Source organism: Hydrotalea sandarakina, assembly GCF_003254115.1.
GTDB classification, from domain to species: domain Bacteria; phylum Bacteroidota; class Bacteroidia; order Chitinophagales; family Chitinophagaceae; genus Hydrotalea; species Hydrotalea sandarakina.
On sequence record NZ_QKZV01000004.1, the window covers coordinates 115344 to 173014 of the forward strand.

The 57671-nt window shown below is 36.4% G+C and carries 34 protein-coding genes (2 of these 34 cut by a window edge); 6 read left to right on the forward strand and 28 right to left on the reverse strand.

Annotation, left to right across the window (positions count from 1 at the left end; genetic code table 11):
* The 3 genes in view from LX80_RS07605 to rsfS are tightly spaced (at most 45 nt apart) and all read right to left on the reverse strand, a layout consistent with a single transcriptional unit that may run on beyond the window.
* Window positions 1–320 carry the 5' portion of a LutC/YkgG family protein gene (locus LX80_RS07605; RefSeq protein ID WP_111294886.1) on the reverse strand. It extends 319 nt beyond the left edge of the window, so the window shows 320 of its 639 coding nt (coding positions 1–320); its start codon is at window positions 318–320; the stop codon falls past the left edge of the window.
* Window positions 321–323: 3 nt separating this feature from the next.
* Window positions 324–2408, reverse strand: a complete 2085-nt coding sequence (gene ftsH, locus LX80_RS07610) for an ATP-dependent zinc metalloprotease FtsH (RefSeq protein ID WP_111294888.1) — start codon at window positions 2406–2408, stop codon at window positions 324–326.
* Between the two features lie 45 nt (window positions 2409–2453).
* Window positions 2454–2861: a ribosome silencing factor gene (gene rsfS / locus LX80_RS07615; RefSeq protein ID WP_111294890.1), complete on the reverse strand. Its 408-nt coding sequence runs from the start codon at window positions 2859–2861 to the stop codon at window positions 2454–2456.
* A gap of 158 nt (window positions 2862–3019) precedes the next feature.
* Here rsfS and LX80_RS07620 point away from each other — a divergent pair, with 158 nt between their 5' ends.
* The gene (locus LX80_RS07620; RefSeq protein ID WP_245898015.1) at window positions 3020–3796 is read left to right on the forward strand and encodes a biotin--[acetyl-CoA-carboxylase] ligase; all 777 of its coding nucleotides are present in this window, start codon (window positions 3020–3022) and stop codon (window positions 3794–3796) included.
* A gap of 4 nt (window positions 3797–3800) precedes the next feature.
* The gene (locus LX80_RS07625) at window positions 3801–4049 is read left to right on the forward strand and encodes a CBU_0592 family membrane protein (RefSeq protein ID WP_211307728.1); all 249 of its coding nucleotides are present in this window, start codon (window positions 3801–3803) and stop codon (window positions 4047–4049) included.
* Window positions 4050–4183: 134 nt separating this feature from the next.
* Here LX80_RS07625 and LX80_RS07630 read toward each other — a convergent pair whose 3' ends face one another.
* The 4 genes from LX80_RS07630 to LX80_RS07645 all read right to left on the reverse strand — a co-directional run bounded on the left by LX80_RS07630 (window position 4184) and on the right by LX80_RS07645 (window position 13264).
* On the reverse strand, window positions 4184–5626 hold the full coding sequence (locus LX80_RS07630) for a PAS domain S-box protein (RefSeq protein WP_146250420.1): 1443 nt from the start codon (window positions 5624–5626) through the stop codon (window positions 4184–4186).
* Window positions 5627–5646: 20 nt separating this feature from the next.
* On the reverse strand, window positions 5647–6066 hold the full coding sequence (locus tag LX80_RS07635; protein ID WP_111295172.1) for a response regulator: 420 nt from the start codon (window positions 6064–6066) through the stop codon (window positions 5647–5649).
* A 138-nt stretch (window positions 6067–6204) separates the two neighbouring features.
* Window positions 6205–10563, reverse strand: a complete 4359-nt coding sequence (locus tag LX80_RS07640; RefSeq protein WP_111294894.1) for a PAS domain-containing protein — start codon at window positions 10561–10563, stop codon at window positions 6205–6207.
* Window positions 10564–10669: 106 nt separating this feature from the next.
* Window positions 10670–13264 carry a PAS domain-containing sensor histidine kinase gene (locus LX80_RS07645; protein ID WP_111294896.1) on the reverse strand — a complete coding sequence of 865 codons (2595 nt, stop codon included), beginning with the start codon at window positions 13262–13264 and terminating at the stop codon, window positions 10670–10672.
* Between the two features lie 835 nt (window positions 13265–14099).
* On the opposite strand from LX80_RS07645, the gene LX80_RS07650 reads away from it, so the two are divergent.
* Complete coding sequence (locus LX80_RS07650; RefSeq protein WP_111294898.1) at window positions 14100–14480, forward strand: YidH family protein; 381 nt, start codon at window positions 14100–14102, stop codon at window positions 14478–14480.
* 76 nt (window positions 14481–14556) lie between these two features.
* Window positions 14557–16365 (forward strand): glycoside hydrolase family 2 protein, encoded by a 1809-nt coding sequence (locus LX80_RS07655; RefSeq protein WP_111294899.1) that lies wholly within the window; start codon window positions 14557–14559, stop codon window positions 16363–16365.
* 388 nt (window positions 16366–16753) lie between these two features.
* On the opposite strand, the gene LX80_RS07660 is transcribed toward LX80_RS07655, so the two are convergent.
* Window positions 16754–17356: a response regulator transcription factor gene (locus LX80_RS07660; protein ID WP_111294901.1), complete on the reverse strand. Its 603-nt coding sequence runs from the start codon at window positions 17354–17356 to the stop codon at window positions 16754–16756.
* Window positions 17353–19524 (reverse strand): sensor histidine kinase, encoded by a 2172-nt coding sequence (locus tag LX80_RS07665; protein ID WP_111294903.1) that lies wholly within the window; start codon window positions 19522–19524, stop codon window positions 17353–17355. The genes LX80_RS07660 and LX80_RS07665 overlap by 4 nt, the downstream gene beginning before the upstream one ends.
* A 216-nt stretch (window positions 19525–19740) precedes the next feature.
* Between LX80_RS07665 and LX80_RS07670 the strand changes: the two genes are divergently transcribed.
* Window positions 19741–21021, forward strand: coding sequence for a M24 family metallopeptidase (locus LX80_RS07670; protein ID WP_111294905.1), 1281 nt, complete (start codon window positions 19741–19743; stop codon window positions 21019–21021).
* Between the two features lie 81 nt (window positions 21022–21102).
* Here LX80_RS07670 and galA read toward each other — a convergent pair whose 3' ends face one another.
* From galA to LX80_RS07720, 9 genes are all read right to left on the reverse strand, one after another.
* On the reverse strand, window positions 21103–24510 hold the full coding sequence (galA, locus tag LX80_RS07675) for a beta-galactosidase GalA (RefSeq protein ID WP_111294907.1): 3408 nt from the start codon (window positions 24508–24510) through the stop codon (window positions 21103–21105).
* A 172-nt stretch (window positions 24511–24682) separates the two neighbouring features.
* On the reverse strand, window positions 24683–27661 hold the full coding sequence (locus tag LX80_RS07680; RefSeq protein WP_111294909.1) for a DUF11 domain-containing protein: 2979 nt from the start codon (window positions 27659–27661) through the stop codon (window positions 24683–24685).
* 18 nt (window positions 27662–27679) lie between these two features.
* Complete coding sequence (locus LX80_RS07685) at window positions 27680–30046, reverse strand: hypothetical protein (RefSeq protein WP_146250422.1); 2367 nt, start codon at window positions 30044–30046, stop codon at window positions 27680–27682.
* A gap of 167 nt (window positions 30047–30213) precedes the next feature.
* Window positions 30214–30981: a LytR/AlgR family response regulator transcription factor gene (locus tag LX80_RS07690; protein ID WP_111294913.1), complete on the reverse strand. Its 768-nt coding sequence runs from the start codon at window positions 30979–30981 to the stop codon at window positions 30214–30216.
* The gene (locus LX80_RS07695) at window positions 30957–33842 is read right to left on the reverse strand and encodes a sensor histidine kinase (protein WP_111294915.1); all 2886 of its coding nucleotides are present in this window, start codon (window positions 33840–33842) and stop codon (window positions 30957–30959) included. Before LX80_RS07695 ends, LX80_RS07690 begins: the two co-directional genes overlap by 25 nt.
* 141 nt (window positions 33843–33983) lie before the next feature.
* A complete protein-coding gene (locus tag LX80_RS07700; RefSeq protein WP_111294917.1) occupies window positions 33984–34610 on the reverse strand; it encodes a class I SAM-dependent methyltransferase in 627 nt (208 codons plus the stop codon).
* A gap of 27 nt (window positions 34611–34637) precedes the next feature.
* A complete protein-coding gene (locus LX80_RS07705; protein WP_111294919.1) occupies window positions 34638–37556 on the reverse strand; it encodes an FAD-binding and (Fe-S)-binding domain-containing protein in 2919 nt (972 codons plus the stop codon).
* 250 nt (window positions 37557–37806) lie between these two features.
* Window positions 37807–40950 (reverse strand): WD40/YVTN/BNR-like repeat-containing protein, encoded by a 3144-nt coding sequence (locus tag LX80_RS07715; RefSeq protein ID WP_111294923.1) that lies wholly within the window; start codon window positions 40948–40950, stop codon window positions 37807–37809.
* Between the two features lie 27 nt (window positions 40951–40977).
* Window positions 40978–43995, reverse strand: a complete 3018-nt coding sequence (locus LX80_RS07720; protein ID WP_211307729.1) for a VPS10 domain-containing protein — start codon at window positions 43993–43995, stop codon at window positions 40978–40980.
* Between the two features lie 215 nt (window positions 43996–44210).
* Here LX80_RS07720 and LX80_RS07725 point away from each other — a divergent pair, with 215 nt between their 5' ends.
* Entirely contained in the window at window positions 44211–47375 is a 3165-nt protein-coding gene (locus LX80_RS07725) for a WD40/YVTN/BNR-like repeat-containing protein (protein ID WP_111294925.1), read from the forward strand.
* 6 nt (window positions 47376–47381) lie between these two features.
* Here the strand turns inward: LX80_RS07725 and LX80_RS07730 are convergent, their stop codons facing one another.
* The 10 genes from LX80_RS07730 to LX80_RS07775 form a co-directional block, all read right to left on the reverse strand.
* On the reverse strand, window positions 47382–47960 hold the full coding sequence (locus LX80_RS07730; RefSeq protein ID WP_170120403.1) for a ferric reductase-like transmembrane domain-containing protein: 579 nt from the start codon (window positions 47958–47960) through the stop codon (window positions 47382–47384).
* A gap of 22 nt (window positions 47961–47982) precedes the next feature.
* Window positions 47983–48765 (reverse strand): ATP-binding cassette domain-containing protein, encoded by a 783-nt coding sequence (locus tag LX80_RS07735; RefSeq protein ID WP_111294929.1) that lies wholly within the window; start codon window positions 48763–48765, stop codon window positions 47983–47985.
* The gene (locus LX80_RS07740; protein ID WP_111294931.1) at window positions 48758–49810 is read right to left on the reverse strand and encodes a FecCD family ABC transporter permease; all 1053 of its coding nucleotides are present in this window, start codon (window positions 49808–49810) and stop codon (window positions 48758–48760) included. Before LX80_RS07740 ends, LX80_RS07735 begins: the two co-directional genes overlap by 8 nt.
* Window positions 49794–50687, reverse strand: coding sequence for a heme/hemin ABC transporter substrate-binding protein (locus tag LX80_RS07745; RefSeq protein WP_111294933.1), 894 nt, complete (start codon window positions 50685–50687; stop codon window positions 49794–49796). Before LX80_RS07745 ends, LX80_RS07740 begins: the two co-directional genes overlap by 17 nt.
* Before the next feature lie 10 nt (window positions 50688–50697).
* Window positions 50698–53031 carry a TonB-dependent receptor gene (locus tag LX80_RS07750; protein ID WP_111294935.1) on the reverse strand — a complete coding sequence of 778 codons (2334 nt, stop codon included), beginning with the start codon at window positions 53029–53031 and terminating at the stop codon, window positions 50698–50700.
* Between the two features lie 79 nt (window positions 53032–53110).
* Complete coding sequence (locus tag LX80_RS07755; RefSeq protein WP_146250424.1) at window positions 53111–53656, reverse strand: hypothetical protein; 546 nt, start codon at window positions 53654–53656, stop codon at window positions 53111–53113.
* Window positions 53657–53750: 94 nt separating this feature from the next.
* The gene (locus LX80_RS07760) at window positions 53751–54590 is read right to left on the reverse strand and encodes a glycoside hydrolase family 16 protein (protein WP_111294939.1); all 840 of its coding nucleotides are present in this window, start codon (window positions 54588–54590) and stop codon (window positions 53751–53753) included.
* A 65-nt stretch (window positions 54591–54655) separates the two neighbouring features.
* Window positions 54656–55681, reverse strand: a complete 1026-nt coding sequence (locus LX80_RS07765; RefSeq protein WP_111294941.1) for a family 16 glycosylhydrolase — start codon at window positions 55679–55681, stop codon at window positions 54656–54658.
* Between the two features lie 19 nt (window positions 55682–55700).
* The gene (locus tag LX80_RS07770) at window positions 55701–56597 is read right to left on the reverse strand and encodes a PKD domain-containing protein (RefSeq protein ID WP_146250425.1); all 897 of its coding nucleotides are present in this window, start codon (window positions 56595–56597) and stop codon (window positions 55701–55703) included.
* 14 nt (window positions 56598–56611) lie between these two features.
* A protein-coding gene (locus tag LX80_RS07775; protein WP_111294945.1) for a hypothetical protein crosses the window boundary here: on the reverse strand, window positions 56612–57671 show its 3' portion. Its footprint extends 1046 nt past the window's final position; only the last 1060 of its 2106 coding nucleotides appear in the window; its start codon lies off the right edge, out of view — the gene reads right to left on this strand; it ends in the stop codon at window positions 56612–56614.

The following is a 57671-nucleotide window of genomic DNA, read 5'->3' on the forward strand; positions in this document are numbered from 1 at the left end:
TGTAAGTCGTTACTTTGAAGATGATTAAAACCGTTGTGCTGCAAGGTGTTTATCCATTGCTGTTCATTACAAAACAGTTGTGGCCAATTACGAGTATTGACTAAAGTTTGTAATTGTTGTACCAGTTCCTGGTGGTTGGCACAAAATGAAAAGCGACCGGATAATTGCGTAAAGTTTTCGGCAAATAATATTTCTAAATCGTCGGGTTTAACAAATTCCGGATCACTGCCTTCTGTTTCCGGAAAGGGAACAGGCACCGGTTGCGCCAGTGCCTGCCGTATTTTTTTTAGTATGTTTTCTTTTGCAGAAGATACCTTCATGGTTTAAGCCTCTTTTTTTTCTGCTTCATTATTGCTTGAAATACCATCTCCCGAAACGGCCGGCATATTGGTTGGAGGAACTCCGCCAATGGGATCGGGTTCAACGGGATTATCTAAAATTTTCTTTTCGTCAAATGGACGTTTGCCTATTAACTCTTCCACATCACTTTTGTGTAGCACTTCTTTATCTAATAAAGCTTTGGCTAATTTTTCAACTTCAGCTTTCTTCTCTGTTAATAAATCAAGTGTTTTTTTATAGGCCTCATTAATAATGTTGCGAACAGCTTCATCAATCATTTTGCCGGTTTCTTCACTGTAAGGTTTTGTGAAGGTGTTTTCCTGAGCAGGATCGTAGAAACTTACATTACCAATTTTATCATTCATTCCATATACAGTAACCATGCTGTAAGCAATGCGCGTTACTTGTTGTAAATCATTTGAGGCGCCGGTTGAAATTTTACCAAAGAAAATTTGTTCGGAAGCTCTACCACCCAATGTCATACAAATTTGATCCATCAACTGGTCGGTGCTGTATAAGTATTGTTCTTTAGGTGTGTATTGCGCATATCCTAATGCAGCGGTGCCACGGGGCACAATGGTTACTTTTAACAATGGATATGCATATTCCAAGAACCAACCACAAATAGCATGACCGGCTTCGTGGTAAGCAATAATTTCCTTTTCGTGCGGAGCAATAATTTTATTTTTCTTTTCCAATCCGCCAATTACCCTATCAATGGCATCTTGAAAATCAATCATTTCAACTGCAGTTTTGTTTTTGCGTGCTGCAATTAAAGCTGCTTCATTACATACATTGGCAATATCAGCACCTGCAAAACCGGGTGTTTGTTCGGCCAATTTATATATATCTAAACTTTCTGATACTTTAATAGGGGCTAAGTGAACTTTGAAAATCGCTTCGCGGCCTTTTAAATCGGGTTTATCAATAGTAATTTGTCTATCAAAACGACCGGGGCGTAATAAAGCGCTATCCAATACATCGGGGCGGTTAGTGGCAGCCAAAATAATGATACCTGAATCACCACCAAAACCATCCATTTCAACCAACAATTGGTTCAAAGTATTTTCACGCTCATCATTGCTCATAATGGCATTTCTTCCACGAGCACGACCAATAGCATCAATTTCATCAATAAATATTATACAAGGTGCTTTTTCGCGGGCTTGCTTAAACAAGTCGCGTACACGACTGGCACCAACGCCTACAAACATTTCCACAAAATCACTACCGCTAAGGCTAAAGAAAGGCACTTGTGCTTCACCGGCCATGGCTTTTGCCAAAAGGGTTTTACCGGTTCCCGGAGGTCCAATTAACAATGCCCCTTTTGGAATTTTACCACCTAATGAGGTATATTTTTTGGGATTCTTCAAGAAATCAACAATTTCCATTACCTCAACTTTGGCTTCATCTAACCCGGCAACATCGGCAAAATTGATATTTACTTTAGAGCCTTTATCGAAGAGTGTAGCTTTTGATTTTCCGATACTGAAAATACCACCGGCACCACCGGCACCACCGGCACCACCACCCATTTTACGCATGAATAAAATCCATACACCTATTACCAAAGCCATTGAAATGAGTGTACTGAAAATAGGGCCGCCAAACCAGTCGGCATCATCGGTTGGATAAGTGGGAACTTGTTGTACATCCGGGTGTGTTTTGTAGAATTGATCCATTTGATCATTAAACACCTTCCAATCAGTTACTTTAAATTCAAATACCGGCACATTTTTAAAGTCGGCAGGATTTAGTTTGCGTTTGAATTTTTCTTCATAAAAGGGTTTAGTAAGGCTATCGGGTTTAATGTAAACACGAACCAATTCTTTATTTCTAACCAAATCTAATTTCTCAACATCACCTTTAGCCAACATATTTTGTTCCATGTCTTGTTGGCTAATTTTTGCTGATTCGGGTGTAAACCTTCCCCAAAAAGTTGAACCAATTAAAATGGCAAAAACTATCAGGTAAATCCAATAGATATTGAATTTGGGTGTTTTTTTATTTGGGTTACCGTCACCTTTATCAGAAAATGGAAATTTAGGTTTATTATCTTCTTGTGCCATATAATTTGCGCTTCAATTTTAAGTTTTTCTCTGTCAAAATTAGGGTTATTCTTCGCTGTGTGCCATAGCAGGCGCATCGCTCCACATTTCTTCCAAGCGGTAAAATTTGCGAGCATCGGGCTGCATAATGTGCACTACCACAGTTACATAATCAATTAATATCCAATGAGCCAAATGCTGACCTTCCTGGCGATAAGGCAATTCATTGCAAATTTGTTTTACTTGGTACTCAACAAAATCAGCTATTGCTTTTACCTGCGTATTACTGGTTGCTTCACAAATAATGAAAAAGTCGGCAACCGCTTCCGGTATATTCCTTAAATCCAGGCTGGTTATTTTTGAACCTTTTTTTTCCTGGATGGCGCTAATAATTGTTTTAAAAATTTTTGAATTCCGGTTAAGCCGCGAAACCTTTGAAGTTTTTCGGTTATTAATTGCTGAAAGAGGTGCCAATAATCAGATAAATTTTAGTGAAAAAATGAATTTTTAGTTGAATATAAATAAAACAATTGAACTTTAAAACAGTTTAATGCAAATTGCGATTGCATTTTTGAACTGTTTGGTTACACCAAATTGTTCATTTATATATTTGTGTCAAAAGTAACAATCTTTTGTCATCTAACAGCATTATACCCACCATTGGAGAACGCCTGATTGAACTTAGCAGTATCGACAGTACCAATAACTATGCCCTTCAATACATTAAAAACAATTTGGCGGAACACGGAACCGTAATTTTTGCCCATGAACAAACAGCTGGGAAAGGACAAAGAGGCAAAAGTTGGGTAACAGCCCCTAACAGCAACTTAACTTTATCGGTTATTTTAAGCATGCGCTTCTTGTCATTACCGAAACAATTTTATTTTAGTGCGGCCATGGCTTTAGCAGTTCAACAATTTTTTAACAATTATACAGCCAATGAAACTGTCATAAAATGGCCAAATGACATTTACTGGAATGACAGGAAGGCAGGTGGCATTTTAATTGAGAACAGCATTTCGGAAAAAGGTATTTGGAATTGGGCTGTGGTAGGTATTGGATTAAACATTAATCAAACCCAATTCCCTGATTGGCTACCTAACCCCGTATCACTAAAACAAATTACCGGCAAAACATTTAATTGTAAAGCATTAGCTATTGAACTTTGTTACTATTTACAAACTTATTTTGCATTGCTCCGCACCGGAAACTTTCAACACATTTTAGCATTATATAATCATAATTTGTATAAAAACAACTGCCGGGTTACTTTGAAAAAAAACAATGAGTTGTTTGAAACCAATATTATTGGTGTGAATGAAGAAGGACTATTAATTACAAAACGAGATGCAACCACCCAACTGTTTAGCTTTGGGGAGATAGAATGGGTTATTCCAAAAAAACAATAGCTGAATGATGAATTTTACTTTTGCCGATTTGGTAGGCTTTACGGGCGTTTTATTATTACTGTTAGCCTATTTTATGCAACTAAGTAATATTATAAAAAAGGATAGTAAGTGGTATATTGTTTTAAATGTTGTTGGTGCCGGACTTTCGTGCTTAGCCAGCATTTTAATACATTATATTCCTTTTGTTATTTTAGAATTTACCTGGATGCTGGTATCGTTTTTCCCTTTATTTCAAAGGCCTAAAAAAGCCTAGCTCAATTTGCTGAAGTAAACAGGAAGTTTGTTCAGAAATATTCATACCGACTCTCAAACAGATGAAACACTATGATTTTTTTTATAAATTATGAAACATATATTGAAGCTGCTTCACAAAAGCACATTTACTATTTAGAATGACTTGGCAGAATGTATAATATTATTAATTGGGAAAATAAAGGTGAATGACACACCTTTTTGTTGATTATTTTGTACTTGAAATTGACCACTTAACAAGGCTGTTCTCCGTTTCATTGACAAAAAGCTACTTTGCCTTTCTAAAACATCTTCAGAAATTCCCACACCATCATCGGCAAATACAATTTTCATTTTATTGTTTTCATTAAAAACATACAACTCGGCATGGCTGGCTTTAGAATGTTTCAATAAATTATTAAAGCATTCCTGTATTATTCTATAAATGTTAAGTTGTGCATTAAAATCAAAATAAGGCTCAACTGAAAAATCAAAATCGTAAATAATTTTAGTACCACTGGCTTCAGATATATTTCTGATTAAATCGGCCAAGCCTGCAAATAAACCATTATCAATTAGTGCTTTGGGGCGAATATTGCTCACAATATTTTTACAATCGCGAATAGATTTTTCCAGCAAATTATTAATGCTTTCAGCAATGGCTGCATTTTCTTTCTCCATTGTGTTTTTAAGGAAAGAAAAATATACTTTCATTGCAATTAAATTCTGAGTTAGTCCATCATGTATTTCTGCGGCAAATCTTTCACGTTCCTGTTCCTCTATGGAAACAATATTGGCATAGGCCTCTTCTAATGATCGTTTTAACAATGTTTGCTCTGTTACGTTATGTGCCACCATCAATACACAAGGAATATTGTTGTAATCAATATCAGCTAAAAGAATATTTACCAATAATTTATTGCCGGATTTGGTAATATGATTATAAACAACTTCTTGCTTTGTTTTTTCGCAATCAGAAAATTTATTTTTGCAGCCATTTAAAAGTTTTTCAAATTCATTTTTAGCAAACAAGTTGGAAATAATCATTTGCAAAAACTCTTCATGCGTATATCCGTATGTTTTTTCAGCAGCTTCGTTTACTTCAATAATTTGCAAAGTTTCAGGATGATATACCCACATGGGTTGCGGACTAAGCTGGAATAAACTGCTGTATTTTTTTTCGGATTGTTGCAGCAGGTTTACCACTTTAGTGCGCTCAATGGTATAAACAATACTTTTATAAATTGTATCAGGTTGCAAATCATCTTTCAACAAATAATCCGCCACACCAAATGAAAGTGAGGTAACACTAAACTGTATATCGGCATAACCGGTTAGCACAATAACAGGAATTCCTTTTGATAATGCAACTACTTCTTTTACTAATTGCTCACCATGTTTATCAGGCAATGACAAATCGAGTAAAATGGCTTGAAATGAATTTTCAGCTTGCAATAAATTAGCAGCTTGTTTAAAAGTACTGGCACGAGTAATTAATACTTCGTCAAACCTATCCCGTAAGTATTCATCCAATAAAATAAAATCGCCTGAGTTATCTTCAATTACTAAAAGGGAAATGGATTTAAAGCGTTTTTGCATATTTGCCGAAAAAGTTTTTTCTACGGTAAGGTAACAATGTTCATCCAAAAGTTTTCAATTTCTTTTACGGCATTTATAAAATCTTGTACATCAACCGGTTTTGTAATGAAACAGTTTGCGTAATTCTTATAGGCCGTTTCAATATCTCTTTCTGCAGAAGAAGTAGTTAGCATTATAACCGGTATTTGTTTTAAGTTTTCGGAGTTTTTAATGAATTGTAATACCTGATGCCCGCTTTTTTTAGGAAGATTAATATCAAGTAAAATTAAATCGGGTAATTCTATTGACAAATTTGCAGAATCACTTAAATAATCAATAGCAGATTTCCCATCTCTAACAACACTTATCTTTTTAACTAAACGACCTGAGCGCAATGCTTCTGTTGTTAGTAATACATCGCCTTCATTATCCTCAACCAATAAAACATGCAAATTTTTCATGGGCATGAATTTATGATAAGTAAATATAGAAAATATATTCCATTAATTAAAGTAATATTTGATATTTATTTTTTAAAACTTTAGGCGAAGTAGATTATTAAATTTCAAACCTGAGTTGTAAAAAAAATTGAAAATACATTAAGCCATTTCAGGTAGCCATACATAAAAAATGCTTCCTTCATCAGGCTTTGATTCAACCCAGATTTTTCCGCCTAAATGGTCAATAATTTTCTTAACAATGGCTAAGCCAATACCCGTTCCGGAATAATGTTCCTGGGTGTGTAATCTTTGAAAGATAACAAATATTTGTTCTAAGTATTCCGATTCAATGCCAATACCATTGTCGGCAACAGTAAATAACCAACCTTCATTTTCAGGAACTGCATTTATGACAATTTTAGGCGGTATATTGGGTTGGCGATATTTAATGGCATTATTGATTAAATTATTAAATACTTGAATTAAACTGCTGCGGTAATTATAAATTTGAGGCAAATCACCAATTTGTATGATAGCGCCGGACTCTTCCATTTGTGTTTTTTGCATAGCACAAACTTCCTGCAGCAGTTGATTCATGTTTATTGTTTCTTTTTTGGTTTTGATTTTTCCAATTTTTGAAAATTCTAATACATCTAAAATTAGCTGACGCATACGTTTGGCGCCATCTGTAGCAAAATGAATATATTGTTTAGCCTGTTCGTTTAATTGATGTTGATATTTTTGTTCTAACAAACTTAAGAAGCTGGTAATCATTCGTAAGGGTTCTTGCAAATCGTGTGAAGCCACATAAGCAAATTGTTCCAGTTCACGGTTACTTACAGCTAAATCGTGAATATGTTGTTGTAAAGAAAGTTCGTTGGTTTTTTGTTGATGAATATCTTGAATACTACCGTAAATTTTTACGCATTTGTTTTGAACCCATTCGGAACGGCCAATACAACGTACCCATTTTTGTTTACCGGTATAAGTTGTAATTAAAAATTCATCGTCAAAATCAACAGCGTTCTGTATAAGCTGTTGAATGGATTGTTCAATTTTTAATTTATTCTCGCCATTAAAAAACTCATAACCTTTCGTAAGGGCAGGCACATAATTTTCCGGTACTTCAAATATTTCACGGGTAATTAACGACCAATACATACTATCGTTACTTTCATCTATCAAATTCAGCTCCCAGCTTCCTATTTTCGCCATTCGCGATGTACGTTTGGCCAACTCTTGCAAATTGTGTTTCTCGGTAATATCCATTATTATTGAATCCCAAACTATTGACCCATCTGCACGTTTTTGTGGATTACCAAATCCTTCATGATAATGTAAAGTTCCATCAGGTAAAACATGACGAAAACTTGCATGCCATGGTGTTAAATGCGTAGCAGATTCTATGATAGATTGTTTTACCAATTCAAAATCACCGCCTTGTTTTATACCTTCCCAAACCAATTGTATATTATCCATGCATACTTGTGGCGATAACTGCCATATTTTATAGGAACCTTCAATTACAAATAAGAGTTTATCTGAGCCATTAGGTTTTAAATGGTATTGATAAATAACACCCGGTGCATTGTTGGCAATATTCTTTAACCTGCTTTCCATCATTACCCGATCATTAATGTCCTGAATACTACCAAACACACGAATGGTGTTCCCATAATATGTTTCACATTTGCCAATAATTCTTACCCATTTTTCATTCCCTTTTTGGGTAACGATGGGCACTTCTAAATCGTACGACATTGCTTTTTGAACGGCATTATTAAATGCTTCTTTTACGATTTTCTGATAATCGGGGCGGTAAAATTGTAAGGCTGAATTTTCATCAGGTACATAATTAGCCGGCACTTCATGAATGAGTTGAGTCATCTCAGACCATTTGAGCTGTTTTTTTCTGATGTCATATTCCCATGCGCCTACTTTAGCCAATTGATTAGCTGTTTGCAATAATTCCTCAAGCTGCAGAATTTCGGTAATATCGCGCCCATATACAAACAATAAATCCTGTTCACCATATGCGAGTGATGTTTTCCATGATATAGAAAGATATTGTCCTGCACTTGTACGGTATCGATTAATGAAATTATTGCTTTGACTTATTGCAGTTGCATTTTGTAAAAAGTACTGTTTTGTTGTAAGTTCATCATCGGGATGAACAAATGCGGTAAAGGGCTTTGTTGTAAGTTCATGTTCAGAATAACCTAATGCCTTGCAAAAGGCCTTATTAACTTTTATAAAATATCCATCAGGTGCCAAAATGGCCAAATAATCGTTTGCTGCATCAAAAAACAACTCCAATTGTTCTTCTTGTTGCCTACGCCTGATTTCACCACCCAAAAATTGCCCTAAAGGTTTGTAAATTTTATACTTTATATCTTTAATGTGAATGTTGTTGGTTGAAGCTAACATTAGCACCCCTATAAATTCATTTACATCGAATAATGGAATAGCCAAAGCCGATTGTAATTGTACCTGTTTAGCACTTTCTCTTCTAATAAAAAGTTTGTTTTCAGTTATATTATCTAACACTTGCCACTGCCCGGTTTTCCATACCAAACCCGGAATACCTTCACCCATTTTCAATTGTTGTAAATCTTTTGAATGGACATGAAATTGAGCAAATTGATCATTACTTGCATAGGCAGAAGCTAACTGCAATACATTTTTCCGATAATTCAACAACCACAACTCAGCAATTTGAAAAGTGCCATAGTTTGCTAAATAGTTTAATACCTGCAGCATTTGTTGTTGCAGGGATGCTTGAGACTTAAAGAAAAGCCCTATTTGCTGTTGTACACTTTGCTGTAATTCATTTACTTTAGAAGCAGATATATCGCGCAATACGCCAATCATTCTAATGGGTCTGCCGTTTTCATTTCGAATTAAGTAACCAATTTCTTCTACATAAACAAAAGCCCCATCAGCACGTTTAAATCTAAATTCTTTTTTCCAGCTGTTTTGATTTTTATCGTTTAAAAAATCTTCCCAACTGTTTTGATTCATTTCTGCATCGTAAGGATGCATTAACATTGCCCAATCAATTAACCGAAATGTTTTATTTGATTTTTCAAATCCAAATATTCTATAAAAACTGTCGCCCCAATAAAAAACATCATTTACAACATCCCAATCGTACAAAGCATCATTGGTGGCTTTATTGATGAGTTGGTACCGTTCATTGTTTTTTTGAATATGTTCAATATATTCGAACTTAACCAATAATACACTTAACAAACGTTGCGTACGCGTTATGGCCTGTGTTTCGAGTGGCGACAAACCTTTTTCACTGTTAAAGTAAACTAATAAATTAGCAATTATACTGCCTGAAGAATTTAAGATAGGTTGTGCCCAACATGAGCCTAAGCCAAACTGCTGAGCAAGGCCGGTGAAATTAGCCCAGCGGGCTTCCGTTAAATTTTGAGTGTGAACAGAAGTATGCTTAAAGATATTTTTTTCGAATTGGATACCCGATTCATCGCCTACCAATGTTCCATTAACAGCATCAATGTAGTTTTTAGGCATGGAAGGGGAAGCAATATTCAACAATTTTCCTTCATCAATTTTTACAACCGATGTTTTTAAGTTTGGAAAAATTTTTTCAAAATCAGTTAAATAAGTTGAAAGCAAATGCTCTACCGTTATATTTTCGTTAAAGCTTAATGCCATTGCATTTTTTTCAATTTTATCTAACTCTTTGTAGTAGAACTCGGCAGTAATATCTTGAATGGCACCTACCACACGAATAGGCTGTCCTTTTTCGTTTCGCTTAATAATAGCCCTATCTCGAACATATGCATATTCGCCATTTAATTTTCTAAACCTAAACTCTTTTAACCACTTTGTTTCAGTTGTTTTAAATGCCATATGTCTAAAATCAGACAAAACAGCATCGCGCTCATCAGGATGATATAAAGAATTGAAGTATTCATTATTGTCTTTCAAATCTTTGCTTGCTGATGTGCCAAAATTTTCAGCAAAACCTTCGCCTAAATACATTTCATGCGTAACAGGATTATAATCCCACACACTTTCATAACCAGCCTGAAACACCATTTCCAATCGTTCATTTAACTCTTGCAAATGAAGTTTAGAGTAAATTTCATCTGAAACATCTTGAAAAACACCTACTAATTTTTCAGGTTGATTTTGATTATTGAAAATTATTTTTCCAAAAGAACGTATATGCTTGATGTTTCCATTTTTTGTAATAAACCGCTTTTGTATTTGATAGGCTGATTTATTTTTAATAGCCTCTTGCATGGTTTGAATGGCCAAGGCTCTATCATCAGGGTGAATAACTTCAACTCCTTTTTCAAATGTCACTTCAAATGCATTAGGTTCAAATTCTAACAGTTTAAATACACCATCGCTCCAATATAAAGCATTGGTAATAAGATTAAGTTCCCAGCTTCCGGTTTTAGCCAGCTCTTCTGTTTGCATAAGCAACAGTTTTTCACGGGCAACTATTTCATTATTTACACTTGACGATTCCTTTTGCATTCGAATGAAAATTTAGTGTGTGCTAAACCGGGAACTTGTTTCTATTGTTCAATTAACAAGTTAAGCATTTTTAAGAATAAAGCATATTGTTTATCGGGTGTAAGATTTAAAATTCAATTACAGAATCAGGTAAAGTAAAATAAAAAGTACTGCCTACATCGGGCTGTGATGTTACCCAAATTTTACCGCCAAAGTTTTCTATTATTTTTTTGGTAATGGCCAACCCAATACCACTTCCGCCGTATTCATCTTTACTGTGCAAGCGTTGAAAAATAACGAATATTTGTTGAAAATATTCTTGGTCAATACCTATTCCATTATCTTGTACACTAAATTGCCATTCATTATTTTGACGGGTGGCATTAATTTGAATAATGGGGGGCTGATTGATTTTACTGTACTTTAATGCATTTTGTATCAGGTTTAAAAACACCTGGCGAACTGGTGCTTTAGGTAAGAAAAGTTCCGGCAAACTATTATATTGAATGTTTGCTTGCTTTTGTTGAATTTGTTGTTGATATAGCAACTTAATTTCTTCAATAACATCTTTAATAGCAATATTTTCAGCTTTATCATGTATGCGCCCAACCCTTGAGTAGGCCAATAAATCTAATATAATTTGGCGCATACGGGTAGCCCCGTCAACAGCAAAATGTATATAAATTTTTGCTTGTTCATCTAACTGCTTAGAATATTTCTTTTCTAATTGTGTTAAAAAGCTGGTAACCATTCGAAGGGGTTCTTGCAAATCGTGCGATGCAACGTAAGCAAACTGTTCTAATTCTGCATTGGAAGCGGCCAATGCAGCGGTTTGCTTCTTTAAATCATCATTTAATAATTGCAGTTGTATGCCTACTTTTTTAACATCGGTAATGTTCTTTGCATAGCATGCAACTCCTGTTATTTCACCACTTGACGACTTAATGGGGTTTAAGGTTACCAGATTATGACTTACATTTCCTTCAGAATCAATAAATGATTCTTCTAAACTAAAAGATTCACCCATTAATGCTCGGTGATAATACATTTCCCATTTTTCTAATTGATTGCTGTTGAATGCATCTTTCAAAATATATTCACCTTCATTTAACGGCGAACCGGTAACATTTTCTATAAATTTAAGAAATGCTGTATTGGCAGCAATTAAATTTAAATGTACATCAACAGACCAAATAAAATCTTCAGTGGCGTTGATTAATGCATGTAAGTTTTGCTGTATTCTTTTTATTTCATTGGTGTGTTGTTTTTCGCGAGTAACATCGCATGATGCACCAATTATACGAATGGCGTTTCCATTTTTATCGCGAATTATATAACCTCGGTCGTAAATAATAGCATAGGTGCCATCTGGTTTAATTAAACGATATTCATCTTCCCAGAAATTAGCATTAGGATTTTTGTACAGCTCAGCCCTGTCATCACTTATCCGTTTCCAATCATCAGGATGAACATGAGTTGCCCAAAAGGGATCAACTTCTTCCGGTTTCAGTTTTTCATAACCCAAAAGTTGTTCCAAAATTTTTCCCGGACGCGTAACGGTATTTTTTTTCAAATCCCAATCCCAAATGCAATCGTTAGTAGCTTTGGCTAATAAATCATAACGTTCCTTACTTTCAGCAATAGCTTGTTGACTTATTATTTCTTGTGTAATATTTCGGAAATAAACCGACAAACCAATTGGCGTTGGGTACACACTTATATCAAACCATTCTTGAAGTTCATGATAAAAATCTTTAAAATGAAGTGATACTTTCTCATCCATGGCTTGATGATAATATTTCCAGGAATCAGAATGCTGATAATTCTCAAAAACAGTCCATAAATTTTTACCAATAATATTTTCTTTCTTAACCTGCAATAACTGTTCAGCCATTCTATTCCAATATGTTACTTCCCATTTTTTGTTAACTGCAAAAAAGCCATCTCCTATACTTTCTAAAATAGTATTCCGCTCTTCATATAATTTCAGTAATTCAAGCTCTGTTCTTTTTCTTGCATCAATGTCTTGAAAACTGCCATATACCCTTATACACTTGCCATTTTCAAACTCACCGCGACCTATGGTTCGCACCCATTTGTAATTTCCTTTATGCGTAATAATTTCCAATTCTTCATCCCAAGGTGTGCCTTTTTCTATACAATTGTAAACGCGCTGTGCAATAACTGACTGGTTTTTTTCACCATTAAAATAACTGATACCAGTATGTAAATCCGGTTCAAAATCCGGTGACACTTCGCGAATTTTTTTGGTTATGGGCGACCAATACACTTTGTTATTGATTACATCAATTTCAAAACTGCCTATTTGCGCCAGCTCGTTCGATTCATCGAGTAATGTTTGTAATTTTCTTTGTTCGGTTATATCTTGAACAATACCTAAAACTTGAATTAAATTTCCTGCTTCATCATACACCAATTTACCAGTTGATTGCACATATATAATTTGCCCATTTTTATGAATATACCTTGTATGGGTACTGTAAGGTTGTTTATTGTTTAATGTTGTTTGAAACAATGCTAACGCCGCAGCTCTATCGTCAGGATGAATAATGTTTAAAATATTATCAATATTTAATATTAATTCATTGGGTTCATAACCTAACAAGGCATATAAGCCATCAGACCAAACAAATTCTTGGGAAGCGATAATATACTGCCAAGTACCAAAACGCAATAACTGCTCAGCTTCGTTCAACAACATTTTTTTGTTTATTAATGATGGGGTTAATGATTAAGGGTTAATTTTTTCAGTTTATAATTCAAGTTTCACCTTCACCAATTAATTGGTATAGTAGCCAACTAATATCTAAGCTTTAAATCAAAAGGTTTTTTTCATATGCACTTTTTTTTACTATTAAAAATTACTCTCGGCACAATTTTTAAACCTCAAAATATACTTAGATATTTTCAAGGGAAAACAGAATTCCTGAATTCGAATTTCAATATTTTGAAATAAAACATTACCTAAAGAAAAAGAAAGTTTCATTAAAGAACTTGTCTTTGGCGATAAAAGAATATTGGCCATACTATTGATTAATTATCTGAATATGAAATGTAATTAAGAACTATTTGTATAAATATACAGATTGGCTAACAAAAAAGGAAATAAGATATGTACTATTTTCCTCTTTTAATTAAAAAAGTATTGATTTTCTATATGATTTACTTAAGAAAGCTTTTTGTAATAAAAGAATATTTTATGGAATTCAATTGGAGAAAATAACCTAATTAATGGAAAATGATTCATGTAAATCCGGAAATGAAAATGATATTACAAGAAAAAGCTGCCTAACCTTGGCCATTGGGGTACATTTATTTGCTGATTGACCTTGTTTTTCAAAAAACTAATCAATAAAAGGAATTTCAAAATTAGGCTGTTGTTACACCAAGTGTATTGTTATTGCAACATTATTTGTCCTTCATAATATAATATCCAACTGAAATTAATACAAATCAGGCTGTAGAAGTTGTAACTTGTAAAATGTTTAAATTATTAATAGAAACCTTTTTCAACCTTTTTTTTGAACGTTTTATTTATGCAACCAACAACCCATAATCAAAATACTGCTGACCATTTGGCCAACGAACGTACTTTTCTTGCATGGATACGCACAAGCATTGGCATTATGGCATTCGGATTTGTGGTAGTAAAATTCAGTTTGTTTGTAAAACAAGTTTCATTAATTCTGGGAAAAAATACCACTACTCCTTCAGGAAATTATTCCGGCATCATCGGCATAATAATAGTAGCTGTTGGTGCAATAGTGCTGCTGTTATCGTATATCCGTTTTAAAAAAATAGAAAAGCAGTTAATAGCAGGTCAGTACAAGCAAACATCAAACTTAGTAAGTGTTCTAACTATTGCAATTTTTATAGTGAGTATTTTATTATTGATATATCTAATAAGTAGTATTTAATATTGCTCAAATTAATTTCCATAGGTATAATCTATGTTAAATCAATAATTCATTTTTCGTCAATAAAATCTATTATATGTCGTTAAAGAACATTAAAGTAATTATTAAAATTGCAAGTTTACTGGTGATAAATATTTTAATAACTCACTCAACACATGCACAGTGGTTAGTAGCTAATGTTGCAGGAAGGCATGTACAAAGTTTAAATGGCAGTTGGGCTGTAATTGTAGATCCGTTTGATGTGGGCGAAAGCAATTGGAAACCCATATGGAAAAACCAACATGCAACGGGAGCACATGATTTTTATGAATATGCATTTGACGATGCTATTAATTTACAAGTACCCGGCGATTGGAACTCACAACGGAATGATTTGGTATATTATGAGGGAACGGTGTGGTATAAAAAAGATTTTAACTACGAGCCTAAAGCCGGACAACGCAGCTTTTTATGTTTTGGTGGTGCCAATTACATAACCGACGTTTTTTGTAACGGAGAAAAAGTAGGTAGTCATGAAGGTGGCTTTACCCCTTTTCAATTTGAAGTAACCAATAAATTGCACACAGGTAAGAATGAAGTTATTGTTCGCGTTAATAATCAAAGAAGGGTTGATGGAATTCCTGCTTTAAATTATGATTGGTGGAATTATGGTGGTATTACACGAGATGTTGATTTGGTAAGTACACCCACTCAATATATTCAAGATTATTTTATACAGTTAAAAAGAAATGACACTTCGCATATTACCGGCTGGGTGAAACTTGCAGGAGTTAGCCATCCTACCCAATTAACCATACATATTCCCGAATTAAACTTTAAATATACTGCACAAACCAATGATTCCGGAAAAGCAAATATTTCGTTTACAGCACATCCCAAATTGTGGAGCCCAACAAATCCAAAATTATATAAGGTACAAATAACAACCGACACAGATACAATTAGCGAATTGATAGGTTTTAGAACGGTTAGTGTAAAAGGTACCAACATTCTTTTAAATGGAAAACCAATTTTTTTGAGAGGCATTAACATACATGAACAAATACCACAACGAGCCGGGCGGGCTTATTCTGAAACTGATGCGAATATGCTCTTAACATGGGCACAACAATTAGGTTGCAATTTTGTACGCCTTACCCACTATCCACACAATGAACACATGGTACGTATGGCCGATAAAATGGGAATTTTGTTATGGGAAGAAATTCCACTTTGGCAGGGAATACAATTTAGTAACCCCGTTATACTTGCAAAAGCCAACAGATTATTAGATGAAATGATTGAACGCGATAAGAACCGCAGTGCTATTATACTTTGGAGCTTATCGAATGAAACTACACCTTCGGAAAGCAGAGATACCACTTTAAGGGATATGGCAGCGCATGCTCGTTTAATGGATCCAACCCGACTTATTACTTCGGCATTTAATCATGTTGCATACAAAGGCAATACCGTTACCATTGATGACAGCCTGAGTAAGGTGTTGGATGTAGTGGGTGTAAATGAATATATAGGCTGGTACACACCTTGGCCTGCTGAACCTCAAAATATGGTTTGGAAAAATCCATTTAATAAACCGCTCATCATGTCTGAATTTGGTGGCGAAGCCTTGTATGGCCACCATGGTTCTAAAGACACTGTCAGCAGTTGGAGCGAAGAATACCAGGAACAATTGTATAAAAATCAGGTAGCCATGTTTCAAAACATTCCTTTTTTAGTTGGTACTACTCCCTGGGTATTGGCCGATTTTCGCTCACCCGGACGTTTACAACCCGTTTATCAACAAGGCTGGAATAGAAAAGGATTATTATCAGACAAAGGCTATAGAAAAAAAGCTTGGTACATTATGCAACAATACTATAAGCAAAAAGAAAATAATCAATAACAAATATGCATTTTTTATAGTATCAATCAGTTAGTATGATTAATTTTTTCTGACAAAAAAAAGAGGACGCCAAAAAAAGCATCCTCGTATTCCTATTTACCCCTCAACTAAAACTTCATCAACATTATGCAAGTTTTAGAAAGTTTTATTTACTACATGCGTTCGTAAAATGATTTTTAAATTGTAAATATTTTTATTGTAAAAAAGTAGAAACTAGTTGTAAAACATTAATACAATAATGATGTACACCTAGGTTTAGCATATGTTTTGTTCGCATAGTTAATTATTAAATTATGCGCAATATAGATTAGGTTAAAATGTTGGAAAATACCTCTTTAGGGTGACAAGTTTGAATGGCAACATTGAAGATAATTCAAACTGAAATTTTTTATGCAATGTGGTGTAACAAATAAACCAATTGCGAAATACTATTTAAGTTATTTTTTTGCAGCATCCGTTTTCTATGCGTTTTAACCGTTTCTACACTAATGTTTAACCTATGCGCAATTTGCTTAGAAGAAAATCCATTTTGTATCAAAGCTATAATTTCTCTTTCGCGTTCTGTAAGCGATAATGTTGAACCATTTGGTTTCCCTGTTCTTTGTTGCATTAATTGAAATATAGCCATACGAATTGCAACCAAAAGTTGAGTTTCAGAAAAGGGCTTGGTTATATACATTACCGGCTTTAAAGCAAAAGCCGATTTTAGAGTAGCAGCATCACTAAATGCAGTTAAAAAAACAATTTCACAATAAAATCTTGCTTGAAGTGTTTGTGCTAAAGCTATTCCTGATTCATTGCCTTTTATATGAATATCGCAAAGTGCTACATCCGGTAAAACGCTTGATTTTTCACAAACTGCAATGGCTTCAGCAGCACTTTTTACAGGCCCAAGAATATTAAATCCTTCTTCTATTAATATATCACAAATTAAATCAGCAGTAATTAATTCATCTTCAACCACCAATATTGTTTCTGTTATGCGCATCATACATTTTGCATTTCAATGATAAATTGAGTGCCATTTTGTATAGTAAAATGAAAACTAGCATCTAGCTGGCGTACAAGCGTTTGCACCATTCGCATACCAAAAGAAGTGCTTTTTTCAATACTTTCAGTTTGATTAATTCCTACGCCATTATCAAACACTTTCAATTGTATTGTATTTTTTTCATGCGATTGTAATTCTATACCCACCAATGGGTGCAATGTATTTTTGAATGCATGTTTAAATGCATTGGTAACCAATTCATTAATAATCAGGCCGATAGGAATAGCTTTATCAATTGACATCATATTATTGTTTAGCTGCACATCCGAATGCACATTAGTGGCATCATAACCAAAAGAATTGGCTAAGGAAATTCCCAAGTTTTGAATATAATCTTGCATATTCACATTCGCTATGTCATCATCCATATAAAGCCTTTGATGCAAAAGGGCAATGGCATTTACTCTTGCCTTCCCTTCTTCTAAAGCTTCTTTAGCTGAATTATTTTGAATACGGTTTGCATGAAGTGAAAGAATTCCTGATACAATTTGTAAATTATTTTTTACTCTGTGGTGTAGTTCTCTAATCAATAATTCAATTTTTGTATTTTTTTGTGCCAGCAAATGGGCTTGTTTTCTTTTTTGTTGCCAAACATATCCAACTAAACCAAGTATAATAACCAATCCGATTATTGAGGCAAACATTAAATGGTTCATTTTTTTGGCTTCGCTTAATTGCATTTTTTGATACATTCTAATTTTATCTGCCTCTGCTATCCGTCTATCTTTTTCTTCCGTTTGGTATTTTGCGTCAATTTCTTTCAGTTGCACATAATGTGCTGCTTGAAGCAATGAATCTTTCAATTTATAATAACTCAATTCATACATCATGGCAGAATCGGGTTTGTTTTTTTTAGTATAATAATATGCCAATTCTTTACTATATAATGCTTGTGGAAAATATACAAATGAAGATTCCTTTTCCTTATTTAAATATTGAATAATAGAATCTGCCTTGGCAAAATCATTCAGTTTACTATAGCTTCGCAGCAAAAAAAAATCACCTAATTTGAAAAGGTTTCCATTTAAATAACATGACTTGTTATAATTCTGAATAGCCTTATCCAGTTTCCCATCCATCTCATTTAACCAACCTTGCATCAAATAATATGAAGCATTATTAATATTATTAGATAGTTTAATTTTTTTAGCTAACAAAACACAACTATCAAAAATTGTTTGTACGAGTTGTTTGTTATTTAAATAAATAGCAGGAATACTCAATTCGCATAAACTATAGAATGTACTTCTGTCATTATTTTGGCTTTTTTGTTCATCTACTATTATTCTTTGATAATTATAACAGTTTTGGAAATCCAACAACAATAAATAAGTGCTGGCTATTTGAATATAAGTAACAATTTTAGGATTATTAAACTTAAAAGGTATTCTTTTCCAGGGTTCATAAATCGGTTGCATTAATTCCTTATTATTAAAGTATTGTTTTATTGAAAGCAACATCTCCAGCGAAGCAACCCAATCTTTGCTGCCTTGCATTTTAAGAAAATAGGAATTATTATAAGCTGCAAAAATATCATCATCAACAAGCGAAGTTTTTTTTGCATAAAAACCGGCAGAATCATATAAAGAAAGAATTTTTTGTTGATCAAGCCTGTCACGCTGAGATATGGCTTCTAAAGTTAGATTTATACTATAATTAAACCAATCATTTACTTCTTTTGATAGTGATTTATTTTTATAAATCCAATACAAACAACTATCATCGCCTTTAAATTCTAAATAGATTATTGATAAAAATGAAATGGCATCACGGCTTGCTTCTGTTTGCAATTTTTTGTGTAATTCTGCTATCTGCACAGCACTATCGGCTAAACCAATTGCATTTCTATAGTCGAAATTATTTTGGTACAACTTAGCTTTCCAATGATATAACTTTATCAGTAACTCAATTTGATTTTGCTTTTTGGCAATATAAACAGCCTGATTAAGCAGTGCATCTCTGGTTGCAACTTGTGCACTACTTAATTCCATGGATTGCTTCCACAATCGAATGATTTGTAAACTATCATCTGCCGAGGCAGCCATTACATGATAGCTTTTTACAAACAACAGGAAAAGCAAAAGTAGAAATGTTGGCTTACGCTTCATTTCGTAAAAGGGGGTATTATATAAGATTGATTAGTTTTGGTTTATGACATTTGATTGGAATCAAATATATTAAAAAAGAATTAAAAAAACATAACTTCCTATAAAGTCTTTTCAGCTTTGCTATTGTACTTTTTTTGTGAAATAGTGCCATTAAATGCAAGGCTTTACTATCTTTAAAATATAAGTACTTCATTTTTACCATTAAACTTCCTTTAAATGAGTATAGAACGTAGAAAATTTTTAAAATATTCAGCAGGAAGCGCTGCAGCCGTTTCATTCTTTTCAGGCATTACCGGTTTTGTAAAAAGCGGCAAATATTCAGACCCCGACTGGAATAGTTTACATAATATGACCGGCGATGTTAAACCCATTACCGTTAGTGAAAGAAAGACACGTATTGCAAAAGCACAACAACTACTGCAAAAAAACAATATGCAGGCTTTGATATTAGATGCCGGCACATCATTAAACTATTTCACCGGTATTCGCTGGTGGCCGAGTGAACGAACAATGGTGGCAATTATTCCGGTTAAAGGCGAGGTGACTTATGTAAGCCCCGCATTTGAAGCAGATAGATTGAAAGAGTTAATTACCATTGGCAATGGCGTACATATTTGGCAAGAGGATGAAAGCCCTTATGAAAAAATTATTAAAGTGCTGAATGAAAATGGCATTACCGGGGGCAATATTGGTATGGAAGAGCGTTTGCGCTTTTTTATTTTTGATGGATTGCGCAAGGCTGCACCCAACATGCAGTTTGTAAGTGGTGACCCCATTAGTATTCCTTGTAGATTAATTAAATCGCCGGCAGAAATTGCTTTGTTGCAAAAAGCAAATGATATTACGTTAGCAGCCATAAAGTTTGCAGCTGCCAATGTAAAAGAAGGTATGTCAAATAATGATATTTCGGCTATCATTGGTCAGGCTCAGCGTAAAATGGGCGCCGCATCAGATGGGGCATTGGTTACTATTGGTCCCGCTTCAGCTTTACCACATGGCAGTATTCAACCCCAACATTTAAAAAAAGGCGATATTTTGTTAATGGATTGTGGTTGTTTGGTTGAAGGTTATACTTCTGACATTACCAGAACTATTGTATTTGGTGCACCACCAACTGACAGGCAACGCACTATTTGGAATTTGGAAAAGAAAGCACAGGCTGCCGGTTTTGCGGCTGCACAAATTGGCCAACCTTGTGAAGCTGTTGACCATGCTGCACGTAAAGTATTGATTGATGCAGGTTTCGGACCGGGATATCAGTTACCCGGTTGTCCGCATAGAACCGGCCATGGTATAGGTATGGATGGCCATGAATGGGGTAATATGGTAAACGGCAATAAGCAACCCATACAAGTTGGTATGTGTTTTAGTGTTGAACCTACCATTGTAATTCCGGGTGAAATGGGTTTAAGATTAGAAGATTGTGCCTATATAGCAGAAGATGGACCTCATTGGTTTTCAAAACCTGCCAATAGCATTGATGCGCCGTTTGCATAATATTATATAATTGAAATTACACATAACTACTGTTTTCGCAATAGCTTTATTTGTATGAAAACAGTAGTTATTTAGTATTTTTTATTCCAGATATTTCTTTTTTAATGTATCATACAAATACAGGTGTGTATTAGCATGCCCGTTTTTATCAAAAATAGCTTCCCAAGTATTTAACGGTTCCCAAATAAATGTGCCTTTCCCTTTTCCATTGGGCAGTTGAAAAACTTTGTCATTCACAGCTTCTTTTTTTGCAGAATATTCTACAACTATTACATCTTTTTGATAGCGTTGAACCAAATCATTTAAATTATAGGCTAAATCATTTAAGGTGCCGTGCCATTTAGGATAGTATGACAAACCAATTACATCAAAATGAACACCACGTTCCAACATATTGTTTAAAAAGAAAACTGATTCATCATTTTGACCACCTAAAGCAATATGCAACATAATTGGCATAGAGGGATCAACTGATTTCACGGCAGCAATTCCTGCATTCAGTAATTGTGCTAAGCTATCCGGATGCTGAATATTACCCACAGGCCACAAAATTCCATGATTAATTTCATTGCCTACCTGAACCATACTAGGCAAAGCATTTGCATTTTTTAGTACTAATAATGCATTACGAGTAAACGCATAAACCGAATCTTTTAACTGCGTAAAATTTAAGTTTTCCCACGCTGCCGGCAGAAATTGTTTTCCGGGATCGGCCCAGGTATCACTATAATGAAAATCAAGCAGCCATTGTAAGCCGGCGGCTTTAATGCGTTTAGCCATTTGTACCGTATGGGCTAAATCGCAGAAACCTTTGCCTGGGGCATATCCACTATCATTAGCCGGATTGTTAAACATGCGCAAGCGAATAAAATTAAAGCCATGATGTTTTAAAATTTGAATAGCATCATTAGCAGTATCACCATCATAAAACTTTCTGCCTTCCGCTTCTAATTGTGGCAAAAAGGAAATATCCGCTCCAATTATTTTGTCAATCTTACGCGAATGCATTTGTGTAGAAGATAAGGTGTACTTATTATCGATTGATAGATTGCTTAAGGCTTTGGGTGACACTGATATTATTTCTGTAGAGCCCGGCCATAATCCTTCAGCAGAGGCAGTTACTTTTATTAAACCGGGTGTTGTACCGGCCTGAATAATAAATTGACATTTACCATTGAAGGCACTACGCTGCCATGCGCCATCTATGCATTTATCCGGCTCATGGCTACTGGGGTCGCCATTTCCAACACCAATAATTTTGGCATCGCCCGTTACAGAAAAACGAATCATGTTATTGGCGTTAGGCACTGCTCTTCCTTCATGATCAACTAAAGAAATATTCATAACGGCAACAGATGTACCATCGGCCACTAACGTAGTGGTTGAGGGCGAAAGCACCACTTCAGCAGGCAAGCCGGTTGTTTCAACAGAAGCATTCAAAGTTCTTCCGGCTCTATGCGCTACTGCTTTCAATATACCGGGTTCATAAGGTACAGACCATTGAAGATGTCCATTTACAGGCATTATTTTAGTTCCTAAACTTTTTCCATTTAAAAACAATTCAACATCATTAGCATTGGAATAAACCCAAACGTCAATGGGTGTTCCGTTTTGCCCTAACCAATTCCAATGGGGTGCTATATGCAATACGTCTTCATTACTCCACCAGCTTTTATAGTAGTAATAAATATTTTTGGGAAAACCACAAACATCCATTACGCCGAAATGCGAATTAATATTGGGCCATTGAAAAGGAGTAGGTTCACCCCGATAATCAAAGCCGGTCCAAACAAAACCACCCATCCAGTATGGTGCATTGGCAGCCAATTTCCACCATGCTTCGGCTGTACTGGCCCACCAGGGTGCAGTTATGTCTTCATCAGGTAAATAACCACGAACACTATCTACTTTATACTCGCCACGGGTAGTAACGGTACTGCCCATTTCTGTACCAACAATGGGTTGTTGAGGATGATCCTTGTGATAATCGGCCACAGCAAATTGCCTGTAATTAAATCCTCGTATGGGAATAACTTCATTTACTCCATGCCATACATTTCCCAAATCAGCCGCATAGGTACAGGTACGTGAGGGATCCAATTGTTTTTGTTTTTCAATAAGGGTGGTGGCAATACGTTTACCAATGTCAGTAGTTTGAATCCATCCTTCTTCATTTCCGATTGACCATAAAAATACAGCAGGATGATTGCGATCTCTTTTAATTAGTGTTTCAAATTGATGAAGATATTCAGGACTGCTATTTAATAAGCGTTGTTCATCCAGCACCAGCATACCCAAACTATCACAAGCATCTAACAATTCAGGCGTAGGTGCATTGTGGCTGGTTCTATAGGCATTTACACCCATTTCTTTTAATAATCGAATGCGATAATATTGCATACCATCAGGTAACGCAGTACCAATGCCGGCATGATCCTGGTGGTTATTTGCTCCATGAATTTTTACATTTTCATTATTGAGAAAAAAACCTTTCTCTGCATCAAACCTAATAGTTCTGATTCCGATTCGATAGGTAACTGAATCTAATACTTGATTGCCGGATTGAATAATGGTGGTTACTCTATATAAATAAGGATCATTCAAACTCCATAATCTGGGATTATTAACGGGGATGGATTGTTGTAATTGAAAGCTATTATCAGCAGCTATTGATACAGGCTGTTTGGCAGTAGTTGCAACCATTTTCCCGTTTCGTTCAGTTACATAACTATAAACAACTGCGTTGCGTTGTTGAAATGCATCATTGTGAATAGTGGCATTGACCAAAACAATAGCTTTATTTTTTTCGGTTTTGGTTTGAATGTAAACACCATTGGTTGCAAAATGCAAGGGTTGCATCATATTCAACCAAACATGACGATAAATGCCTGCACCTTCATAAAACCAACCTTCATATTGCGTAGCATCAACACGCACCACAATTACATTATCGCTATTCCATTTTAAAAAGTTGGTAATGTTATAATAAGCACCCACATATCCACTCATATTATTGCCAACAAAAATGCCGTTTATCCAAATATTGGCATTACGGAAAATTCCATCAAATTGCAATTGAAATTGTTTGCCTGAATCGGCTGCTGAAATCCATATGTGTTTTCTATACCAACCAATACTGGTTTCAGGAAACAATCCACCAACGGGTTTATATCCATGCGATTGAACGTCGAAATTATTCACGTTCACGAAAGGCAATTCCACCGCCCAATCATGCGGCAAATTCAGTGTTCTCCAACTGCTATCATTAAATTTCGGATCAATGGCTGTGCCCACAGCGCCTCCCGTTTTAGCAAAAACAGTTGCAATACTGTAATTAAAATCTTTGGAAGCATCTGCAGCATTTCCAAAATGGAATTTCCAATTGGTATCTATGCTGATGTGTTGTTGGGAAAACGAAGATGTAACTATAAACAAGTAGCAAACAACATTAACTACAAATAATAATTTCCGGGAATGGCAATAGTACATGAATGGCTAATTTGTATATTAATGGATAGAATTGACTAAGCAAATTATAGCAAAATTTGTTTTGTGAAATTGATATAAGTTAAATGTTAAGTAGCAATAGAATAAAAAAGGCCATGATAAGCATTTTACCATGGCCTTAAAAACCAAACAAATGAGAAGGCAAGCGTCAATTTTACTGCTTAGGCAAATTAGGAGTTTGTTTTTTCTGATTATTCAAATCTTGTAAAATCATCAATTTACTGTTAGATGCGCCATTGGTAACTTGTTTGGGCAAATCGAAATAACCACAAACAGTTTTCTCGCATACGCGACAATCAACATCTTTTACCGTTACTTTTAAGCAGAAGTACACACGCCCTGTACAACAAGGTATTTGTAACATATTTGGCATTACAAGCGATATAGGTATGTTTACACCGGCACCAATCATGGTAGGAGTTCCCAGTTGCCAAGTAAGCATATTATTTACAAATGGCGGAGTTGGGTTTTGTAATATTAATTGACCACTTGTTCCGAATAAATTGGTTAATGAACTGGTTAGGTGCATCATATAATCACCCATTTGTTGCGGTTTACAGTCATTATAGTTATATTGAACATGAAAGTCAGTTAATGTAACGGTTAATTCTTGAATTGGTAAATTTCCTGCCTGAACATTCAAATTAAAATTAGCCAGTGTTGCTGTATTACCTGTAGGTTGAAGTGCTGCATTCATTCTTTCAATTTCGCAGCACAAACTGCTTTTTACACAAACGGGACCATCTTCATCTTGTATAGTTTGTGCAACAGCATCGGTAGTTGTACCCTTTCCAACTGCTTTTAAATTACAGCATTGTTTTGAAGTGTCCTGTGCTTTACGTTGCACATTAATAACAAGTACAGCACAATCACCCGGTTGAATTACCGTAGAAGCAGGGAACACAAAATTGGGAGCAGCACAACTAATACCGGAAATTGTTTGCTGTTGTCCCTGGCTGTTAATTAAATATCCGCTACATCCCGGTTGCAACTGCACACAGTTAGGCAACACATCTTGCACACTTAAATTTTTTAATCCAACGCTACCCCTATTACAAACTGAAATTTGGTATTGAAAATTTTGTCCCGGATTTACAAAACCTGAAGTTCCTATTTGCCCATTTACACTAACTTTTTTGGTAACATCAATTTTTGCCAAACGCATAACATTATAGGGTACATAGGAAGATATGTTAAATCCACTGCCTGTTAAGGTTGTTGTATTTGAATAATTCCCGAAAGATTGAGGCAGCACCGTTGCGTTGAATTGAATAACCAAATAATAAGCACTGTCTAATTGACAATTACCCGGCATTCCATTAATATTCCAACTTAAATTCTGAGTATTGTTTCCGGTATAATTTAACCAAGAAGGTTGGGAATTAATTGGATTAGTAATAGGCGGTGAGCACCAGGGCAATGGATTGTTCACGTCAAAATAACCCATACCATACGAGTATTGAATACTTCCAGGAACTAATTGAAGATTTTGTGGGCTACCCAAAAAGTCTTGAACATTTACGGTTCCCAGAGGTGCCTGTCCATGATTAGCTACAACAATAGTAAATGGTATTACATCGCCTACATTAAATGATTGTTGTCCATTGGAAATACATTTTTTAATGAAGGGTATAGCCTTAGGTTGACGAACATAAAACGTATCGCATGCAGTAGCCGATCCATTATAATGTGTTTCAGGAAATACAAATCCGCATTTATTAGCATTTTGCGGCATACGGCCATTTGTATAAGTTATATTTGCACAGTTAGTAATTAAAGTTCCGGCCGGTGCAGTAATAACAAATTTTACACGAATTTTTATGCATTGATTATATATAAGTTGTCCGGGGGTTGATGTAAATGTAAAGCCTGATGGAGGGGAAGAAAAGTAGTAAGTTTGAAGTACATTACTTCCAATATAATTAATGGTTGTACTTCCTGCGGTTAATGTACCATTGATGGGTGGTAACGGACCAGCGCTATTTGATATTAAACTGATAGCTGTTACTTGAATACCTGATGGGAAAATATCAGTAATCTTTAAAGAATCTAAAGGAACATTTGAACCACAATTTCCACAAGCATCAATATCATAAAAACCTTCACAACCCTGTGCCCAGTTAATATTAGCGGCACTTGGTCTTGTTTTACCAAAACAAATAGCATAATTGGGTTGGCCTACAATCGTTACTGAATCGCAAACATTCCCAAATGCAGATGCACAACATTGTCCAATCGGATTAGTTAGATTATGCCCTGCAAAACCACTGCCGGTAGTTGGGTTATTGCTTACTTTCTTTCCCAAACAAAAACTATAATTCACACAATTTTTTACAACAGTACCCGGCTGGCTGCAAATTTGAGTTACTACGTCATACCATACTGCACTGGTATAGGAAGATATTGTACCAGTACTCCAGGTAGCAGTATTGGTTCCAATACCTGTTGCGGCGGTAGAAACACTAACGATGGTATTGCTTCCACTAATTTGATCGACGATATTACCGCTATAAATATTTAAGTCGCCAATTCCCGGATTAGGATTAGTATTAATCACCTTTACGCGCCATAAAACATATCCACCAAATAAATTACCCCAAACTCGTTGTTTAGTTACTATCCAATAATTTTTGGCAATGGCTTTTAGCGACACATTTAGTACACAACTATCAGTTTGATTGCCACATATATTTTTAATAATTACTTTAAATGTACCCAGTTCTGCATTACAAGTGGTACCCGGAAGAAAGTGAAAGGGTACATTTAATCCATATCCGTTAGTACTGGGTATTGGACTTACATTACAAAATGTTAAAGGTGTACTATTGCATTGTACAAATGGGAAAACCGTAGAAGCAGGTTGATTACCTAATGTTAAGTTATTTGATGTTTGTATTTGTACACTATACCCTGAACAACTCTGCGAACCCATTCCGGGTAAAGTAATATTCAAATTAAAGTCTTTACCCGACTCAATACTATCTAATGGCGCTCCGGTGGCACTTACTAAACTTGCATTAACCGGATATTGATTTCCTCTTAAAAAACAGTTCGCTTGAGGCTGAGCAAATATTTTCCCTGCCGATAGCAATGTAATGAAATAAACTACATATATAAATATATTTTTTTTCATAGCTTATAGCATTTGAATTTATTGATTAGATAGCTGCAGACAAACAGTTTTTTCGCAATACCTGCATGAATTATAGTAAACACGTATAGTAAAACAAATGGTATAATTTATGGCACAGCAAGAAGCATTATTTCCATTTGCCGGGGCTGGTAAACCAACTACCAAATTAATGGGAACCATAGTTCCTGCAGAAATGGGTGATGAAGCAATCCACTTCAAATCCTTAAACACATTCGCATTTCCCACAGGAGCATTACCAAATACCAATCCGGCAGTTGTGTTGTTAATAGTGGTTCCGTTACCCACTATCATACCATCATGTTCTACACTATCTACATAAGCACATCCACCGGGATTTGCAGTGAATGAAAATGAATGAACCGAAATTTCTACTGCATAAATGGGCACATTAGCACTTAACATGCCACTAATATTATACAAATGCGGGTCATTTGCTTGTTGATTTACCTGTGGTTGGCCACCCACCTGAATTCTTACCTGATCACAATCATGACAGATACAAGTAGGCAAACTATCTTGAGACAAGATATTAACCGTATTATTTAACGGGTCGCTCCAAGTTCCATTTATAGTAAATGAAACATTGGTTTGCGATAAGTTTGCAGGTGAATACGTAAATGAAATACAACCGGTTTGATTAGGTGTAATTGTTAAAGGCAAAGTATTAATTGAACTAATGGTACCGCCCGAATTTGATACAATGCCGGTATAAGTAGCATTACACCCAGCTGTATTGTTGGTAGGTTCATTCCGTAAACAAAGTGTAACTGAATAAGTTGGAAGTCCTGTTTTAGGATCCCATCCATTACAAGCAATATGCATTGAATCATAAATTGTTCCACAACTGGCCCCTTGTACTGAGTAAGAAGAATTTCTAGAAGTGGTACCGGTTGTTGTTTCTATTACTTTCCAACTGTAAAAACTTGTTGTTTGCGCTTCTCGCATTTGGTTTATTTGATTAGCCGGCAATTGATACGGCTGATTAGGCATCACAGTACTTTGCGCAACGGCATTCATTACTTCACCTCTATCATTCACTTGCATAATTTGTATGGTGTATTGTGCTCCTTCCGGCGCTTTTCCTTCTACATGCCATTGAAATACCGGCATAGCACCTTGTTTTTTATAAACTGCATTATTTTTAGGTGCATCTAAAACAATGCGAAAATTATTCTCTTGTTGTTGCGATTCCTGATTAGGATTGGTGAATTGAATAAACTGATTATTATTTGTCTTTACTTTTTCAGGTTTATTTTTTACAACATTTTTAGTTTCGGGCTCAACTGCTACTTGATTGGGTTGTTGATAACTTGAATTAGGCTTATTCAATTGTTTATTAATGGTAAAATTTAAGCCTACATGAGTGTTGAAAAACTGTGTAGGTGTTGTATAGGTTTTTTCAATAAAGGGCGCTATTTGTGGGTTACTTAATTGCGTTTGAATACTGGCAGGTGTTGCATTAAAATTCACCTTACTTATATCACGTTGAGAAACAGTGAATGAATTTGAGGGCAGCCATAAATAACCCGCTTGCAAATAAAATCCCAGAGGAAACGACTGAAATGGATGCCAATTCAATCTAACATTCCCCTGGGCCCCCCAAAGTTGTTTATTAAAATTTGCCGGTACTTGATAGTTTTGATACAATACATTTTGAACCGGATCGCCTTGACGAAATTGTGCAGGCTGAACAATAGTTAAGCTGGGACCGGCAGATAGTGTTACATCAAAGATGGTTCCCGTGGTTTGCCAAGCCGGGCCAATAACAAAACTATTCAAGCTCCAGTTTTTACGGGTATTTTCCGTAACGGCAAAACTGCTAACTTGTTGTTCATACCCATCCAATAAATGCTGAGGAGTGAAGTTATAATTTGAAAAATTTACATCAACACCCCAATGGCTTTTTCCCGGGTTCATTATTCTGCTGGCATCAGCCTTGGTTAGCTTAGCACCACTTGCAATAGCATCAATCAAGTCAGCAGATTTTTTAGATGTTATTGGGAAAAACAAACCTACTTGCGGTTGCATTATTTGTGGTGTTTTCATTCCACTTAAACTATTGGTAATGCCTAAAGGGGTAGCATATATATCCATTATTTTTTTATGGGCTATCCCATTCCCGGTTTGCTGATTAACTTTTTGGTAGTTAAAAAAATATTGATTGTCATATGTTGTTATTGCACTTGCTGCATTGCTTTTTTCAACATTATTCTCATCAAATTTTTCAAAAAATTGCTCTTTAAGTTTAAGTGAATTAGCAATTGGTTGGCGCAAATAAGTATTCAATTCTATTTGTTGAATACCCGTTTTAAAATCCTGAGCCAAAATAGCAGTAAAGTTGCAGCATATTATAAATAACAGCATACATGCCTGCAATGGTTTAAACACAGGCCGAGAGGGTCTAGAAGTTTTTTGCTTCATAGGCGTTAGTTTTGGCAAATTCTATAATGCAAAAATTACTAACCTATTTTGCAAACAAATTGACTATTGTATAGGTGGACACAAAATTTGTATAGTTGGCACTATTTCAATTATTTAGGTATGGAAAACAAGGCATCAAAGGCAGTAAAAAATTGTTTTTTTTGTCGTCGTGAAACCGGCAGGCGCATACCATTATTCATCAACAATATTAAATCGGGCCCTGAACTAAAACTTAAAACTTGAAAGAGTGCCACAAGATATTTATGATGAATTCTACAGAAATGTGTTTCAGGTAATTCTTGCTGAAATTTTCCAAGTTGTTTACATACCAAAACAGGAGCATGATCTTGCAAATAAATACGCGTATAATTTCCTAAGCTTTCTAAAAAAATTAAATCCCCAATGTTGGTAAGAATTGAATCTTTGCCAATAGGTATTACTATTTTACCCAATTGTTCCCATTGATTATTATTGGAACGGGAAGCTACGGCATTTGATTGTTGTTTGCGAAGTTGCAATTTGTTTAATATGTTATGGACACAGGTTTGAAATTTTTCAGTATGAATAGGTTTGGTTAAATAACCTGAAGCATGCACATCAAATGCCTTCAGGGCATATTCTTGATAAGCTGTTATAAATACTATTTCGGGTAAATAATCGGGAATTTTGCTTAACAAGGTAAAACCATCCATACCCGGCATATGAATATCCAAGAAAATTATGTCGGGCATAAACTGAGAAATTTGCATTAATGCCGATTGTGCATCGGTATGTGTTCCCAAAATTTTTATTTCGGGAAAATCATCTTTTAGCATTGACGTTATTAAACGAATACTTCTTGGTTCATCGTCAACTATATAGCAAGTGATGGTTGCCATGTAACTTGTTTTTTAAAAATCGGAATTTCAAAAATTGCCATAGTGGTAAAATTTGCATCTTCATGCTCACAATCCTTTATATAAAAACGAATGCCATGCCATTCAGCTCGTTTTCGTGTTATTTCAAGCCCTCGTCCATTATTTTGATTTTTATTTTCATTTAATTTAAATCCTAACCCTGGCCCATTATCCAATACTTCAATTCTATAAACAGAATTATTTTCCATTATTTTAATGCATAACAATCCTTTCTTTTGTTTTAGCTGCCGAATACCGTGTTTCACTGCATTTTCCACAACCGGTTGTAACATCATTGCAGGAATAAAAATTTGATTGAGTTGTAAATTATCATCAACCTTAATTTCATAAGCAAATTGATCACCAAAGCGAAGTTTTTCTAAATCTAAATATTCCCGAATGTATTCTAATTCCTGTTGCAAAGAAATAATATCTTTTTGGCGTGAATACAAGTTGGCCCGAAGCAAATCACTAAACTTATCCAAATACTTGTTAGCCTGCTTAAATTCATTATCATAAATCATTTGCTTAATTGCATTTAAAATATTAAAAATGAAATGAGGATTTATTTGTGCTCGCATCATTTGCATTTCTAAATCAGTCATTTTTTTCTGTTGTTCCAAATAAAATAAACGTTGTTGATGTTTTTTCTTACTTAATTGCCACAGCACTAATCCTATTATGATAAAAACGACACTAATGGTTGTGTACCAAAAATTGGGTTTTAAATAAATGGGTGCTTTTATTTCAAAACTTGCTTCTGCTATTTGAGAAGAAGGCAATCCATCGCGCCGAAATGCCTGAACTGAAAATGTGTATTTTCCATACGGCAACTCGTACAAATGAATAACAGGATCTTTTGTACTTACCCACTTAAATTGATTTAAACGATACTGATACAATATACCCGGCAAACCTGAATAATCTACTGCAGAAACATCAAATCGAATATGATGCTCTTTGTATGACAAAACAGGTGTTTGTTGTGAGGGATTTGCATAATGCTTCATTCCTGAACTCATGCTCATAATATACACCGGAATATCATTAGCCGGGAAAGCCAATGTATCATTAAAATAAGTTATACCATTTGATGTGGCCACATAAATTTTATTATCGAACGCCTTTATATCATTTACTTGATCACCTGAAAGCCCATCATAAATACTATAAAAAGTTGAATGAATACTTGCTTTGCTGTTACCTGTTACTTCAATTCTACCTAAGCTTTTATTGGTACCTATCCATATATGATTGCCATAAGCATAAAGACATTTCACTATATCACCCGGGAAATAATCATTAGCACGCATAACCATTTTTAGTTTTTCATTTTTCAATACCAATATTGAATCGCCGCCATAAGCTACCCAAAGATTTCCCTGCCTATCCAAACACATAGTATTGATTTTTTGGAAACCTATTTTACCGCTTAAATTAATCTTTGTTAATTGTTGATTATGGTATTTGTATAAACCATCATTACTTCCTACATAACAAAAACTATCGGAAACAGGAGCAATTGATGTAACACGTTGCCCTTTATAAGCAACTTTCAGGTCATAAAAATGATTTTTGTATTTACACAACAATAAGTACCCATGTGTTCCCAACCAAAAGGTAGTATCATTTAACTTGGCTGCTACTTTAAACCCATCAAAATTAGGATGTATTCGTTGGGGAGTTTTTCCTTTGCTGTATTGATAAAGACCTAATTGAGAAACAATTAAGTAGTTTGGTTGATTATAAAATATGTTTCTTACCCATGCATCTAAATTAATACTTTTGGTTAATGCCACTTTTTCGGTGAAATTTTTTTTACAAACAATCATTTCGCCTCGGTTATTGCCTGCAGTTATTTGGTCACCATCAATGTGCAAACAATTTAAATTAAAAACTTCATTTCCGGAATAATTCAAAATAGAATGCATGTATTGCTTTCGCAACATTATTAGTCCCTCTTCTTTGGTGCTAAGCCATATTAAACCGTTTCCCGCATCATATGTATCATTCACAGAAGCATTTTGCCATATCTGTCGTTTCACTGTCAACGTATTGGTATCAACTTCCAAAACGCGCCCTTCCAGTGATACCAAATATATTCCCGAAGCTGAATTATTGATTTGCCTTACGTGAAAAGGATATATTTTTTTTGATAATACACTTCCGGTAGTTACGTCAATTTTGTATAGATATTTTTCATAACCACAATATAAAGTACCGTTTTTATAAAGCGAATAACGTATGGTAAATGGGAACTGCTTGTTTAACAATACCGAATGATTATGTATAAGTAAATAATTATTGGTCAGTAAAATACCATAATCATGTTCATTTATTTTTATCAATCTGTTTATTAGCGCATGTTCATTAACACTGTCAACAATGTTTTTTGTAATACTGGATATTACATAAGTGTATCCATGTATATCTGAAATTGCAATCGCTTTATCCGACAAAACAAATCCCTTATAACTTCTAAAATGTTTATCCGATAAAGTTTTTAGTGCTACAAACTTGTCGGTATTTTGGTCATAATATACCGCAGGCTTTTGAAATGGCAGTGCCCAAAGTGTGCCTACACTATCAATAAATACGCTTAACACTTCCAAATCGGGCAAACCATCTTCTATACCATAATGTTTAAATTGAAAACCATCAAAACGGCTTATACCATTTTCAGTTGCAATCCATAAAAATCCGCGTTTATCTTGTACACTGCCGTACAATGCATGTGCAGGAAGCCCTTTACTAATGGAAAAATAACGTGCGGCGTAGTTTTGTGCTGTTGTTTGTGTACAACACATAATACATAAAACATAAGCAGTTATTATTCTGTACATGGCCGGCAACTATTGTGTATGTAATATTGGAATATGGTTGTTTACATTCACTAACCAATAAGCCACACCTGCTAATAAAATTCTTTCACCGATAAATTTAACTGAATTTAGCTAAAATACATCACACTATAACGGTTTCGTTCAAAGCTTTTGAAACAAAACACCCAAAATTCTTGGCTGATAGGTATCAACACCTTCATCAAAATATTCATGAACCTTTTTTACGGAAAATCCTGCATTCAGGCCGGAGTTTATAAATTCGGCGAAATGATGTACGTAACAAGTTAGCACCTGTAAACCTGCTGCATCTTCAAATCTGGCTTTTGAACCATTGTATTGTTTAAATGGATGTAATTCGCCTACATACATATAACCACCCGGAACCAGTGCATTTGCTGCTTTTTTAAAAATTGTCTCTAAATCTTCAATATGTTCTAATACCAAGCTAAAAACTACCAAATCGAACGACTGTTGAACAAAATGCCATGGTTCCAGAATATTGGCTTGCAAAAATTGTACATTAGGATGATTAATTTTTCTTTTAGCCGCTTGCAGCATTGCTTCAGAAAAATCAACCCCCAACAATAGCTTGGCTTTATGCTGTAACCAAATGGTATTTTTTCCTGTACCACACCCCACTTCTAAACAACGCTCAAAAGCTACATCATTTAACAATGTTTGTAAAACAATGGCCTCCGCGTCTCGGGTCTTATTTTCATTCGTATCATATTGTGCCGCCCATTGATTATATGCTTGTTGAATACTCATGTGCTGTATCATTCATTAAAAAGAAATTTACAATAATGCTTCCCATAAAACCTCAACGGTATGTTTAGCCTGTTTACCTGTTCCATCTTTAATTTGATGCCGACAACTAGTACCCGGTGCCGCAATAATGGTTGTAGCATCGGCTTTATTAACTGCAGGAAACAATACCAAATTACCAATTTGCATGGATAAATCATAATGCTCCCTTTCATAACCGAATGAACCGGCCATACCACAACAACCGGACGGTAATGTATTGACGGTATAATTTTGGGGTAAGGATAAAACTTTTACGGTATCATTCAAATTAGTTAAGGCTTTTTGCTGACAGTGACCGTGTAACACAATTTTTTTGTCGGTATCTGTAAATAAAGCAGCACTTATAAAACCTTTTTCTATTTCGCAGGCTAAAAACTCATCAATATAAAAAACATTTTTTGCCAGCTGCTTGGCTTTTTCATAATGATCATCATCTGCCAAATCAATATACTCATCTCTAAAAGTAAGTATTGCCGACGGTTCAATACCTATCAATGGTGCTTCTTCGCTCACTATATCACTTAACCAATCAATATTTTGATGTGCTATTGCTTTAGCTTTCAATAACAAACCTTTGGATAGCATGGCTCTTCCACTTTCAACATGATGGGGAATTACCACTTCATATCCCAGCTTTTCTAATAATTGAATAGCAGTAATACCAATACCGGCATCATTATAATTGGTAAACTCATCACAAAAAAAGTAAACTTTTCTTTTAGCACCATTATTGGAAGCAGGTTCCTTTCTTTTACGCATCCATTCTCTAACCGTTATTTTTGAAAGAGTTGGCATTGAGCGCTTTACAGCAAAACCTGCGATTTTTTTTATCAAACTACCTGAAATACGATTGGTAACCAAACCATTGTACAAGCCGGGCCATACCGATCCAATCTTTGCAACGGCACTAAAATTTGCAATAAGTTTTGACCTAAAGGGTATTCCGTTAGCATTATAATATTGCTGTAAAAATTCTGCTTTTAATTTAGCCACATCAACATTCGAAGGACATTCAGATTTGCATCCCTTACAACTCAGGCACAAATCCATTACCTCATAAATTTCTTTGTGATTGAATTTATTAATAGCAATTGAATGCGTTAAAAACTCTCGTAAAATATTAGCACGTGCCCGGGTAGTATCTTTTTCATTCCGCGTTGCCATGAACGATGGGCACATAGTACCGCCGGACAGATGTGTTTTACGGCAATCACCCGATCCATTGCATTGCTCTGCATGCTGTAAAACTGTTTGGTTTCCCCAACGAAAAACAGTTATTACATTCGGATCTTTTTGCCCAGGGGTATAACGTAAAAAAGTATTCATGGGAGGGGTATCAACAATTTTACCCGGATTAAAAATATGATGTGGATCCCAAGTTTCTTTTATTTGTTTTAATAATGCATAATTTTTCGCACCAATCATTTTCGGAATAAATTCACCACGCAACCTGCCATCACCATGTTCACCGCTTAATGAACCATTATATTGTTTTACCAAAGCAGCAACTTCCGTTGCAATGGTTCTGAACAAGGCATTTCCTTCGGCAGTTTTTAAGTTAATAATGGGGCGCAAATGTAATTCACCTGAACCTGCATGTGCATAATGCACGGAATACAAACCATATTTTTCTAAAATTTTATTGAAGTCAGCAATATAATCAGGCAAATCATTCACATCTACTGCAGTATCTTCAATAACGGGAACGGCTTTGTCATCACCCGGCATGTTCCCCAACAATCCTAATCCCGCCTTGCGTAAATTCCATATTTTTTTAGTATCATCGCCAAACAATAACGGAAAATGGTAACCCAATCCTTTTTCACGCATTGCCGCCTCTACTTGTTCGGCAATCCGCGTTATTTTTTCACGTGTATTTTTCTTAAACTCAACTACCAATATAGCACCGGGATCGCCTTTTACAAAAAACCGATTTTTTTGCTGTTCAATATTGCCTTTCGTACATTCTAAAATATAATGATCAATTAGTTCGCTGGCCGTAGGTGCAAACTGCAAAGCAATTAAATTAGCCAACAACGATTCATGTATTGTATTAAAATGCACACACAATAAACCCGTTTCTTTAGGAGGTAACGGTACCACATTTAGCTTTATCTCTGTAATGAAAGCCAAAGTACCCTCTGAGCCTGCAATTAAGGTGCAAAAATTAAAATTCGGACCACCGGCTTCAAAGGGTGCCGTCTGCATTAATAAATCAATTGCATATCCGGTATTTCTACGCTCAATAGATTTTTTTGGAAACTGTTTGGCAATTTCAACACGGTTATCATAATTACTCAACAATTGCCTTATGTTATTATAAATTCTCCCTTCCAATGTATCCATTTCACATTTTGCATGAAAGGTATCCAGGTCGGTTTCACCAAACACCACATCACTGCCATCACTCAAAATAGCTTTAATTTCAATAATATGTTCACGAGTACTTTTATAAACCACCGAATTCGAACCGCAAGAGTTATTACCAACCATACCCCCAATCATTGCCCTGTTAGCGGTTGATGTTTCCGGTCCAAAAAGCAATCCATAAGGCTTTAAAAAAACATTCAAATCGTCTCTAATTACACCCGGTTGTACCCGTACCCATTTTTCATTAACATTCAACTCTAATATTTCATTAAAATATTTTGATACGTCAACGACTATACCGTTACCAACCACTTGGCCGGCCAATGATGTACCTGCCGTACGTGGTATTAAAGAAGTTTTGTGTTGTAATGCAAAAGCAATTAATAATTTTATATCGCTTTCTGTTTTGGGCAAAGCCACGGCCAACGGCATTTCTCTATACGCCGATGCATCAGTTGCATACAAAGTGCGCATGGTTGTGTCATAATACAATTCGCCCTGCAATTGTTGTTGTAATGTTTGTAAATGCGCTATCATGAAATTTTTTAATTGCAGCTATTAATGCAGTAAAATTAAAGTATTTCGTTGCGAACTGTTGTTAGTTTATGGGCTATCGGCCAAAGTGCTTTATTCAGCAGTAGTTCGGGCTGTACGCTTATAGTCCGCACTGCGTTTGCGGGCTACCGCTTCCATCCCGCAGCCTTTCAACTGAATACCCTTATTAAACAAAAACCACGTATACAAAATAAAATTGCATACGTGGTTAAAAAATTAAACAAACCAATATTTAATCTTCATTTTTTATGCCAATAACAGGCAACTGTTCTTTATTAATTAGGGTATTTAAGGCAGGTATATCTTTCTTCAAAATAGCATCCAACAAATGCAACTGTTCATCGGCTTGTGCACTTAAGTCGGCATACACTTCACGAGATTGCTTACTGGGTGCAGTATAGCCACTGGCTACAACATTAAATAATCCGGATAATTTATCGTTTATTCTAATCGGGTAGTTTAAAACATCCTGACTGCTTTTGGCTTTTGTTTGGTACAATGCTTCTTCAATTTTTGTTAACCGTTTATTAATGCTATCCGTAACAGGTTTCAGCATTTTCGATTTTTCGGCATCTAACCGAGCAACAAAATCGTTCATTTGCTTACGCAAAGCCCTAATATTTTGTATGGCAGTTTGCACTTCATTAAACTTATCTCGAATTTGTAACAAGAAATTCACTTGTGCATCATAATCCTCTTGTGTCATATTTTGATCAGGAATTCCTTTAATTACAAAAGGCACATCAACTGAATCTTTCATGAATTTAAATCGTGCCATGTATTTACCCGGAGCAGCTTTTACGTTACCAATAGTACCGTTCCATAAAATCATATCATCAATTTTTTTACCACCGGGGTAATTCATATCCCAAACAAATTCATTCATACCTGTATTAACATCAACAGGTAATTTTTTTGTACCGTAAGTTTCAATAGGTTTACCCTGTTTATCAAATATAGTAATGTGAATCTTACCAGAGTCGCCGGCATTTTTAATAAAATACCTAAATACTACTCCGTTAGGCGGATTTGTTCCCATGTTAGCATTGTGTGTTGTAAAAGTTCTTCTAAAGCGACCGCCGGTGGTATATCTGTAAGCATCACTTACGGCAAACACATGCAAATTTTGTTGCAATGCTGTTGCTTCTTTCTGTTGCAATAAACCCAAGTCATCCAACACCCAAAAACCGCGACCTTGTGTAGCAACAATTAAATCATTGTCTTTAATGGTTAAATCAGTAATAGGTACTTTGGGTAAATTCAGCTGAAATGGTTGCCAGGTCTCACCATCATTGTAACTAATAAACAAACCATATTCAGTACCGGCATACAGTAATCCGGCCCGTTGCTTATCGGCCCTGATGCAGCGAGTAAAATAATTGAACGGAATGCCATTGGTGATGCGCTTCCAGGTTTTACCATAATCTTCTGTTTTGAACAAATAGGGCGTATAATCGTCCATTTTATATTTAGTACCGGCAAAATAAGCTTTACCTTTTTGCTTAGGGTCAACTTCAACACAATTCCACATCATCCACTTACCTGCATCGGGCGGTGTTACATTTTCCCAATTTTTGCCTCCGTCTTTTGTAACATAAATCAATCCATCATCGCTGCCGGTCCATAAAACATTGGGCTCCGTAGCTGATTCAGCAGCGGTAAAAATGGTGCAATAATATTCCACTGATGTATTATCCTGAGTAATAGGTCCGCCACTGGAAGCTTGTTTGGCTTTATCATTGGTAGTTAAGTCGGGGCTAATCATTTCCCAACTTCTGCCTTCATTTTCGGTTACAAACAAATGATTTCCGGCAGCATACAATTTTTTAGGATTGGTTGGAGAAAAGAAGATAGGGAAGTTCCATTGAAAGCGGTATTTCAACACATCGGCACCTGCACCCATAGGATTATCCGGCCAAACGTTAATTGCTCTGTTTTCACCGGTACGATGGTCAAGACGCGATAAATAGCCGCCATAATTTCCTCCGTACACTATGTCAGGATTAAGCGGATCGGCCACTACATAACCACTTTCTGCACCTGCTGTAGCTTGCCAATCAGCTTCGCCAATGCCCGGTCCGTTAGAACGACTTTTAATACGCAATGTTGTATTATCTTGCTGTGCCCCTAATATTCTGTAAGGGAAAGAATTGTCGGTTGATACCCGATAAATTTGTGCTGTTGGTTGGTTCATCATGGTACTCCAGGTTTGTCCGCCATTAAAAGAAACTTGTGCGCCACCGTCATCTGCTACAATCATTCTATTACCATCTTCGGGGTCAATCCATAAATCATGGTGGTCGCTATGCGGGGTATTAATGGCCTGAAAAGTTTTACCGCCATCACGGCTGCGCATCAATTCAACATTCAGCACATAAACCGTGTTTTCGTTTTTAGGATCAACAAAAACCTTAGAATAATACCATGCCCGTTGCCGAATATTGTTATCATTGCTTTGTAAATTCCAAGTTTCACCACCATCATTACTTACAAATAAACCGCCTTTTGCATTTTCAATTATTGCATACACTTTATCGGTGTTTGAGGGTGCTACTGCAACACCTACAATTCCCCAAACACCTTTGGGCAAGCCTTTTTTTGCCGTTAAATTCGTCCAGGTTTCACCGCCATCGGTACTTTTATATAAGCCGCTTCCATCGCCGCCGCTAATCATACTATAAGGTGTTCTTTCTACATGCCACATGCCTGCATACAATACATTAGGATTACCCGGTTCCATTACCAAATCAGAGCAAGCCGTAAGATTGTTTACATATAAAACCCTTTTCCACGTTTTGCCGCCATTGGTAGTTTTATACACGCCTCTTTCTTCATTAGGCCCAAAAGTATGCCCCATGACAGCTGCCCAAACTATGTTCGGATCTTTAGGATCTACAATTATGCGTATAATGTGTCGGCCATCTTTTAATCCAATATTCTTCCAACTTCTGCCGCCATCATCACTGCGCCACATACCGCCCAAACCTTCGGAAACATTACCACGTAATGAATTTTCACCTTCACCCACATAAATAATTGTTTCATCGCTGGGTGCAACAGCAACAGCACCAATACTTCCACCAAAATATTTATCACTTATATTTTTCCAGTTACTGCCACCATCGGTTGTTTTCCATACTCCACCACCTGTTGCTCCAAAATAAAAAGTGGTTTTATGACTGAAACTTCCGGTAACGGCAGCACTTCGGCCACCACGGTAAGGGCCAATTTCCCTAAACTTTAAAGCAGAAAAATAAACCGAATCTACATTCATTGCCGGAGCAATAGTAGTTGCTTTTCTACTTTGCTGCGCTGGCAAATTGGTTACCAAAAAAACTCCCAACAATAAGGGTAAACTAACAAAGCATTTTCTCATGTTATATGGTTTTAAGTATTGAACTATTTATAAATTTGCTAATGATTGCCATTTTTGTTCTAATTGCTGCAACTGCCGAGTTAATTGTTGAACTGCATTTTGCATAGCTACGGTTGGCGGCATATCGGCATCTTCTAACATGCTTAACACATTTTGACTTTGTTGTAAAAGCGCATTATAAGAGGTTTCCGAGCCCATACCTCTGCGGCCTACATTATTTCCTTGCAAAGCTTTTAAAGCAACATTATCGTTGTTGTTTGATTGCATTAATTTTTCTTGAATGGCATTCAATCTATTCAAACAGGTTTTGCCAATTTCATAACATTGTTTTGCCAAGGTAAATTGTTGTTGCAATTGCGCTTTAGATGTTGTTACCCTTGGATCCATAATTACTTCCATGTTTTGTTGTAACTTTTTACCATTGGCTTCCAGCTCAACAATGTACTTTCCGGGTAATACCCAAGGCGATGTTGGCAACGGTGCAGTATTGCCGTAAATAGCAGCTATTGGGTAAACCGGGGGCAATGGTAACGGTGTGTAATGAACATCCCACAAAAAACGATGCATACCGGGTTTTGATGACAAAATTTGCTGCGGACGAATCCAGTATTTGGGAATATTTACTTTTGGAATATGATAAGGTGTATCGGTACTGGCATATTTTCGAACAATGTTACCGGCCATATCTTTAATGGTTAATGTAACAGTACCTGCATAATCATTGGGCAAATAGTAGTCAATAATTGCTCCATCGGGCGGATTTTGGCCTGCCGGTTCTTCTTGTGGCAACGGTGTGTCCGTATTCATATCCCAACGAATACGCATGGCTTTTTGTGGTTGAAACAAATAGGGATTACCAACGGTAATGCGTTGTTGTGCAATTTGACGAAGCGGTGTAATGTTATCTAAAATCCAAAATGAACGACCATGTGTTCCTACCACAATATCATCATCCTTAATTACCAAATCACGAACTGAAGTTGCCGGCATATTTAAACGAAGAGATTGCCAATGGGCACCATCATCAAAGGATACATAAACTGCATTTTCTGAGCCTGCAAACAATAAGCCTTTAACTTTTGGATCTTCCCTTACAACATTAATGGGTTCATTATCGGGCAGCCCATTCACTTTTTCCTGCCAAGTTTTACCACCATCATGCGTTATATAAATGTGAGGGTGTAAATCGTCGCAACGAATTCTGTTTACAGCAGCATAAACGGTATTATTATCAAAATGTCCGCAATCCATCAGTGAAATCTTACTCCATGATGTAATAGAAGCGGGCGTAATGTTTGTCCAAGTTTTACCGCCGTTTCTGGTAATTTGAATATAGCCATCATCTGTGCCACACCAAATAGTATTGCTATCGGTATAGGAGGGAGCAATGGTATAAATTACACCTCTACGGGGCATGGTTTTAAGTGCAGCAGTAGTATAAATACCTACGCTGGCAGGTATGTCCCATTCACTTCTGGTTAAATCGGGGCTGATAACTTCCCAGCTATTACCACCATTATTGGTTTTAAACAATACATTGCCGGCAAAATATAACGTATGTGGATTGACGGGTGAAAACAATACCGGCGCCGTTCTAATAAAGCGATATTTACCACTGCGTATAGCTTCGGGGGCAACATTTTGAACCTGTCCGGTACGCTTATCGTATCTTGTTATTTTCCCGCCATAAATAATATTCGGATTTAATGGATCGGCTGCCACATAACCATATTCTTCAACACCAACGGGATGCCATTCACGAAAAGTAATTTGTCCATCATTGCCGCGTGATGCTATGCCTACCGAACCGCTTTCCTGTTGCCCACCATATACATTGTACGGAAAGGCATTATCGGTACTTACATGATAAAACTGAGCAGTGGGTTGATTATACCATGAAGAAAATGTTTTGCCGCCATTTACGGTAATAATAGCACCTTGGTCGGCAGCTATTAAAATAATGTCAGGGTTATTTGGGTTTATCCAAATGCGGTGATAATCATCACCACCGGGTGCACCTCTAAAGTCTGTCCAGTGATGGCCGCCATCTTCCGATTTCCAAACAACCACATTAGCGGTGTACACAATATTTTCATTTTGGGGATCAACTTTTACTTCTGCAAAATCGCTGCCTCGGCCCCAATAGCGACCATCATTACTAATACTGTACCAACTTTCACCACCATCATCACTTCTAAACATACCGCCATATTGGCCTGCATCCACAGTAGCATACATTCTGTTTGGATTACTGGGCGCAATGCAAAATCCAATTCGCCCTAAACCTTGTTCTGTTGTGGGTAATCCTTTGGTTATTTTTTTCCAGGTTTGTCCGCCATCGGTTGATTTGTATAAACCACTATTCGGACCATTCCATTCGCCATTTTCCCAAGGACCTTGTCTGCCGGCCCATAAGTCGGCAAAAACAATATTCGGATTTTTGGGATCGATGGCTACCTGAACTGCACCGGTGTTTTCATCAACATACAAAACTTTTTGCCAGGTTTTACCGCCATCTAAAGTTCTGAAAACCCCTCGTTCGGCATTGGGGCCATAAGGATGCCCCATAGCGGCAACAAATACCCGATCCGGATTTTGCGGATCAATTACAACGGCACCCACTTGCTGTACATCGGTTAAGCCAAGATGTTGCCAAGTTTTACCGGCATCTGTTGATTTATAAATGCCATTCCCTACGGATAAATCGGGGCGTTGCAATCCTTCACCTGAACCTACATAAATTATATTTGGATTGGAAGGCGCAACCGCAACATCGCCAATAGATCCCGTGGACTGCTCATCAAAAATGGGTGTCCAGGTTCGGCCAAAATCATTTGTTTTCCATACACCACCATTGTTTACTCCAATATAAAATACATTGGGTTGTTGGGGTACGCCTACTGCGCCTACTGTTCTTCCGCCACGATGGGGGCCAATCATGCGCCATTGCATTTCCTGAAATAAAGCAGGTGCAATTTGAGCAAAAACACTTGGAACTTCTGCTATACAATAAAGCAATAGAAGAATGCGGGTAATCCATTTCATAGTGGGTGTATTTTGAAAGGTATGTAAGCTTTACAATCAATAGCACGTTTGTGCATTCATGATTGAAAAATATTTTGCATTTGAAACTAAAAGGTACACCGTTAGCGGTATTCTTTCAAAAAAATTATACAAATGGCAAGCGAATTACGTTTATCCAATAATTCAATGCAGCTTTAAAAATTTTGCTACCTTTCAAATCTCAAAAAATTAGCAGCATGAGAAAATTGTACTATGGCCTGTTGTTAGCTTCAGCGTTTTGCTGGCAGGCAAAAGCACAACAGGTAAATCTTTCTACCCAATTTAAAAATTTACAACCCCGAACCATTGGTCCTGCCGGAATGAGTGGCCGTATAACTGCCATTGATGCGGTATGGACTAATCCTAACATTATTTATGCGGGAAGTGCCAGTGGTGGCGTTTGGAAAACTGAAAACGGAGGTGCTTCATGGACACCGGTTTTTGATAAAGAACCTATTCAAAACATAGGTGCAGTAGCTATTACCCAAAGTAACCCATCGGTTGTTTGGGTTGGAACCGGCGAGGGTAATCCACGCAACTCAGTAAGTTTAGGCGATGGTATTTATAAAAGTTTAGATGGAGGAAAAACATGGCAATGCATGGGTTTGCAAAAAACAAAAAACATTCATCGAATTATCATCGACCCTAACAATCCCGATGTTGTTTATGTTGGCGCCATTGGTAATCCTTATGGCGTGCATGGCGAAAGAGGTTTGTATAAAACAACTGATGGTGGACAAAGCTGGAAGTTGATATTACATACCAACGACAGCAGTGGCGTTGCCGATATGGTAATGGATCCCAGTAATCCCAATAAGCTTTTAGTGGCTATGTGGCAACATCACCGCACACCTTGGAGCTTTACCAGTGGCGGGCCCGGCAGTGGCTTGTTTGTAACCTATGACGGTGGGAAAACATTTAAAAAATTAGGTAAAGCCGACGGATTGCCTGACGGTGATTACGGCAGAATTGGTTTAACCATTTGCCGTAGTTTACCCAGCCGCATTTATGCAATGGTAGAAGCCACTAAAAATGGTTTATATAAATCAGATGATGGTGGAATTAAATGGGAACTGGTAAACAGCAATCCAACCGACGTTACCAACCGTCCTTTTTATTTTCAAGATATTAGAGTTGACCCCGAAAATGAAAACCGTTTATATAACATTAATCAAATGGTGAGTGTGAGTGAAGATGGCGGTAAAACTTTTCGCATCTTAATTCCTTACAGTGGTATTCATCCCGACCACCATGCCTGGTGGATTCATCCTTATGATCCCTCATTTATTATTGATGGTGACGATGGCGGATTAGCTATTACCCGCGACAAAGGAAAAAATTGGCAATTCGAAAGCAAATTACCGGTTGGTCAATTCTACCATATTAATGTTGATAATGCTTTACCTTATCATGTAATGGGTGGTTTACAAGATAATGGAAGTTGGTATGGCCCTGCCTATGTTTGGATTAATTCCGGTATTCGCAACAGTTATTGGACTGAAGTTGGCGGTGGCGACGGATTTGATGTAGTACCTGATCCTGATAATTATAACTGGGTATATTCAATGAGCCAGGAAGGAGAATTAGGAAGGTACAATGTTGCCACCGGTGAACAATGGCGTATAAAACCCCCGGATGTTGGTAGCACTTTAAGGCATCGCTTTAATTGGAATGCAGCCATTGCACAAGACCCATTCGATAACAATACCATTTACTTTGGCAGCCAGTTTGTAAATAAAAGTACCAATAAAGGAATATCATGGAGTATTATTTCGCCCGATTTAACCACCAATGATACTGCCAAAGAAGATCAAAGCAAAAATGGGGGTTTATCAATTGACATAACCGGCGCAGAAAATTATTGTACCATTTTGTGCATTGAACCTTCACATGTACAACGGGGGGTAATTTGGGTAGGCACCGATGATGGGAACGTACAACTTACTCAGGATGGCGGTAAAACATGGACCAACTTCCGAGGAAAAATTCCGGGCATGCCGGAAGGCAGCTGGATTCCGCAAATTCGTGCATCACGTTACAAAGCAGGTGAAGCGTTTGTGGTATGCAATAATTATCGTTTAGGCGATTTTAAACCCTATATATTCCGCACAACCGACTTTGGAAAAACATGGACCAGATTGGTTGATGAAAAGAAAGTAACGGGATATGCTTTGTGTATGATTCAAGATCCGGTTGAGCCAAATTTAATTTTTGTTGGAACAGAACAAGGATTATGGGTAAGCCTTGACAATGGCGAAAAATTTCAACAATTTAAAAACAACTATCCTTCTGTTTCAACATATGACTTAGCTATTCAGGAAAGAGAAGGTGATTTAGCCATTGCTACCTTTGGACGGGCTATTTGGATTTTAGATGATATTAGACCATTACGTAAACTGGCTGCCAATAACGGAAATGCCTTTACACAGAAGCTTGTAGCTTTCCCCATTCCTACTGCTTATGAAGCAAAAATGAAAAACCCTTCCGGTATTGAATATAGCATATGGGGTACTTACGAGGGTGAAAACAGGAAAAGAGGTGCTTCTATTAGTTTCTATACCGAAAGAAATGCAAATGATACAGGCAAACAAAAAATGCCGGATACTTTGCAAGTACATATTTATGATGCACAACACAATAATGTAAGAAACTTAATGGTAAAGGCTGATACAGGTTTTAATCGCTTTTTCTGGGGGCTTGAAGGCAAGGGCGTAAGAAGCGCCGGTGGCAGAAGAGGTGGCTTTAGAAATGCAGGTAATAGTAACGCAGAACCGCCCGGATTACCGGTTGACCCCGGTACTTACACTGTTGTGTTACAATGGGGCAAATTAAAAGACTCAGCAACCGTTGTGGTTAATGATGATCCCAATGCTCCTGTTTCAATGGAAGTTAGAAAAGCACAACGGGCCTTTAATGCACGGATTGATTCATTAACAGTTCAGGTAAATGAATTAACAGAACGTTTAGCTACTGCGGAAAGTATTATGAATAATATTAAAAACAACTTGCAGAATATTGACAGCAGTAAACGTGATAGCATTAGCCGTAGCATGAAGCATTTAGAACAATCCATTAAATCAATCCGAGAAGATATTAATGGCAAGCCGCAGGAAAAACAAGGTTATGGCACTATACCGCAAGTAACCGTAAACAGTAATATTGCCAATGCCCGCAGTACAGCTTTATATAAAAATGCAGTGCCGGGTGAACAAGAAGAAAAGCTTTACAAAGTAGCCGAAGAAAGTGTACAAAAAGTAGCGAAAAAAGCAGGAAACTTCTTTGATACTGAATGGAAAAACTTCCGCAATTATGTTGAATCAGCGAAACTTGATTTGTTTAAAAAAGACAATGAAAAAGATTAATTCTTTTCAGTAACGCTGTTTTTTCCAATAATGGCGAAAGCGAATAACAGAAGCTGCTATCAGAACCAATCCACAAATTTCTGATAGCAGCTTTTCTGCATCTAAGAAATCAGGTGTACGGTCTTTTAATTCCTGATCCATCCATATTCCATGAATAATAAACAACAAGGCCATACCGTAAGCTATTAAATGCACATTTTTCCAATATCTAAACCCCATTTTGCTTTTTATTATTTTTTGGGTAGTTATGATAATGAGCAATAAAGCATAAAAAGAGATGCTCCCCAACAAAGCCATATAAGGTTGATGGGTATTGGTTAAAGGCCATAATAATTGCAACCACGAAAATGGCGCTGTAGCATCTATTGGTATTAAAATGATGTGTACCAATACCAATACCAGAGCCACATATGCCGTGTAATTATGCAGATCGGTTAAACTGAGTTGTTGCAAAAAATCAGGTATCCTTTTCCAATGTATGGAACGCTTGTACGCTGAACTTAACAACATCCCCAACAAAATATTAACGGTTAATACAACGGTAGCTATTAATGCAATGGTAGATGAAATATCAAGGGTTTGCATAAACAAATAGAGCATTTAAGTATTAAGGTTGAAAATAAATGAATGGATAACCGGTATTGGGAATAGGGAGAGGCATTGAACCAATGCCAAAAACAGCTTTTGTTAAACTATCCGTAATTTGAAACGGCGGATATAAGCTTGTAAACAAGCAACCGTCTTTTATAAAGTGCAATGTATCGGCAAAGGGCAGTGCCAAATTAATATCATGTAAAATAGCTATAACGGTAACTGATTGACGAGTAAGCTGTTTGGCTATTTGCATTAACTGATACTGGTATTTAATATCTAATTGCGAAACCGGCTCATCTAACAATAAATATTTTTCATTTTGTTCATCGGCATCTAAAATTTGTGCTAATACCCTGCACATTTGTACCTTTTGTGCTTCACCGCCCGATAAATGTTGATAAATGGTATTACCCAAATCTTGCACATCCATTAATTGCATCGCCTTATCTACGATGTCCTCATCTATTGCTTTTGGATGATTGTTGAAGAAAGGATATCGCCCCATCATTACCACTTCGCGTACTGTTAGAGCAAATGGCAAATAATATTGTTGTGAAAGAACGGCTCTTTTTTGTGCTAACTGCCTGGCATTCATAGTTTGCATATCTACACTATCCATAAAAATATTTCCGGCAGTAGGCAACAAGCTGCCGGCTAATAATTGTAATAAAGTACTCTTTCCTGCACCATTTGCACCCATGATGACTGTAAAACTGTTTTTGGGAATTTTCAATTCTATTTGCTGCAATATTTGTTTTTTATGAATTGAAAATTCAAGATTTTTCACTTCAATCATAACCACTACCTCCTTTTTGCAGTAACTGAGTTTGCTTTAATAAAATAATGAAAACAGGGGCACCCACCAACGAGGTAATAATTCCAATAGGAATTTCGCCGGGTGCAATTAATAAACGAGCAGCCATATCGGCAATGGTTAATAAAATGGCACCACACAAAAACGCAGTAGGCAAAAGCACTCTGTTATTACCCCCTACCCATAAACGCATAATATGTGGAACAATCAATCCCACAAATGCAATTACGCCCACAAATGCAGTAGCAATAGCTACCATAGCCGTATTCAGTAATAAAATTTGCCATTTCAGTTTTTCAGTTTGCACTCCTAAAAAACCGGCTTCTTTATCGCCCAACATCAGTGCATTTAATTGATTGGTACAACGCTGCAACAAATACATAACAGGTACAGTAACTATAGCCACAATTATGACCTGCCACCATGAAGCCCCGGAAAAACTTCCCAAGTTCCAAAAAGTAATACTGCGTGCCTGAGGATCGCGAGAAATAAAACTTAAAAAACCGGTTCCACTTAAAGCAATAGCATTAATGGCAATACCAATGAGCAATAAGTTGGTTACAGAAACTTTGAATGCTGAACGAGCTAATGTATAAACCAATACCGTTGCTATTATACCGCCAATGAATGCAAATAAAGGCAACAAAAAAACACCGGATAAATGTTGCATCCATAAGGGCAAGGTGCCTGATAAAACAAAAATAAATGATGCTCCAAAAGCAGCACCGGCACTGGTACCGATTAGTCCTGGCTCAACAATAGGATTGCGAAACAGCCCTTGCATCATTACACCTGCTGCTGCTAAAATGCCACCCGTAATTGCACAAAGTAATACACGAGGCAGGCGAATATCTAAAAAAACCGCCTCGTGTATATTATTCAAACTTTTGTTTTGAATAACCAATAAAACGGATTCATACATTTCATGCAAAGAAATAGGAACAGCACCCCATGCAATAGCCAGTACCATGGTGATGGCGAGTAAACCAATTAAAACAATTATTGCAATTTTAGGGTAACGTAGCATGTATATTCGGGTGTAATAATTTCATGAGCAATAAAATATTTTCTGCGCTTCTTGGACCAAAATAAACAATATCGTGTTCATTAAAACGATATATTCTATTATTCTTAGCAGCATTGGTTAATGCTACACCGGGTAATTTTTTTACACCTTCAACACCGCCCAATTTGTCAAAACCAAAATCGGTAACAATTACCACATCAGGATTTGCCGTGGCAATTGCCTCTGCACTTAATTGCGATGCTCCTTTAGCCTGATACACTGCCGGTTTACCCACAGCCAAACGAATCATGGCATCGGCAGGCCCATTTCTTCCACTCATTACAAAAAATACATTGTTGGCCTGGCCAAACTGTATCACCATTACTTTAGGGGTATCTGTACATTGTTTTTGTGCCGCATACACTGTTTGCATTTGTTGTTGCAGTTGTTTATTTAATGAGTCGGCTACACCTTTTACGCCAAAATAATTGGCCAATGCAGTTAATAAAAGTTGCGCACTGTCTAAAGTATTTGATTCAAAAAATTCTTTGCAACGGATACCCACTTGTTGTAGTTGGGGAATAACGGTTGCAGGACCAATATTAGGGCTGTATACTACCACATCAGGACGCATGGAAACAATACCTTCGGTACTTAACAAACGGTGATATCCCACCTTAGGTAAAAGCTTTGCACTATCGGGGTAGCTACTGGTTAAATCACATGCAACTATATCTTTCCCTTTTCCCAAAGCAAAAAGCATTTCTGTAATTTGCTTTGAAACAGAAACTATTCTTTTAGCTGTTGCCGGATTAAAATTTTCATCCTGCTGCTTTTGTTTACAAGCCATTAATAGCAGCAGGATGAATGATAAAATTATTGGGTTTAAAATTTTCATAGTTCTTAGTTTAGAAATGATATGCCAGCTTTAATCCACCATACCACATGGCCGTATAAGGACCCGGTATAAAATGAGGATCGGTTTGTGAAGCCAAAGTAGGCGATAAAAATAAAAACGTATAGTAGGTGTTGTTTAATAAATTATCAGCGCCGATAAAAGCATCTATATCAAAATGCTGATGGAATGTTTTTCTAAAACCAAGCTTGGCACCTAATAAACGATAAGCATTGGCATAATTTAAATTATCGTAAGTATAAGGCACTTTATCAACATATTGAAAAGTACTATTGAAGTAAATACCCGGCGCAGTTACAACGTCAAATCCAATATTTAAAAAATTAGGGGCTACACCGGCCACCTTATTTCCTGAAAAATTGAGTGTTGCGGAATTATTGTTATTATCGCTTTTAAAATCTACATAAGTAAAATTAGAGTAAGTATATGTAACAAATGGTTTTACCGAACGGAAGAAAGAAGTATTCGATTGAACAGCCAAATAATTCAACGACAATTCTACACCGTTATCGCGTTGCTTACCCACATTTACGGCAAAAGTATAAAATGGATTTGTTTGAGTAGCTGCCACTGATTGATTTACGATTTTGTTACTTACATCTAACTGAAATAAAGCCAACTGATAAGATAATTTATTATTCAACAAACTGCCTTTTACACCTACCTCATACTGAATACCCATTTCAGGTTGTAAACCATAGTTTACCTTGCCAATAGCAGGTATTACTACATTGCTGGTAGTAGGTGGTGTATAGCCGGTGCTTATATCCACATAAACAGAATTATTCTTATTTAACATTTTTAATAGTGCAATTCTTGGTTTTACAACCGGTGTAAAACGCTTATAGCCCGACTGGTCAGCATGGGTAGGATTAGCACTATTGGTTAACATATCACGAATACTATATTCTATAAAATTAACACTGCTTCCTGCTGTTAACATAAAATTAGCGGGCAAATTCAGTTTCCACTCGGTAAATACGTTATAGGTTTGTGCCTGAATTTGTAAATCGGTTCTAATACCACCCAGTACACCATTGGTTAAATTATAGGTTTTATTAAATGAAAGTGTTTTTTCGAACTGTCCGCCAATAATTCCATGAATACCAACGGAACCGGCCTTGCCATTATACACAAAACCTGTTCTGCCACCAAAAGTCAATACTGCATTAGAGTTTAATCCGGCAGCAAATGGCTGATCTAATGTATAACCCGAAGTATAAGCTGTTGTTTGATTGGAAAAATGTGTGTTGATTTTAATATCATCGGTAATTCCGGCTCTAAAACTTTCAATTAACACATGTGCATTGTTATTCACGTATTTTGGATCACTCCAAGTAATCCGTCTGTACAATGTATCACCGGGAATTTCTCCGGCTAATTCTTCATACGAACGACTATAAGATAAATAAGTGGATATAGTTTGTTGATCACCCACATAAAAATCGCCTTTAAAAGAAGCATAATCTTTCGAGGAAGCACTATGATTACGGTATCCGTTTGACGTTTGATGACCATAGTTAAAAAACAAAACGGAATTACTTCCTGCAGACTCAATACGTGTGTTATTGCGATAAAGTCCATAACTTCCCACAGTATTTTCTTCCAAAAACTTTGTTGTGTTGGGCTTGGGTTGAATAGAATATAATTTAACCACACCGGCAATACCCGATCCATATAAACTTGACTCCGGCCCCTTAAACACTTCAACTCTTCCAATAGTTGAAAAATCAATATCATCTAAAATAGTAAGCCCTGTTGCATCGGTTAATGGAATATTATTTAAATACACCTGATAACCTAAACCGTTAAAATTAGTAGTATTGCCATAGCCACGAATAATAATACGTTGACCACCCGAAATACCACGTGTTTGCATAAATACACCCGGAATAGTATTCATTTGAGTTTCGGGAAACAAACCATTACCGCGCTGCAAATCCTGATAAGTTAATACACCCACCGATTGTGCTTCGGTTAACTGATTATCGCGCTTACCCGTTGCCCAACCCGTAACCTGTACTTTATTTAAGTTGTCGGTAGTAGGGGTAAGTAATATCAATAAATTTTTGTTGGAAGGTTTTACCAATACTTGTTGACTTTCATAACCCAAGCTATTAACAGTAATATTAATATTAGATGTAATGTTTTTTAGAATAAAAATGCCATTATCATCCGTAATTAGTTTTTGCTGATTGGGCAGTACAATCACGGCACCCACAACAGGCTGATTGGTAAGATTATCAGCTACCCTTCCCTGTATGCTTTGTGCTTTTAATTGAATAATGCATAGTACTGTGAATATAATTACATATAACTTTTTCATATTGTTTTAGTATAAATACAAGAAACATTTTGGCCAATGACCAACATTGGATTTGATAATAAATTTTGATAGCAGAATATTAGCTGAAGTAAAAGTCTATTCGCGGCGGTGGCTGCAAGATAAAAGCCGGGGGATTGCTGTGTTTAGAAAAACCAGTAACGAACCAAACATTTTCAGCTACAAGTATCGGGTTAATTTGTATATGCTGTGGAGCATAAAAGAAAGAAAATATTTGAGAAAAGCTTAACCGATTTTGTTTACCGGCATCATTGCTACTTTTTTGTAGAGCTACATGTAAAAGGTCGGTATTATTTTCTGCCTTATCGGGCAAACAGCAAATGGTTACCGTTACTTGATTGTATGTAATGGTTATTACATCATACAACATGCCCATCCATTTAAATTCTTTATTTTTTTCTTCCCATGTAAAATTATTTTGAGCAATATGCCCGGCCTTATTCAAATTAAAAACAAAATGGCAAGCAGCTTTTGCATCAGGATGAGCAATGATGTATTGATGCATTTCGGCTTTAAGATGCAGTTTATATAAAGCATACCATAAGTGGTAACCACCCATGTAAATTAATAGTACAGTAAGTAGTAATATGGATAAGCTTTTCCTCATATTGCAGGCACGGAAATTAATAAAAGCCCACATGCCGAGCAAATATTTTGGATGAACGCTTATCCTTCTTACTACTTAAAAACCAACAGAAAAATTAGGGGGCATTGTATTGAGTAACTTTTACCCAATCAACCAGCATTTTCGCTTGTTTTTGTTGGATGAGTTTTACTGTTTTTTCGGGAAGACCCAAGTAAGGCTGTTTTACTTTATTTACACCGGCGGGATAATTTCCACCTAATGCAAAGTTGAGTATTAAATATTTTTTATTGCTAAATGCCCAAGGGCCATACTTAGCAGTCATGGCTTTTGTAACCGTGTACATGGGTTTTCCATCGTATTCAAACACCATAGAATCTGGGGTCCAATTAACCGCATAAATATGCCATTTGGTAGCATCGTTATTTTTTGGGTAATAATAGCGTTGCACAAAAGGTGTTTCGCCACTATAACCGGGACCATGAATGGCTGCGCTACTCCAAGCTGCATCACCTACATTCTCCATTACATCAATTTCGCCGGTTTGAGGCCATTCATCATTTCCCAAAATCCACCAGGCCGGCCATAAGCCTGTACCATTGGTAAGTTGAATACGTGCTTCTGCACGACCATATTCAAATTCAAATTTGTCTTTTGTATTAATGCGTGCAGAAATAAAATCAAAATGTTGTCCGTCGTATGTAACAAATCCCGGAGAATACAATGGTTGCAAAACCAATTGATTATTCTTTACATACAAAGTTGCATTGGAATCAACATAAGCTTGTAATTCGTTGTTTACATGAAATCCGGTAACCACCACATTCCATTTATTGGTATCTAATTTTGATGATTTAAAATCATCGAAAAAAATTACTTTACCTTTTTGACGGGACTGTGCAAGAGTTATTGAAGAAATACCGATTGCGAATGCTATACAAATAAATACCGACCGCATAAATTAATTATCAGGTTTTAAATGAAGAAATGGTTGCTTGCTTAAATTATTTAAAAATGTTTCAGTTATTGGTAAACGCGTACATAATCAATTTCCATTTGGTCAGTAGTAAAGTTGGGATCAACAGTTCCACCAAGCGTTCCACCCATTGCTACATTCAAAATAATAAAGAAGTTTTGATTGAATGGGAAGTTGCTGTTGTTGGGTAATGTGTAATATACTACATCATCAACCAGCAACTGTATGGTAGTAGGCGACCAAATAGCTGAATACTTGTGAAATACGGTAGAAGCATTTGCAACAGAAGTGGTAGCACCATCACCATATTGATTCACTTGTTGTGGATAGTGTAAGGTACCATAAACAATATTTTTGTTATTACCATTCTGTTCCATAATATCTATCTCACCGCATGCTGGCCAGCCAACAGTTGAAATATTATTACCCAGCATCCAAATAGCAGGCCAGGTTCCTATGGATGCAGGCAGCTTAGCACTTACATCAATTCGGCCATATTTAAAGGCATATAAGCCTTGTGTTTTTAATCTTGCAGAAGTATAACTACTGCCGGAATAACTTTCTTTTTTGGCTATAATTTTTAATGTTCCATTAGAAACAACGGCATTGTCGGTTCTGGAAGTATAATATTCTAATTCATTATTACCCCAGCCACCGGCACCTAAATCGTATGTCCATTTGGTTGGATCGGGGCTGCCCGGTGTATTGAATTCATCTGACCATACTAAATTCAATTTAACTGCAACCGTAACTTGAATATTAGCAGATGAAGTTAATCCGGATGCGCTTTTCGCAATTACATTAACCGTGTAGGTTCCTGACGATGTGTATTTGTAAGTCGTTATTCCCGATGGTATAGTTTGAATAATGCCATTACCAAAATCAAAATCATACGATACGGCATTGGTAGCAGATGCTGTAAAACTTACATTACCACTACTATCAGTAGCTACTACAGCTGTAATTTTTACACTGCCCGGTGCTTGGTTGGGTGGGGTAGGATTTTTGCTGCTACCCCCACAACCCACCAGCATTGACGTAATTAATACACTAAAAATTGTTAGCTTTAACATAATACTGTTTTAAATAGCGTTATTGTGCTCTGAAAATTTGATACCACGCATTACCATCACTTCCTATATTTCGTAACCACATCACATTGGAAGTTAGTGATAATATTTCGTATGTAGTACCCCCTGTTCCAAAACCTATAATACCATTACCCGGAACAGTAAATTGAATACCGGTTGAATTGGTACTGTTTGAACCGGAGTTAGCGGTTCCAAAACCAAGGGTCTTGGTACCACCGGTTGCAATGGGATAACAACCATCACCACCGGATTGTCCGTAAAACGCAGTGGCAGCAGCAATTAAGAAAGAAGAACCATTATTATTGTCATTCATAGTAATAGTATTGCTTCCTGCCTGAGTAAAGGTAATGACACTACCATATGCGCAAGCCGGCTTTTCATTAGGTTGTGCCTGATACCAATCGGGGAAAAATGAGGTGGAAGGTCCTACACCAAAATGCCCAACAGTATCGCTGGCTATAATCCAATTCTTGGAAGTTCCATTGGTTAATGCAGCCATTATATCGGCAGGTATTTGAAACTTATATAATACCCTAATTTGTTTGCTAAGGGTAGTAATAGCACCACCTGTACCAATTGCATTTACAGTTATGGTGTAAGTATTGGTATCTATGGTTGTGTACTTATAAGTAGCAGTACCGGAATAAGTCATAACGGAATCACCATTGCCGAAATAAATTTTGTATTGTAAAGCATTGGTAGCTTGTGCCGAAATGGTAACGATACCTGAACCATCACCGGTAGGATTATTAGCATCTTGGCCCTGAATGTTTACATTTATCACTAAATCCTGTGGTGTTTTAATACTACCAAAACTATACTCTGTTTTTTTACAGGCCATAACCGCAAAAAAGGTTACCAACACTGCAGCAATCATGTATTTAAAATTCGTTTTCATATACAGTTCATTTATTATTGAAGAATCACATTGTTCCAATAAAATGTTTTACCGGATCCTGCATTATTAAAGTCGAAAAAGATAGAACACTTATCATAAGTGTTTGAAGCACTCCATGCGGGTGTTCCCGGTTGAGGCTGACTAAAATCAAAGGTTAGTGTTTCCCATTGATTGGCCACAGTTGTATTTACCAAAACTTGTACATAATTATTGCCATTGTTATGATCTTCAACTTTTAATAAAACAGGAATACCTGCTGCAGGTGAATAAACCTGCACCGTCATTTTAGTTCTGGTTGCACTTAATGGAATAGGTGTAGCAAAACCAACCGGTGTTCCCATTGTTGTTCCTGCCCAAGTTTGTGCTCCTGCAGGTTTAGTGGTTTTCATTACCCAAAGTCCGGTATTGGCAGGGTCGGGTGCTAATACAGAACTGTTATTACCGAAATCCGTTACCGTTGGGTCCATGTCGGGATTATTAAAATCAACCGGTAAATTCATTTGTGATAAGAAATGAACCTCATCCCAATAAAACACAGAACCGGTACCCGGATTACCGAAGTCAAAGAAAATGGACGCCAGGTCGTAAGTGTTGGATGGATTAAATGCCGGTGTGCCGGGAGCAGGATTTGAAAAATCAAATATTAATCTTTCCCACTGATTAGCTACAGTAGTTGGCACATCGGTTTCCACTGAAAGACCATTATTGGGATTGGTGTGATTATCTACCTTCAATTTAATATCCAAGCCTGCAGCGGGTGAATATACTTTTACAGACATTTTAGTAGCAACTGATGTAAATGGAATTTTTTGTGCAAAGCCGGCAGGAGTTCCAATGGTTGTACCAGCCCATATTTGTGCACCTACCGTTTTAGTTGATTGCATAACATGATTAGCATTATTTAATGGATCTGTTGTTAATACAGAAGCATTGCCACCAAAATCAGTCATAGTATAATCAACCGTTGTACTTTCAAATGTTACGGGTAAATTAATTTGTGACAAGGATGCCGGTGCCATTTTGAGATCATCAAAATAGAAAGTGGAACCCGTTCCGGGATTACCAAAATCGAAG

What these genes read in the sequence shown, in the direction of transcription:
- ftsH (WP_111294888.1), bottom strand. Translation starts at nt 2,408, where the DNA reads ATGGCACAAGAAGATAATAAACCTAAATTTCCATTTTCTGATAAAGGT.
- LX80_RS07625 (WP_211307728.1), top strand. Translation starts at nt 3,801, where the DNA reads ATGATGAATTTTACTTTTGCCGATTTGGTAGGCTTTACGGGCGTTTTA.
- LX80_RS07630 (WP_146250420.1), bottom strand. Translation starts at nt 5,626, where the DNA reads ATGCAAAAACGCTTTAAATCCATTTCCCTTTTAGTAATTGAAGATAAC.
- LX80_RS07635 (WP_111295172.1), bottom strand. Translation starts at nt 6,066, where the DNA reads ATGAAAAATTTGCATGTTTTATTGGTTGAGGATAATGAAGGCGATGTA.
- LX80_RS07640 (WP_111294894.1), bottom strand. Translation starts at nt 10,563, where the DNA reads ATGCAAAAGGAATCGTCAAGTGTAAATAATGAAATAGTTGCCCGTGAA.
- LX80_RS07645 (WP_111294896.1), bottom strand. Translation starts at nt 13,264, where the DNA reads ATGTTGTTGAACGAAGCTGAGCAGTTATTGCGTTTTGGTACTTGGCAG.
- LX80_RS07650 (WP_111294898.1), top strand. Translation starts at nt 14,100, where the DNA reads ATGCAACCAACAACCCATAATCAAAATACTGCTGACCATTTGGCCAAC.
- LX80_RS07655 (WP_111294899.1), top strand. Translation starts at nt 14,557, where the DNA reads ATGTCGTTAAAGAACATTAAAGTAATTATTAAAATTGCAAGTTTACTG.
- LX80_RS07660 (WP_111294901.1), bottom strand. Translation starts at nt 17,356, where the DNA reads ATGATGCGCATAACAGAAACAATATTGGTGGTTGAAGATGAATTAATT.
- LX80_RS07665 (WP_111294903.1), bottom strand. Translation starts at nt 19,524, where the DNA reads ATGAAGCGTAAGCCAACATTTCTACTTTTGCTTTTCCTGTTGTTTGTA.
- LX80_RS07670 (WP_111294905.1), top strand. Translation starts at nt 19,741, where the DNA reads ATGAGTATAGAACGTAGAAAATTTTTAAAATATTCAGCAGGAAGCGCT.
- galA (WP_111294907.1), bottom strand. Translation starts at nt 24,510, where the DNA reads ATGTACTATTGCCATTCCCGGAAATTATTATTTGTAGTTAATGTTGTT.
- LX80_RS07680 (WP_111294909.1), bottom strand. Translation starts at nt 27,661, where the DNA reads ATGAAAAAAAATATATTTATATATGTAGTTTATTTCATTACATTGCTA.
- LX80_RS07685 (WP_146250422.1), bottom strand. Translation starts at nt 30,046, where the DNA reads ATGCTGTTATTTATAATATGCTGCAACTTTACTGCTATTTTGGCTCAG.
- LX80_RS07690 (WP_111294913.1), bottom strand. Translation starts at nt 30,981, where the DNA reads ATGGCAACCATCACTTGCTATATAGTTGACGATGAACCAAGAAGTATT.
- LX80_RS07695 (WP_111294915.1), bottom strand. Translation starts at nt 33,842, where the DNA reads ATGTACAGAATAATAACTGCTTATGTTTTATGTATTATGTGTTGTACA.
- LX80_RS07700 (WP_111294917.1), bottom strand. Translation starts at nt 34,610, where the DNA reads ATGAGTATTCAACAAGCATATAATCAATGGGCGGCACAATATGATACG.
- LX80_RS07705 (WP_111294919.1), bottom strand. Translation starts at nt 37,556, where the DNA reads ATGATAGCGCATTTACAAACATTACAACAACAATTGCAGGGCGAATTG.
- LX80_RS07715 (WP_111294923.1), bottom strand. Translation starts at nt 40,950, where the DNA reads ATGAGAAAATGCTTTGTTAGTTTACCCTTATTGTTGGGAGTTTTTTTG.
- LX80_RS07720 (WP_211307729.1), bottom strand. Translation starts at nt 43,995, where the DNA reads ATGAAATGGATTACCCGCATTCTTCTATTGCTTTATTGTATAGCAGAA.
- LX80_RS07725 (WP_111294925.1), top strand. Translation starts at nt 44,211, where the DNA reads ATGAGAAAATTGTACTATGGCCTGTTGTTAGCTTCAGCGTTTTGCTGG.
- LX80_RS07730 (WP_170120403.1), bottom strand. Translation starts at nt 47,960, where the DNA reads ATGCAAACCCTTGATATTTCATCTACCATTGCATTAATAGCTACCGTT.
- LX80_RS07735 (WP_111294929.1), bottom strand. Translation starts at nt 48,765, where the DNA reads ATGATTGAAGTGAAAAATCTTGAATTTTCAATTCATAAAAAACAAATA.
- LX80_RS07740 (WP_111294931.1), bottom strand. Translation starts at nt 49,810, where the DNA reads ATGCTACGTTACCCTAAAATTGCAATAATTGTTTTAATTGGTTTACTC.
- LX80_RS07745 (WP_111294933.1), bottom strand. Translation starts at nt 50,687, where the DNA reads ATGAAAATTTTAAACCCAATAATTTTATCATTCATCCTGCTGCTATTA.
- LX80_RS07750 (WP_111294935.1), bottom strand. Translation starts at nt 53,031, where the DNA reads ATGAAAAAGTTATATGTAATTATATTCACAGTACTATGCATTATTCAA.
- LX80_RS07755 (WP_146250424.1), bottom strand. Translation starts at nt 53,656, where the DNA reads ATGAGGAAAAGCTTATCCATATTACTACTTACTGTACTATTAATTTAC.
- LX80_RS07760 (WP_111294939.1), bottom strand. Translation starts at nt 54,590, where the DNA reads ATGCGGTCGGTATTTATTTGTATAGCATTCGCAATCGGTATTTCTTCA.
- LX80_RS07765 (WP_111294941.1), bottom strand. Translation starts at nt 55,681, where the DNA reads ATGTTAAAGCTAACAATTTTTAGTGTATTAATTACGTCAATGCTGGTG.
- LX80_RS07770 (WP_146250425.1), bottom strand. Translation starts at nt 56,597, where the DNA reads ATGAAAACGAATTTTAAATACATGATTGCTGCAGTGTTGGTAACCTTT.